49 protein-coding genes and 8 pseudogenes are annotated in these 55,812 nt (G+C 70.9%); 31 read left to right on the top strand and 26 right to left on the bottom strand.

Annotation, left to right across the window (positions count from 1 at the left end; genetic code table 11):
• Positions 1 to 470: 470 nt before the first annotated feature.
• A complete protein-coding gene (locus ACTMVF_RS41145) occupies positions 471 to 758 on the bottom strand; it encodes an alpha/beta fold hydrolase (RefSeq protein WP_441276223.1) in 288 nt (95 codons plus the stop codon).
• A gap of 559 nt (positions 759 to 1,317) precedes the next feature.
• The gene (locus tag ACTMVF_RS41140) at positions 1,318 to 2,169 is read right to left on the bottom strand and encodes an alpha/beta fold hydrolase (protein ID WP_441276214.1); all 852 of its coding nucleotides are present in this window, start codon (positions 2,167 to 2,169) and stop codon (positions 1,318 to 1,320) included.
• A gap of 502 nt (positions 2,170 to 2,671) precedes the next feature.
• Between ACTMVF_RS41140 and ACTMVF_RS41135 the strand changes: the two genes are divergently transcribed.
• The 4 genes and pseudogenes from ACTMVF_RS41135 to ACTMVF_RS41120 form a co-directional block, all read left to right on the top strand.
• Positions 2,672 to 3,274, top strand: a complete 603-nt coding sequence (locus ACTMVF_RS41135) for a TetR family transcriptional regulator (RefSeq protein ID WP_441276213.1) — start codon at positions 2,672 to 2,674, stop codon at positions 3,272 to 3,274.
• A 156-nt stretch (positions 3,275 to 3,430) separates the two neighbouring features.
• Positions 3,431 to 3,712 (top strand): annotated as a pseudogene (locus ACTMVF_RS41130) (alcohol dehydrogenase catalytic domain-containing protein); the annotation flags it as partial.
• 43 nt (positions 3,713 to 3,755) lie between these two features.
• Complete coding sequence (locus ACTMVF_RS41125; RefSeq protein WP_441276212.1) at positions 3,756 to 4,625, top strand: alpha/beta fold hydrolase; 870 nt, start codon at positions 3,756 to 3,758, stop codon at positions 4,623 to 4,625.
• A 12-nt stretch (positions 4,626 to 4,637) separates the two neighbouring features.
• Positions 4,638 to 4,826: pseudogene (locus tag ACTMVF_RS41120) on the top strand (transposase); the annotation flags it as partial.
• Positions 4,827 to 4,950: 124 nt separating this feature from the next.
• Here ACTMVF_RS41120 and ACTMVF_RS41115 read toward each other — a convergent pair.
• The 3 genes from ACTMVF_RS41115 to ACTMVF_RS41105 all read right to left on the bottom strand — a co-directional run bounded on the left by ACTMVF_RS41115 (position 4,951) and on the right by ACTMVF_RS41105 (position 6,991).
• Positions 4,951 to 5,271, bottom strand: coding sequence for a hypothetical protein (locus tag ACTMVF_RS41115; RefSeq protein WP_441276211.1), 321 nt, complete (start codon positions 5,269 to 5,271; stop codon positions 4,951 to 4,953).
• 35 nt (positions 5,272 to 5,306) lie between these two features.
• Complete coding sequence (locus tag ACTMVF_RS41110) at positions 5,307 to 6,485, bottom strand: acyl-CoA dehydrogenase family protein (RefSeq protein ID WP_441276210.1); 1,179 nt, start codon at positions 6,483 to 6,485, stop codon at positions 5,307 to 5,309.
• 125 nt (positions 6,486 to 6,610) lie between these two features.
• Positions 6,611 to 6,991 carry a ferredoxin gene (locus ACTMVF_RS41105; RefSeq protein WP_441276209.1) on the bottom strand — a complete coding sequence of 127 codons (381 nt, stop codon included), beginning with the start codon at positions 6,989 to 6,991 and terminating at the stop codon, positions 6,611 to 6,613.
• Between the two features lie 148 nt (positions 6,992 to 7,139).
• Between ACTMVF_RS41105 and ACTMVF_RS41100 the strand changes: the two genes are divergently transcribed.
• Together ACTMVF_RS41100 and qcrB are read left to right on the top strand one after the other, a co-directional pair.
• Positions 7,140 to 7,502: a DUF6479 family protein gene (locus ACTMVF_RS41100; protein WP_441276208.1), complete on the top strand. Its 363-nt coding sequence runs from the start codon at positions 7,140 to 7,142 to the stop codon at positions 7,500 to 7,502.
• 97 nt (positions 7,503 to 7,599) lie between these two features.
• On the top strand, positions 7,600 to 9,108 hold the full coding sequence (gene qcrB / locus ACTMVF_RS41095; RefSeq protein ID WP_441276207.1) for a cytochrome bc1 complex cytochrome b subunit: 1,509 nt from the start codon (positions 7,600 to 7,602) through the stop codon (positions 9,106 to 9,108).
• Here qcrB and ctaF read toward each other — a convergent pair.
• The gene (ctaF, locus tag ACTMVF_RS41090; RefSeq protein WP_302003115.1) at positions 9,057 to 9,494 is read right to left on the bottom strand and encodes an aa3-type cytochrome oxidase subunit IV; all 438 of its coding nucleotides are present in this window, start codon (positions 9,492 to 9,494) and stop codon (positions 9,057 to 9,059) included. The genes qcrB and ctaF overlap by 52 nt on opposite strands.
• A complete protein-coding gene (ctaD, locus tag ACTMVF_RS41085; RefSeq protein WP_441276206.1) occupies positions 9,491 to 11,161 on the bottom strand; it encodes an aa3-type cytochrome oxidase subunit I in 1,671 nt (556 codons plus the stop codon). The genes ctaF and ctaD overlap by 4 nt, the downstream gene beginning before the upstream one ends.
• Positions 11,162 to 11,348: 187 nt before the next feature.
• Between ctaD and ppk2 the strand changes: the two genes are divergently transcribed.
• On the top strand, positions 11,349 to 12,152 hold the full coding sequence (gene ppk2 / locus ACTMVF_RS41080; RefSeq protein WP_441276222.1) for a polyphosphate kinase 2: 804 nt from the start codon (positions 11,349 to 11,351) through the stop codon (positions 12,150 to 12,152).
• Between the two features lie 32 nt (positions 12,153 to 12,184).
• Here ppk2 and ACTMVF_RS41075 read toward each other — a convergent pair whose 3' ends face one another.
• From ACTMVF_RS41075 to ACTMVF_RS41060, 4 genes and pseudogenes are all read right to left on the bottom strand, one after another.
• Positions 12,185 to 13,066 carry a universal stress protein gene (locus tag ACTMVF_RS41075; protein ID WP_441276205.1) on the bottom strand — a complete coding sequence of 294 codons (882 nt, stop codon included), beginning with the start codon at positions 13,064 to 13,066 and terminating at the stop codon, positions 12,185 to 12,187.
• A gap of 95 nt (positions 13,067 to 13,161) precedes the next feature.
• On the bottom strand, positions 13,162 to 15,558 hold the full coding sequence (locus tag ACTMVF_RS41070) for a glycoside hydrolase family 65 protein (RefSeq protein WP_441276204.1): 2,397 nt from the start codon (positions 15,556 to 15,558) through the stop codon (positions 13,162 to 13,164).
• Positions 15,555 to 16,328 carry an HAD family hydrolase gene (locus ACTMVF_RS41065; protein WP_441276221.1) on the bottom strand — a complete coding sequence of 258 codons (774 nt, stop codon included), beginning with the start codon at positions 16,326 to 16,328 and terminating at the stop codon, positions 15,555 to 15,557. The genes ACTMVF_RS41070 and ACTMVF_RS41065 overlap by 4 nt, the downstream gene beginning before the upstream one ends.
• Positions 16,329 to 16,642: 314 nt before the next feature.
• A pseudogene (locus ACTMVF_RS41060) lies at positions 16,643 to 17,112 on the bottom strand (LysR substrate-binding domain-containing protein); the annotation flags it as partial.
• Between the two features lie 93 nt (positions 17,113 to 17,205).
• On the opposite strand from ACTMVF_RS41060, the pseudogene ACTMVF_RS41055 reads away from it, so the two are divergent.
• Positions 17,206 to 17,641, top strand: a pseudogene (locus ACTMVF_RS41055) (EamA family transporter); the annotation flags it as partial.
• Between the two features lie 263 nt (positions 17,642 to 17,904).
• On the top strand, positions 17,905 to 19,554 hold the full coding sequence (locus ACTMVF_RS41050) for a TlrC/CarA/OleB/SrmB family ABC-F type ribosomal protection protein (protein ID WP_441276203.1): 1,650 nt from the start codon (positions 17,905 to 17,907) through the stop codon (positions 19,552 to 19,554).
• A gap of 92 nt (positions 19,555 to 19,646) precedes the next feature.
• On the opposite strand, the gene ACTMVF_RS41045 is transcribed toward ACTMVF_RS41050, so the two are convergent.
• Positions 19,647 to 20,441 (bottom strand): SAM-dependent methyltransferase, encoded by a 795-nt coding sequence (locus ACTMVF_RS41045; RefSeq protein ID WP_441276202.1) that lies wholly within the window; start codon positions 20,439 to 20,441, stop codon positions 19,647 to 19,649.
• A 163-nt stretch (positions 20,442 to 20,604) separates the two neighbouring features.
• Here ACTMVF_RS41045 and ACTMVF_RS41040 point away from each other — a divergent pair.
• A pseudogene (locus ACTMVF_RS41040) lies at positions 20,605 to 21,227 on the top strand (aldehyde dehydrogenase family protein); the annotation flags it as partial.
• 283 nt (positions 21,228 to 21,510) lie between these two features.
• On the opposite strand, the gene ACTMVF_RS41035 reads toward ACTMVF_RS41040, so the two are convergent.
• Positions 21,511 to 21,864: a VOC family protein gene (locus ACTMVF_RS41035; RefSeq protein ID WP_441276201.1), complete on the bottom strand. Its 354-nt coding sequence runs from the start codon at positions 21,862 to 21,864 to the stop codon at positions 21,511 to 21,513.
• A gap of 590 nt (positions 21,865 to 22,454) precedes the next feature.
• On the opposite strand from ACTMVF_RS41035, the gene ACTMVF_RS41030 reads away from it, so the two are divergent.
• The 6 genes and pseudogenes from ACTMVF_RS41030 to ACTMVF_RS41005 form a co-directional block, all read left to right on the top strand.
• Positions 22,455 to 23,537, top strand: a complete 1,083-nt coding sequence (locus tag ACTMVF_RS41030) for a hypothetical protein (RefSeq protein ID WP_441276200.1) — start codon at positions 22,455 to 22,457, stop codon at positions 23,535 to 23,537.
• 1,007 nt (positions 23,538 to 24,544) lie between these two features.
• Positions 24,545 to 25,537, top strand: a complete 993-nt coding sequence (gene dhaK, locus ACTMVF_RS41025; protein ID WP_441276199.1) for a dihydroxyacetone kinase subunit DhaK — start codon at positions 24,545 to 24,547, stop codon at positions 25,535 to 25,537.
• Between the two features lie 46 nt (positions 25,538 to 25,583).
• A complete protein-coding gene (dhaL, locus tag ACTMVF_RS41020; protein ID WP_441276198.1) occupies positions 25,584 to 26,183 on the top strand; it encodes a dihydroxyacetone kinase subunit DhaL in 600 nt (199 codons plus the stop codon).
• Entirely contained in the window at positions 26,176 to 26,625 is a 450-nt protein-coding gene (locus tag ACTMVF_RS41015; protein WP_441276197.1) for a PTS-dependent dihydroxyacetone kinase phosphotransferase subunit DhaM, read from the top strand. Before dhaL ends, ACTMVF_RS41015 begins: the two co-directional genes overlap by 8 nt.
• Entirely contained in the window at positions 26,622 to 26,855 is a 234-nt protein-coding gene (locus tag ACTMVF_RS41010) for a hypothetical protein (RefSeq protein WP_441276196.1), read from the top strand. The genes ACTMVF_RS41015 and ACTMVF_RS41010 overlap by 4 nt, the downstream gene beginning before the upstream one ends.
• Before the next feature lie 26 nt (positions 26,856 to 26,881).
• Positions 26,882 to 27,316, top strand: a pseudogene (locus tag ACTMVF_RS41005) (SDR family oxidoreductase); the annotation flags it as partial.
• Between the two features lie 60 nt (positions 27,317 to 27,376).
• On the opposite strand, the gene ACTMVF_RS41000 reads toward ACTMVF_RS41005, so the two are convergent.
• The gene (locus ACTMVF_RS41000) at positions 27,377 to 28,090 is read right to left on the bottom strand and encodes a glycoside hydrolase family 75 protein (RefSeq protein ID WP_441276195.1); all 714 of its coding nucleotides are present in this window, start codon (positions 28,088 to 28,090) and stop codon (positions 27,377 to 27,379) included.
• A 404-nt stretch (positions 28,091 to 28,494) separates the two neighbouring features.
• Here ACTMVF_RS41000 and ACTMVF_RS40995 point away from each other — a divergent pair, with 404 nt between their 5' ends.
• Both ACTMVF_RS40995 and ACTMVF_RS40990 read left to right on the top strand, forming a co-directional pair.
• The gene (locus ACTMVF_RS40995; protein WP_441276194.1) at positions 28,495 to 29,481 is read left to right on the top strand and encodes a fibronectin type III domain-containing protein; all 987 of its coding nucleotides are present in this window, start codon (positions 28,495 to 28,497) and stop codon (positions 29,479 to 29,481) included.
• Between the two features lie 167 nt (positions 29,482 to 29,648).
• The gene (locus ACTMVF_RS40990) at positions 29,649 to 30,185 is read left to right on the top strand and encodes a hypothetical protein (protein ID WP_441276193.1); all 537 of its coding nucleotides are present in this window, start codon (positions 29,649 to 29,651) and stop codon (positions 30,183 to 30,185) included.
• A gap of 64 nt (positions 30,186 to 30,249) precedes the next feature.
• On the opposite strand, the gene ACTMVF_RS40985 is transcribed toward ACTMVF_RS40990, so the two are convergent.
• The gene (locus tag ACTMVF_RS40985) at positions 30,250 to 30,801 is read right to left on the bottom strand and encodes a PadR family transcriptional regulator (RefSeq protein ID WP_441276192.1); all 552 of its coding nucleotides are present in this window, start codon (positions 30,799 to 30,801) and stop codon (positions 30,250 to 30,252) included.
• A gap of 31 nt (positions 30,802 to 30,832) precedes the next feature.
• Positions 30,833 to 32,848 carry an FAD-dependent oxidoreductase gene (locus ACTMVF_RS40980; RefSeq protein WP_441276191.1) on the bottom strand — a complete coding sequence of 672 codons (2,016 nt, stop codon included), beginning with the start codon at positions 32,846 to 32,848 and terminating at the stop codon, positions 30,833 to 30,835.
• A gap of 118 nt (positions 32,849 to 32,966) precedes the next feature.
• On the opposite strand from ACTMVF_RS40980, the gene ACTMVF_RS40975 reads away from it, so the two are divergent.
• Entirely contained in the window at positions 32,967 to 34,166 is a 1,200-nt protein-coding gene (locus tag ACTMVF_RS40975) for a M20 family metallopeptidase (RefSeq protein WP_441276190.1), read from the top strand.
• A gap of 24 nt (positions 34,167 to 34,190) precedes the next feature.
• On the opposite strand, the gene ACTMVF_RS40970 is transcribed toward ACTMVF_RS40975, so the two are convergent.
• Both ACTMVF_RS40970 and ACTMVF_RS40965 read right to left on the bottom strand, forming a co-directional pair.
• The gene (locus ACTMVF_RS40970) at positions 34,191 to 34,565 is read right to left on the bottom strand and encodes a hypothetical protein (protein ID WP_441276189.1); all 375 of its coding nucleotides are present in this window, start codon (positions 34,563 to 34,565) and stop codon (positions 34,191 to 34,193) included.
• Positions 34,566 to 34,699: 134 nt separating this feature from the next.
• Positions 34,700 to 35,572, bottom strand: a complete 873-nt coding sequence (locus tag ACTMVF_RS40965) for a hypothetical protein (RefSeq protein WP_441276188.1) — start codon at positions 35,570 to 35,572, stop codon at positions 34,700 to 34,702.
• A 271-nt stretch (positions 35,573 to 35,843) separates the two neighbouring features.
• On the opposite strand from ACTMVF_RS40965, the gene ACTMVF_RS40960 reads away from it, so the two are divergent.
• The gene (locus ACTMVF_RS40960) at positions 35,844 to 37,922 is read left to right on the top strand and encodes a SpoIIE family protein phosphatase (RefSeq protein ID WP_441276187.1); all 2,079 of its coding nucleotides are present in this window, start codon (positions 35,844 to 35,846) and stop codon (positions 37,920 to 37,922) included.
• Positions 37,923 to 38,322: 400 nt separating this feature from the next.
• Here the strand turns inward: ACTMVF_RS40960 and ACTMVF_RS40955 are convergent, their stop codons facing one another.
• Complete coding sequence (locus ACTMVF_RS40955) at positions 38,323 to 39,129, bottom strand: putative protein N(5)-glutamine methyltransferase (protein ID WP_441276186.1); 807 nt, start codon at positions 39,127 to 39,129, stop codon at positions 38,323 to 38,325.
• A 296-nt stretch (positions 39,130 to 39,425) separates the two neighbouring features.
• On the opposite strand from ACTMVF_RS40955, the gene ACTMVF_RS40950 reads away from it, so the two are divergent.
• From ACTMVF_RS40950 to ACTMVF_RS40940, 3 genes are all read left to right on the top strand, one after another.
• Complete coding sequence (locus ACTMVF_RS40950; RefSeq protein ID WP_441276185.1) at positions 39,426 to 40,031, top strand: sulfite oxidase-like oxidoreductase; 606 nt, start codon at positions 39,426 to 39,428, stop codon at positions 40,029 to 40,031.
• A gap of 7 nt (positions 40,032 to 40,038) precedes the next feature.
• Positions 40,039 to 40,794 (top strand): ferredoxin reductase, encoded by a 756-nt coding sequence (locus ACTMVF_RS40945; RefSeq protein ID WP_441276220.1) that lies wholly within the window; start codon positions 40,039 to 40,041, stop codon positions 40,792 to 40,794.
• A gap of 76 nt (positions 40,795 to 40,870) precedes the next feature.
• Entirely contained in the window at positions 40,871 to 41,455 is a 585-nt protein-coding gene (locus ACTMVF_RS40940; protein WP_441276184.1) for an Rv1733c family protein, read from the top strand.
• 15 nt (positions 41,456 to 41,470) lie between these two features.
• On the opposite strand, the gene ACTMVF_RS40935 is transcribed toward ACTMVF_RS40940, so the two are convergent.
• Positions 41,471 to 42,850 (bottom strand): 8-oxoguanine deaminase, encoded by a 1,380-nt coding sequence (locus ACTMVF_RS40935; protein ID WP_441276183.1) that lies wholly within the window; start codon positions 42,848 to 42,850, stop codon positions 41,471 to 41,473.
• Between the two features lie 103 nt (positions 42,851 to 42,953).
• Here ACTMVF_RS40935 and ACTMVF_RS40930 point away from each other — a divergent pair, with 103 nt between their 5' ends.
• From ACTMVF_RS40930 to ACTMVF_RS40915, 4 genes are all read left to right on the top strand, one after another.
• The gene (locus ACTMVF_RS40930; protein ID WP_441276182.1) at positions 42,954 to 43,922 is read left to right on the top strand and encodes an acetylxylan esterase; all 969 of its coding nucleotides are present in this window, start codon (positions 42,954 to 42,956) and stop codon (positions 43,920 to 43,922) included.
• A 10-nt stretch (positions 43,923 to 43,932) separates the two neighbouring features.
• The gene (locus ACTMVF_RS40925; RefSeq protein WP_441276181.1) at positions 43,933 to 44,337 is read left to right on the top strand and encodes a nuclear transport factor 2 family protein; all 405 of its coding nucleotides are present in this window, start codon (positions 43,933 to 43,935) and stop codon (positions 44,335 to 44,337) included.
• 119 nt (positions 44,338 to 44,456) lie between these two features.
• Positions 44,457 to 45,623 carry a serine hydrolase domain-containing protein gene (locus tag ACTMVF_RS40920; RefSeq protein ID WP_441276180.1) on the top strand — a complete coding sequence of 389 codons (1,167 nt, stop codon included), beginning with the start codon at positions 44,457 to 44,459 and terminating at the stop codon, positions 45,621 to 45,623.
• A gap of 130 nt (positions 45,624 to 45,753) precedes the next feature.
• Complete coding sequence (locus ACTMVF_RS40915) at positions 45,754 to 46,497, top strand: GntR family transcriptional regulator (RefSeq protein ID WP_441276179.1); 744 nt, start codon at positions 45,754 to 45,756, stop codon at positions 46,495 to 46,497.
• Here ACTMVF_RS40915 and ACTMVF_RS40910 read toward each other — a convergent pair.
• Both ACTMVF_RS40910 and ACTMVF_RS40905 read right to left on the bottom strand, forming a co-directional pair.
• Positions 46,475 to 47,218: a methyltransferase domain-containing protein gene (locus ACTMVF_RS40910; RefSeq protein WP_441276178.1), complete on the bottom strand. Its 744-nt coding sequence runs from the start codon at positions 47,216 to 47,218 to the stop codon at positions 46,475 to 46,477. The genes ACTMVF_RS40915 and ACTMVF_RS40910 overlap by 23 nt on opposite strands.
• 5 nt (positions 47,219 to 47,223) lie before the next feature.
• A complete protein-coding gene (locus ACTMVF_RS40905) occupies positions 47,224 to 47,781 on the bottom strand; it encodes a PadR family transcriptional regulator (RefSeq protein ID WP_441276177.1) in 558 nt (185 codons plus the stop codon).
• A gap of 70 nt (positions 47,782 to 47,851) precedes the next feature.
• Here ACTMVF_RS40905 and ACTMVF_RS40900 point away from each other — a divergent pair, with 70 nt between their 5' ends.
• The 4 genes and pseudogenes from ACTMVF_RS40900 to ACTMVF_RS40885 all read left to right on the top strand — a co-directional run.
• Positions 47,852 to 48,250: a nuclear transport factor 2 family protein gene (locus ACTMVF_RS40900; protein WP_441276176.1), complete on the top strand. Its 399-nt coding sequence runs from the start codon at positions 47,852 to 47,854 to the stop codon at positions 48,248 to 48,250.
• Positions 48,251 to 48,504: 254 nt separating this feature from the next.
• Positions 48,505 to 49,332, top strand: coding sequence for a class I SAM-dependent methyltransferase (locus ACTMVF_RS40895; RefSeq protein WP_441276175.1), 828 nt, complete (start codon positions 48,505 to 48,507; stop codon positions 49,330 to 49,332).
• 244 nt (positions 49,333 to 49,576) lie between these two features.
• Positions 49,577 to 50,713, top strand: a complete 1,137-nt coding sequence (gene rho, locus ACTMVF_RS40890) for a transcription termination factor Rho (RefSeq protein WP_441276174.1) — start codon at positions 49,577 to 49,579, stop codon at positions 50,711 to 50,713.
• Between the two features lie 93 nt (positions 50,714 to 50,806).
• Positions 50,807 to 51,643: pseudogene (locus ACTMVF_RS40885) on the top strand (D-alanyl-D-alanine carboxypeptidase family protein); the annotation flags it as partial.
• Between the two features lie 80 nt (positions 51,644 to 51,723).
• Here ACTMVF_RS40885 and ACTMVF_RS40880 read toward each other — a convergent pair.
• The 4 genes and pseudogenes from ACTMVF_RS40880 to ACTMVF_RS40865 all read right to left on the bottom strand — a co-directional run.
• A complete protein-coding gene (locus ACTMVF_RS40880) occupies positions 51,724 to 53,088 on the bottom strand; it encodes a glycosyltransferase family 87 protein (protein ID WP_441276173.1) in 1,365 nt (454 codons plus the stop codon).
• Entirely contained in the window at positions 53,085 to 54,479 is a 1,395-nt protein-coding gene (gene mptB, locus ACTMVF_RS40875) for a polyprenol phosphomannose-dependent alpha 1,6 mannosyltransferase MptB (protein ID WP_441276172.1), read from the bottom strand. The genes ACTMVF_RS40880 and mptB overlap by 4 nt, the downstream gene beginning before the upstream one ends.
• 224 nt (positions 54,480 to 54,703) lie before the next feature.
• Positions 54,704 to 55,645, bottom strand: coding sequence for a glutaminase (locus ACTMVF_RS40870; RefSeq protein ID WP_441276171.1), 942 nt, complete (start codon positions 55,643 to 55,645; stop codon positions 54,704 to 54,706).
• A gap of 47 nt (positions 55,646 to 55,692) precedes the next feature.
• Positions 55,693 to 55,812 (bottom strand): annotated as a pseudogene (locus tag ACTMVF_RS40865) (aspartate ammonia-lyase); the annotation flags it as partial.

The raw sequence follows: 55,812 nt of genomic DNA, 5'->3' as shown, positions 1-55,812 counted from the left end.
CACGGCCCTGAGGCACCATCCTCGGCCCAGACTACGACCGCACCGCACGCCTTTTACCGCTCGAGGAACTCGAGAGCCGTCTCCACGAACTGCCCGTGGAACTGGAAGATGCCGCCATGGCCGGCGTCGGGATAGAGGACCAACTTCGCCGTTCGGCACTCGCCGCGCCAGGTCGACCGAGTTCTGGGTCGGAACCATCCTGTCGCTCTCGCCGTTTGCGACGAGCACCGGCTGGCGGATGACCGAGAGGTCGTGGGGCCGCTCCAGCCCCCAACGGTGAATGGCCTTGAGCTGAGCGCCGTACGACGCGAGAGAGATCGCCTTGTCCCTGCCCTGGGTGCGCTCCTTCAGGCGGGCCAGGAACTCCTTCCCGGCCCGACGCCCATTGGCGGTACGGGTGAAGAAGAGGAACTGCTTCGGGTCCTGAAGGGTGAGCAGCCCCCGAACGGTGTCGAGATGGGACAACCGGGTCACGTCCTTGATGCCCTCACCCCCCCCGCCGGACCGGTACCCGTGAGGATCAGCTTGCGGACGAGGTCCGGATCGGTCTGCGCGATCACCTGGGCGATCATGCCGCCCATCGAGAAGCCGTGGAGATCGACGTACTCGAGCCCGAGTGCCCGGATGAACGTGACGGTGTCCTTCGCCATCGCTTCGATGGTGCGCGGCGTCGAACCGCTGGAAGCACCGACACCCCTGTTGTCGAAGGTGACGACATGACGCTGGCGGCGATGCCGTCGACGACCCGGGGGTCCCAGTTGTCGAGAACCGCGGCGAGGTGGGTGAGGAAGACCACCGGGACGCCGGACCGGGGACCGAGCTCGCGGTAGGCGAAGGTCACTCCGTCGGCGGTGATGGTGCGGGTCGGTGCGTTCTTGTACGACGTCACGACGTCGCCTCGTACTTCCTGGGAGTCATTCACGCTTCCTGGGAGTCATTCACGTCGTGCCCTTCGGCATGGGGGGTGTTTCCCTGGCGTCTCCCGGCTGCGACTGCAGTCTGCGGGGGTCGACGGTCAAAGGCCGCGGACATCGGGACCCTATGGCGGAGCACCGACACAGCCGGCCGCCGGTTCGGGAGACCACGTCGACGGCTCGGCGCTCATTGCGCACGCGGGCCGAACAGGCCGGCCAGGTTGCGCGTCGGACATCTCCGCGAGGTCCCGGCGGGGACACGAAGTCGGCCACCAGGTCCCGTGGCGGTGACGTTCGCCCATCGCGCGAGCGCCGCCTCACACAAGCCGTGCGGCGGCGCCGGCACGATGCCTCGGCCCCGCCGCCGCCCCGCGTTGCGGGGGCGGCGGCGGGGCCGGTGTGGTCAGGCGGCGAGGAAGTCGGCCACCTGCCGGGTGAAGGCCTTGGCGTACTGGAACAGGAACGCGTGGCCGGCACCGGTGTAGAGCACGAGAGTGGCGTTGTCGAGGTGCTGGACCGCGACATAGGAGTTGTGGGCGGGGATCATCACGTCGTGCAGGCCGTTGGCGTAGAGGACGGGTTGCTTGATCGCCTCTAGTTCCGCCACCACCTCGTCGAAGGGCGCCGCCAGAAGGGCGGCCGCCGCGGTGAGCATGCCCTGGGCCGCCGCCTCGGAGACCGCGGGGCCGCCGGCGGCGAGCCGGGTCGCGACGTGGTCGAAGTGCTCGCGCCCGGAGGCGCGGGCCGTCTCCGTCTCGGGGTAGAACAGGTAGAGCATGTCCTCCAGGTCGGCATCGGGCTTGGCCATGATGCCCAGGACCTTCTCGCTGAAGGGCGGAGCGTCGGGCACCCAGCCGGCCGGGCCGCTGCCCGCCACGACGATCTTGCGCACCAGCTCGGGGCGTCGCACGGCCACCCGCTGGGCCACGATGCCACCCAGGGACCAGCCGAGCAGATCGGCCTGCGCGAGGCCGAGTGCGTCGATGAACTCGATGGCACCCTGGGCGAATCCCTCGAGGGAGTCACGCGGCTCGCCGTCGGTGTAGCCGACGCCGACGTTGTCGAACACGATCACGTCGTGGTCGGCGGCCAGGTAGTCCAGGAACTCCGGGTCCCACCAGTCGATGGTGCCGCGGAAGCGGTTCAGCAGGACCAGCGGGACACCGCCCTGCGGACCCATCCGCCGGTAGGTGAACCGCGCGGAGGGGCCCTCGACGACGAGGTCCTCGGCCTTGTCTGCCAGATAGGTGCTCATGATGTCCTTTTCCTCGTGACGGGTGCGCGTGACATCTCGCGGGTCCGCTCGCGCAGCACACCGCAGACGTGCCGGACGGCGGGACGGAGCTTTCGTTTTCTTCGCCGGCGCCCGATGCACCGCGCCGGCGCTGTCGACCAGGTCACACCGCGGCGGATGCCGACCCACGCCTGCCGATTCACTCCGATTGCCCCGGAATCCACCTCGCCGAGTACTGGAGCGGCACCGGCGGAGGGAGATTGAATTACATTCATAATACTATGCACGAGGGGCGAGGGTGGTGCAAGCAAGCCCTCACAGCCGAAGCCCTCGGAGCCGACCGCACTCCGCGACGCGCAACGAACACCCCCCGAGCGAGGGGGATGCGGCGCCACCTGGCGCGGCACCTCACCGTCGAACGGGCGGCCATTGGGCCGCGAGTTCATTGAAGTACGATCGAAATACAATGGCGAAGGCGCCCAGAAAGCGCAAGCAACCCCTCCGACGAGCAAAGGAGCGCGCGGTGCGCTACGGGAAAGAGCACAAGCAGGCGACCCGGCAGCGAATCATCGAGGCGGCCGGACGCCGGTTCAAGCGGGACGGCATCGACGGCTCGGGCATCTCGACGCTCATGACGGACGCGGGACTGACCAACGGCGCCTTCTACACCCACTTCACATCCAAGGACGACCTCGTCGCCACCGCGATCGCCGACCAATTGCAGGCGCAGAACGCGAGCATCGTCGCGCAGGCGGCACCCGGCCGCGCAGGACTTGAGCAGATCGTGCGCTGGTACCTGTCCGCCCAGCATCGCGACAGCTCCGACGACGGCTGCCCCTCCGCCGCCCTGCTCGACGAAATCGGGCGCTGCGCAGACCCGACCAAGCGGGCTTACACCGACGGCGTACTGATGGTCATCGACGGCATCGCCGCCCGCCTGGCACCCGACGATCCCCTCTCGGTCCGCACCAGGGCACTCAGCGCCTACGCCATGATGGCCGGAACACTCCAGCTTGCCCGAGCCCTCGTCGACCGGCAGCTCGCCGATGAGCTGCTCGAACAGGGCATCCACAACGCCTTCGCCCTGCTGGGCGTGGAGCATGGGCACTCCAGCCCCGCGATGTGACACACCCGCACCCCCTTGCGGTCCACCGGCCCGCCACATAGCATTACGATCGTAATATCAAGGGTTGCGGCGTCCGTCCCCCGGGGATTCCTGGGCTGCCCAGGAATCCCGCGATGCACATCACCGTCCACTTGCGGACGAGATACGGAGACGACGATGAGGGCCGTCACGGTGGAGCGCTACGGCGACAAGGCCGGCGTGCGGGCCAGTGAGGTGCCGGACCCGGAGGTGGGCGCGCACGACGTGCTGGTCCGGATCCATGCCGCGAGCGTCAACCCGCTCGACCGCATGATCCGGGACGGGGAGCTGAAGGCGATCCTGCCGTACCGGCTCCCGGTCGTCCTGGGCAACGACCTCGCCGGAACCGTGGTCGAAGTAGGCGCGGCCGTCACGCGCTTCGCGGTGGGCGACGAGGTCTTCGCGCGGCCCGACAAGGACGCAACGAGAAGTGCCCTGAAACTCGCCACATAAGGACCTGGACATGAACACACCGCGGAATTCACCGTCCTCCTCGACGTCGTCGTACCAGAACGCGCCGACCCGCTCCGTGTCCGTCCGCGGCGAGGACTTCGCCTACCGGGCACTCGGCCCTGAGGACGGCGTACCGCTGATCCTCCTGATTCATCTGGCCGGGGTCCTGGACAACTGGGACCCGCGCGTCGTCGACGGACTCGCCGCACGACGCCGGGTCATCGCCTTCGACAACCGCGGGGTGGGCGGATCGAGCGGCTCCACGCCGGACACGATCGAGGCGATGGCCCGCGACGCGGTGCTGTTCATCCGAGCCCTCGGTTTCGACCAGGTCGATCTGCTCGGCCTGTCGATGGGCGGCTTCATCGCACAGGTCATCGCGGAACAAGAACCTCACCTCATCCGCAAGGTCATCCTGGCGGGCACAGGCCCCGCCGGTGGCCCCGGCATCGACAAGGTCCCGGCGCTCACCATCCGGGCCACGCTCAAGGGCGCCCTGACCCGCCAGGATCCCAAGCTCTCCCTCTTCTTCACCGAAACCGCGGGCGGTCGGCGGGCCGGACGTGCCTTCCTGGAACGGCTGAAGGAGCGTACGCACCACCGCGACAAGGACATCTCGTTGCCGGCGTTCCGAGCCCAGCTGAAGGCCATCAGACAATGGGGCCGCCAGGCGCCGTCGGACCTGTCGGAGATTCGCCAACCGGTGCTCGTGGCAAACGGCGAGAACGACCGCATGGTGCCCAGCCACAACACACTCGACCTGGCCGCCCGCCTGCCCCGGGGCGAACTCGTGCCCCTCTACCCGGATGCCGGACACGGGGGGATCTTCCAGTACCACGATGAATTCGTGGCAAGGGCACTCGAGTTCCTTGGGTCCTGAACCAGAGCGACTGTCGGCAAACACCGCTGGGTCGTCGAGAGAACGATGTCCTGGCTGAACGGGTGCCGCCGGCTACACCGCCGCTACGAGCGCAAGGCCGAGCACTTCCTGGCCTTCGTCGGCTTGGCCAGTGCCCTGATCTGCTACCGGCGCGCCACCCGATGGGGACACTCTTGCACTCCCCACGGGATGGCCAGGTAGTTGAATTCGCGTCGGAGGTGCGGGGATGAGCGTGGCATGGGCGGCGACGGCACTGGAATCAGGGCGGTACTCCGCGGTGGAGAGAAGTTCAGACGTCAGTGAGCTGACGGATCACTTCAATGAACTACGCTCCCGTGGCCGGGGGTACCTTGAGGTCCGACTGCCAGGCCGTGAGTAGCCCCGGCTGGCTCTGGGTTTCCAAGGAGATCAGGCGGTCATCCACCTGTTCGATGACGCTGGTGGGTCCGCCCTGCTCACAGGAGACGACACCACCGCGGCGGATGCCGTCGTCAACGTCCCGATCATGGACGACCTGGCTGCGTTCAGTGGCGACTTCGTCCTGACTGCCGATCGCGCCTGGGCCCTCGTTCGCAACTTCATCCAGACGGGGGCGCATGACGAACTGGGCGAGTGGTGTGAGTTGTAACCACGGCACGATCGCCAATCGAGACATCATCCAAGGTCTGTGGTCACGGCTGGCTAACGCCGCACCCTCGGCATCCCCAGACCGATCCACGAGATGATCTCCCGCTGGATCTCGTTGTTGCCGCCGCCGAAGGTGAAGATGACGGCCGAGCGGTAGCCGCGCTCCAGCTCGCCGTGGAGCACCGCCCCCGCCGAGCCCTCCTTCAGCGTGCCGGGTGCGGCGACGATCTCCATCAGCCAGGCGTATGCGTCACGGCGCGCCTCGGAGCCGTAGACCTTGACGGCGGAGGCGTCCTGCGGGGTGAGTGTGCCCTCCTGTACGGCGCTGACCATCTGCCAGTTGAGGAGCTTGAGGGCGTCGAGCTTGGTGTGGGTCTGGGCGAGGCGGCGGCGCACCCAGGGCAGGTCGATCACTCGGCGGCCGTCGGCGAGCTTGGTCTCCATGGCCCAGCGCTGCACGTCGTGCAGGGCGCGGATGGCCATGGTGCCGTGGGCGGCGAGGGTGACGCGCTCGTGGTTGAGCTGGTTGGTGATCAGGCGCCAGCCCTGGTTCTCGGCGCCGACCCGGCGGGAGACGGGGACGCGGATGTTCTCGTAGTAGCTGGCCGTGGTGTCGTGCGAGGCGAGGGTGTTGATGAGGGTGCAGGAGTAGCCGGGCTCGGTGGTCGGGACGAGGAGCATGGTGATGCCCTTGTGCGGCGGGGCGTCCGGGTCGGTGCGGACGGCCAGCCAGACCCAGTCGGCCGTGTCGCCGTTGGTCGTCCAGATCTTCTGGCCGTTGACGACGTACTCGTCACCGTCCCGTACCGCGCGCGTCCTGAGCGAGGCCAGGTCCGTGCCCGCGTCGGGCTCGCTGTAGCCGATCGCGAAGTCGATCTCGCCGGAGAGGATCTTCGGCAGGAAGTACGCCTTCTGCTCGTCCGTGCCGTACTGCATGATCGTCGGGCCGACGGTGTTCAGGGCCATCAGGGGCAGCGGGACGCCGGCCTGGGCGGCCTCGTCGAAGAAGATGAACTGTTCCATCGCGGTCAGGCCGCGCCCGCCGTACTCCTTGGGCCAGCCCACGCCGAGCCAGCCGTCCGTGCCGAGCCGCCGGATGGTCTTGCGGTAGTAGCGCTTCTGGGCCGCCGGGTCGGCGAAGCGGGTCTGTGCGGGGTCCGGCACCAGCTCGGCGAAGTAGTCGCGCAGTTCGCTGCGCAGCCGCTGCTGCTCGGGCGTGTATTCGAGGTGCACGGCGCCTCCAGGCTCCCCAAGGCCGGTCCTGACGGCGCACACCGTAGAACGTGTTCCAGAAATTGGGAATGGCGAGGAGCGGGCGGATCCGGCACCGGAGCTGCCGCCGACCCGGCGCAGATCGCTCAGTCGAGCGTGGCCAGGAAGTCCATGCAGGCCTGTGCGCACTCCCGGCACGCCTTCGCGGTGTCCTCGGCACCCGGGTACCGGTCGAAGAGATGTGCGCACTCCAGGCACACCGTCCGGGTCCACTCCAGCTGGACGCGGAGGGCGGCCTCGGCGCCTTCGTCCGCATGCTCCTCGGAGAGCACCCGGCAGGTCGCGTCGCACACCTCGGCGCACAGGATGCCCTTGCGGCGAACAAGCTCCTGGTCCTCGGGCCCGTCCGGATCCACCAGGCTCGCGCGCAGCGCACAGGCTCGAGCGCACTCGGTGCAGGCCTGGGCGGCGGCGAAACGGTCCTCCAGGAACTGGACGAGCTGCTGCTGGGACGTTGTCTGTGTCACACCGCTCGGGTAGCCGGAGTCGGTGCGCCCAAACCCGGCGTTCGCAAGGGTTCCGGCCGGGTCAGCGGGGGTCGCGGTCGAGCGAGCGCGTCGCTCAGCACGGCAGGTGATCGGGTTCACGCGGGGCGGCGGGGGTACTCGCGGCCCCATGGACATCGCATGGACGAACATCGCCGCGGAAGGTGCGCTCGGCATCGGACTGGTCGTCGCCGGTCTGGTCGTCGTGGCGCTGCTCATCGGCGCCTTCGTGCTGGGCGCCCGGATCAGGCGCCGGGAACCGCCGCCGCCACGCCCCGAGGAGCAGCCGCATCTGCCCGAGGGGGGCCCGGTCCACGAGGTCCGGGAGCACCGGGAGCCGGACGAGGTACCCAGAAGCGACCGCCGGCTGACCCCGCACGAGATGCCCGCCCACGGCAACGTCCCCTCGCGCACCAGCCCCTCGCAGACACGGCGCCGCTGGACCGAAGGCGGCAGCGGGTCGTTCGGCAGCGGGGGGCCGGGCAACACCTGACACCTGACACCTGACGCCTGACCGGCCGGGGCAGACCAACGAGTGATCGTACGTGACTGTCCGTTTCCGGGGTCGGCGCCGGGGGCACTCGTGATCCGTGCTGTGGAGGAGGAGCAGGGCCCGTGCCGACGCGCGAGCCCGTCATGCCGCTCAGCGCACCGCCGACTACGTCGACGCGCGACTGCCGCTCTCCGAGGGCGGTGGTCTGCTGCGCAAGGCCTTTCCCGACCACTGGTCCTTCCTGCTGGGTGAGATCGCCCTCTACAGCTTCGTCGTCCTGCTGCTGACCGGCGTGTGGCTGACGCTGTTCTTCCACCCGTCGATGACGGAGGTCGTCTACCACGGCTCGTACCGGCCGCTCAACGGGATGCGGATGTCCTCGGCGTACGAGTCGACGCTGGACATCAGCTTCGACGTGCGCGGCGGTCTGCTGATCCGTCAGGTGCACCACTGGGCGGCCCTGGTGTTCCTCGCCGCGATCGGGCTGCATCTGCTGCGGATCTTCTTCACGGGCGCGTTCCGCCGGCCCCGCGAGGTCAACTGGCTGATCGGCGTGACCCTGTTCATGCTGGCGCTGGCGGAGGGCTTCGCCGGCTACTCGCTGCCGGACGACCTGCTGTCGGGGACGGGCCTGCGGATCGCCCAGGGCATCATGCTGTCGATCCCGGTGGTGGGGACGTATGTGAGCATGTTCGCGTTCGGCGGCGAGTTTCCCGGCGAGGAACTGATCCCGCGGCTGTACGCGCTGCACATCCTGCTGCTCCCCGGACTGCTGCTCGCGCTCATCACGGTGCACCTGATCCTGGTCTTCTACCTCAAGCACACGCACTGGGCGGGCCGCGGCCGCACCAACCGCAACGCGGTCGGCAAACCCATGTTCCCGCAGTTCACGGCGGCTTCGAGCGGCCTGTTCCTGATGGTCTTCGGGGTGCTGACGCTGCTCTCGGGGGTCGGGCAGATCAACCCGATCTGGGCGTACGGCCCCTATCGCGCGGACGTCGTGTCCACGGGTTCCCAGCCGGACTGGTACGTCGGCTTCCTGGAGGGCTCGCTGCGGCTGGTGCCGCCGTGGGAGACGGTGGTGGCCGGGCACACGGTGATGTGGAACGTGCTGTTGCCCGCGGTCGTGCTCCCGGGCGTCCTGTTCGCGGTGCTGTACGCGTACCCGTTCGTCGAGCGGTGGGTGACCGGTGACCGCGAGGAGCACCATCTGTGCGACCGGCCCCGCGACAAGCCCGTGCGCACGGGGCTCGGTGTCGCGGCGCTCAGCTGCTACGCCGTCCTGCTGGCGGCGGGCGGCAACGACATCATCGCGCACGCCTTCAGGGTCTCCGTGAACGCGCTGACCTGGGTCTTCCGGATCGCTTTCGTGCTGCTGCCGCCGCTCGCGTTCATGGTGACCAAGCGCGTCTGCGTGGCGCTGCAGGATGCGGACCGGGAGCGGCTGACGGAGGGCGAGGAGACCGGCGAGGTGCGGCAGACGATCGCGGGCGGCTACGAGGGGAGCCACGAGCCGCTCGACGAGGAGCGGCGGTATGTGCTGAGGAGCTATGGCTACCGCGTCGAGGACGAACGGGAATCGTCGGCGGACGAGCTGGAACGCTGAGCATCCCGGCCCACGTACTGGAACACCATGCCGAATACCCCGTGCCCGAGCACGCCGACGCCCAGCAGGAACAGCCACAGGCCGTAGACGACACCGAGCGCCGCCAGGACGGATCCCAGTGCCGTAGTGATGGGCCAGGGGCTGTGCGGCGCGAAGAAGTGGAGCGGGCCCGCGGTGTCGGCGACTTCGGCGTCCGGGCGGTCCTGTGCCCTCAGGCCCCGCCTGCGGTACTGCATGTGCAGGAAGAACGCGACGAGGGCGGCCATCAGGAAGGCGATGGTCAGGACGGCGGTACCGGCGGGTTCCTTGGAACGCCAGCCGTAGCCGACGGCGGTGACGAGGAAGAACCCCGCCACGCCGATGAACAGACGGGCCTCGGTCTTCACTGCACTTGCCTTTGGTCGAGGCGGGTGACGTCGGGATGGTGCAGGTCGAACGCCGGGGACTCGGAGCGGATCCGGGGCAGCGCCGTGAAGTTGTGGCGTGGGGGCGGACAGGAAGTGGCCCATTCGAGGGAGCGGCCGTATCCCCAGGGGTCGTTGCGGGCCAGCCGCGTGCCGTAGTGGGTGGTGCGCCAGATGTTGTAGAAGAACGGCAGCATGGACAGGCCGAGCAGGAACGAACCGATGGAGCTGATGGTGTTCAGGAGCGTGAAGCCGTCCGCGGTCAGATAGTCGGCGTAGCGGCGGGGCATGCCCTCTTCGCCGAGCCAGTGCTGGACCAGGAACGTGGTCTGGAAGCCGACGAAGAGGGTCCAGAAGTGGATCTTGCCGAGGCGCTCGTCGAGCATCCTCCCGGTGAACTTCGGCCACCAGAAGTAGAAGCCCCCGAACATCGCGAAGACGACCGTGCCGAACAGCACATAGTGCAGATGGGCGACGATGAAGTACGAGTCGGTGAGGTGGAAGTCCAGCGGCGGGGAGGCGATGACGACGCCGCTCATACCGCCGAGCAGGAACGTCACAAGGAACCCCATCGCCCACAGCATCGGCGTCTCGAAGGACAGCGATCCCTTCCACATGGTGCCGATCCAGGCGAAGAACTTGATGCCGGTCGGCACGGCGATGAGGAAGGACATCAGGGAGAAGAACGGCAGCAGTACGGCTCCGGTCGCGAACATGTGGTGGGCCCACACCACGGCCGACAGCATGGTGATGACGATGGTGGCGCCGATGAGGCCGAGGTAGCTGAAGAGCGGCTTGCGGCTGAACACCGGGATGATCTCGGAGATGATCCCGAAGAACGGCAGCGCGACGATGTAGACCTCGGGGTGCCCGAAGAACCAGAACAGGTGCTGCCACAGCAGCGAGCCGCCGTTCGCCGCGTCGTAGATGTGCGCCCCGAACTTGCGGTCCGCCTCCAGGGCGAACAGGGCGGCCGTGAGGACGGGGAACGCGGGCAGGATCAGGATCGAGGTGAACAGCACGTTCCAGGTGAACAGCGGCATCCGGAACATGGTCATGCCGGGGGCGCGCAGGCACAGGATCGTGGTGATGAAGTTGACCGCGCCGAGTGTGGTGGACACACCGGTCACCACCAGGCCCATGGTCCACAGGTCACCGCCCGAGCCGGGGCTGCGCACCGCGCTGTTGAGGGGCGCGTAGGCGAACCAGCCGAAGCTCGCCGCTCCCCCGGGCACGACGAAGCCGGCCACGACCATCAGGCCGCCGCCCAGGTACATCCAGTACGACAGGGCGTTCAGCCGTGGGAACGCCACGTCCGGGGAGCCGATCTGCAGCGGCATGATCGCGTTGGCGAACCCGGCGAACAGCGGTGTCGCGAAGAGCAGCATCATGACCGTGCCGTGCACGGTGAACAGCTGGTTGTACTGGTCGTTGCTGAACAACTGGAGCCCGGGGCGGGCGAGTTCGGCCCGCATCAGCAGCGCGAGGACGCCGCCGAGCAGGAAGAAGCCGAAGGCGGTCGTCATATAGAGGTTGCCGATCACCTTGTGGTCGGTCGTCGTCGCCCACCGCAGCAACGCCCGGCCGAGTCTCCCGCGCCGCCGGGGCGGCGTCGTGCGCGCCGGCTCGGTCCTGCTGTCCACCGCCATGCGCCGCTGGGTACCCGGGCAGCGGTGGTGTCAGTCCTTCGTGCCAGGGCATTCACCCGTGCGCCTCACCTGGCATCGCCGGTCCCTCCAGGTGCCGGACGTGGGCGTGGTCCGCGTCCGGGGTGCGCGGCTCGTCCTCGGTCAGTACGGTGCTGTTCTGGTGCTCGAGCAGGCGGCGGGAGGCGGCATGGCCGGCGACAAGGCGAAGAAGCTGCCGCGCAAGGCGTACGAGAAGGAACTGCTGCGTCTGCAGACGGAGTTGGTGAAGCTGCAGGAGTGGGTGCGGGCGCAGGGCGCCCGGCTGGTCGTCGTCTTCGAGGGGCGGGACGCGGCGGGCAAGGGCGGCACCATCAAGCGGGTCACCGAGCACCTGAACCCGCGTGTGGCGCGCATCGCGGCCCTGCCCAAGCCGACCGAGCGCGAGCGCACCCAGTGGTACTTCCAGCGGTACATCGGGCATCTGCCGGCCGCCGGGGAGATCGTGCTGTTCGACCGCAGCTGGTACAACCGGGCCGGCGTCGAGCACGTCATGGGCTTCTGCACCAAGGAGGAGTACCAGCTCTTCCTGCGGCAGTGCCCCCTCTTCGAGCGGATGCTGGTGGAGGACGGGATCCTGCTGCGCAAGTACTGGTTCTCGGTGAGCGACGAGGAGCAGCAGGACCGCTTCCGGCGCCGTCTGGAGGATCCGCTGCGGCGCTGGAAGCTGTCCTCGATGGACATGGAGTCGATCACCCGCTGGGAGGAGTACTCCCGGGCCAAGGACGAGATGATGGTGCACACCGACATCACCGAGGCGCCCTGGTACGTCGTCGAGAGCGACGACAAGCGCCGGGCCCGGCTGAACATGATCGCCCATCTGCTGGACTCCGTGCCGTACCAGGACGTGCGCCCGGCCGTCCCGGACCTGCCCGAACGGCCGGAGTCGACCGGCTATCAGCGGCCGCCGCGCGATCTGCAGAACTACGTCCCGGACCACGCGGCGAGCCTCTGAGCCGGACGCGCCGACCGCTCGCCCCCCCAACCTCACCCCTCACCGGCCCGCACGACGGCGACCGGACAGTGGGCGTGCTGGAGCACGGCCTGACTGACCGATCCCAGGAGCAGCCCGGCGAAGCCGCCCCGGCCGCGTGCCCCGACCACGACGAACCCGGCCTCGGCGCTGGCCTCGATGAGGGTGTGGCGGATCCGGCCTCGCACCAGCCTGCGGTCCACGGCGACGTCGGGGTACCTGTCGCGCAGCCCGCCCAGCGCCTCGGCGAGCACGCGCTCCTCCTCATCACGCAGCCGGCCCTCGTCGTACGTCACGAAGGGCGGGTCGGCGGGAGCGTCGTAGGCGCGCTCGGTCCGGGTGCTCCAAGCGTGCAGCGCCACCAGGTCCGTGCCGTGCAGGGAGGCCAGGGCGAAGGCGAACTCGACGGCTCCCCGGGCCGCGGGCGAGCCGTCGACGGCGAGGAGGACGGGCCCCTCGGCGTTCGGCCTGCCCCGTACCACCAGCACCGGGCAGGCGGCGTGGGCGGCCAGATGACCCGCGGTGGAGCCGAGCAGCAGGGCACCGAAGCGGCTGTGGCCCCGGCTCCCGACCACGGCCAGACACGCGGTGCGGGACTCGATCTCCAGCACCGTCACCGGTTCGCCGACGACGACTTCCCGCACGATGTCGACGCCGGGCGCCGTCTCGTGAGCGCGCCGCTCGGCCTTGGTGAGCGTGCCGTCGATCAGCTCGCGCAGCCCGGCGCCACTCGGCTCCCACGGCCGCCCGCCGGCCGGTATGTGAGCGCCCGGCCAGCCGAAGGCGTGCACCAGCCGCAGCCCCACGCCCCGCAGCCCGGCCTCGCGCGCCGCGACCTCCACGGCCGCCATGCTCGACGGCGAGCCGTCCACCCCTACGACAACCGGGCCGTACATCACGCTCCCCTTTCCGTGCAGGAATCGCGGGTTCCGCGCAGGATCCGCTCTCCTCCCAGCCTCTCCCCGTCGGCCGCGTCCCGCACAGGGCCGCGTCACTCCGGAAGGACCAGTCGTCCCGTCTCCCCCGGCTGCAGGGTGACCTCGCGCCCCGGCAGCCGTACCTCGATCGGTGAGACGTCGTGCGACGGCACCGCGATCTCCAGCAGTCCGCGCTCCAGGTGCAGGCGTACGCCCCAGTTGCCCTGGTAGCGCAGGGCGAAGCCGTACGAGGACAGTTCGGGCAGCGGCACGGGGTCGAGCCACAGTGCGCCGCCCCGGGTCTCCAGGCCGGTCAGCCCGCGCTGGACGAGGTCGAGGGTGCCGGCCATCGCGCCGAGGTGGATGCCCTCGCCGGTGGTGCCGCCCTGGACGTCGGCGATGTCGCCCAGGAGGGCCTCCTGGCAGAACTTCCACGCCTCGGTGCGTCGGCACCGGGCCAGCACCCAGCCGTGGACCAGGCCGCTGAGGGTGGAGCCGTGGCTGGTGCGGTGGATGTAGTAGTCGAGGGTGCGCCGCCAGGTGTCCTCGTCCAGAGGCACCCCCAACCGGCGGAACAGGCCCTGCAGTTCGGCCGGTGCGAAGAGGTAGCCGAGCATCAGGACGTCGGCCTGTTTGGAGGCCTTGTAGCGGTTGACGGTGTCGCCCTCCGCCTCCAGGATCCGGTCCAGCCGCCGGATGTCGCCGTACTTGCCGCGATAGCGGTGCCAGTCGAGCTCGGCGAGGTCGCCGTAGCCCGCGAACTGGCTGATGACGTCGTCGTGGAACGGGACGTGAAGGGTGTGCGAGACGTCCTCCCACAGTGCGAGTTCCCCCCTGTCCAGGCCGGTGCGCTCGAAGAGTTCGCGACGGCGGGGCTCGGGCAGGGTGTCCAGCAGCTCCATGGTGCGAGTGAGCACCCAGGCGGCCATGACGTTGGTGTACGCGTTGTCGTCGAGGCCGGGCCGCTCGGCACCCGGGTAGGACTCGTGGTACTCGTCGGGGCCGACGACGCCCTTGATGCGGTGTCGTCCCAGGCTGTCGTCGTAGACCGCCATGTCCGCCCAGAAGCGGGCGATCTGCAACAGCATCTCGGCACCCTTGGTGTGCAGGAACTCCGTGTCGCCGCTCGCCTCGCAGTACTGCCACACGTTGTACGCGATCGCCGAGCTGACATGGTGCTGGAGATGGGAGTGGTCGGGCAGCCAGCGTCCGGAGCGCGGGTTGAGATGCAGCTGCTGGGTTTCCTCACGTCCGTCACTGCCGCTCTGCCAGGGGTACATCGCACCCCGGTGACCGGCTTGCACGGCACTGGTGCAGGCCTGTTCGAGGCGGCGGTGGCGGTAGCGGAGCAGGGCGCGGGAGACCTCCGGGAAGTGCAGGTTGAGGAAGGGCAGGACGAACAGCTCGTCCCAGAAGACGTGGCCGCGGTAGGCCTCGCCGTGCAGTCCCCTGGCGGGCACGCCGACGTCGAGGTCGGCGGTGTGCGGGGAGAGGGTCTGCAGGACGTGGAAGAGGTGCAGGCGCAGGATGCGGCCCGACTCGCCGGGAACGTCGAGTTCGGCGCGGCGCCAGAGCTGTCCCCAGGCGGTGCGGTGCGACTGGGCCAGGGAGTCGAAGCCAGGGGCGCGTCCCACCCGGTCGACGGCTGCGTGCAGCGGGTCGCTGATGGCGGGGTCGTGGGAAGTGTGCAGGGCGACCGTCTTGTCGACGGTGACCGTGTGGCCGGGCGCCATGTGGAGCGTCAATCGCTGGATGGCGTACGGCCGTTCGTGACGGTTCGTGACGGGCGCGTCGGCGGTCAGCCGGGCCGCGATGCCGATCCGGATGTCGGAGGTGCGGGTACGGCAGCGCAGCCAGACCGTGTCCGGGGTGGCGGTGCCGGTGTGGATGTGGGTCAGGTGACGGCCGTCGAGGTCCCGGTAGCGCGGCACACCGGAGTTGGTGACCGAGCCGTCCAGGGCAGCCTCCACCTCCAGCGGGCCGGAGAATCCCTCGGTCGTGAACTCGGTGCGCAGCGCGGCCAGATGAGGGTCGGCCATGTGGACGATGCGCTGCTGACGCACCGTCAGCACCCGGTCGTCGCCGAGGTCGTACCGCGTCCGGCGCTCCAGCATCCCCACGGACAGGTGCAGCAGCTGCCGGTGGTCGAGCACACTCGCGGTGTCGGGGACGATCCAGTGCCCGCCGGGGAGTCGGAAGCGCAGGGGCAGCCAGTTGGGGACGTTGACCATGTCCTCGTTGCCCACACGGCGTCCCGCAACATTGGAAGTGAGCCGGTTGTAGATGCCGGCCACATAGGTTCCCGGATAGTGGACCTCGTCGGCGGCGCACTCGGGAAGCGCGCCCCGCGTGGCGAAGTAGCCGTTGCCGAGCGTGCACAGCGACTCCCTGAGGCGTTCGTCGGCCGGCTTGTAGCCTTCGTACTCCCAGCTCCAGCCCGTTGCCTCGGCCCCCGAGTTCCGGTCGGTCACTTCGGCGCTCCTCCCGCGCAGAGTTCTCCGAGGTCGTGGACGACGAGGTCGGCGCCGTGCCTCAGCAGCCGCGCCCCGGTGTCCGCACCGGCGGCCCGGTCCACGCCGATGACCAGGGCGAATCCACCGCGTCGGCCCGCCTCCACGCCCGCCAGCGCGTCCTCGATGACGGCCGCCCGCTCGGCGGGGACGCCGAGCCGGCGCACCGCCTCCAGGAACAGGTCGGGCTCCGGCTTGCCCGCCAGGCCCAGCCGGGCCGCCTCGCCGCCGTCCACGAGGACGTCGAACAGATCGAGGACCCCTGCCCGGCTCAGCAACTCACCGGCGTGCCGGGACGCGGAGGCCGCGGCCCGGGGCACTTCCGCCGCACGCAGCGCCTTCACCAGCCGTACGGTCCCCGGGTAGGCCTCCACGCCCTGCTCGCGCAGCCGCTGTGTGAAGAGGCGCTCCTTGTCCGCGGCGACGGCCCGCACCGTCTCGGCCGACGCCTCGATGCCGCGTGCGGCGAGGAAGGCCTCGGCTCCGTCGAGGCGGGACCTGCCGTCGACGTGCCGCAGGTAGTCGTCCTGCTCGTCGAAGGGACGACGCAGGCCGGGGTCCTCGGGCGGGTGGGCCCGAAGGAAGCCGTCGAAGGCCGCCTTCCAGGCGGCGGCGTGCACCTTGGCCGAGTCGGTGATCACTCCGTCGGTGTCGAAGACGACGGCGCGCACGTCACGCAGGACATCCAGGGGATGCCCATGTGCGTCGGCACCATGGAACGCGAACCGCACGGCCTGCTCACCTCCACTCGACTCCACCCGACTCCACTCCACTGGACGGCCCTCCCGCGCCCGGCGGGATCCGCTCATGGGTACCCGCCAGACCCCACCTGTCACCCTCGGACCCCGGCTCCTCGGGTACCCGTGAGCGGCTCTGGCGCATTCGCCGCGCGCGTGGTGTGCTGGAGGTGACGGGAAGGACCCGGAACGACGCGGGGAAGCGGATGACGGCCGCGCACCGCGTAATCAGGATCCGCGAGAAGTGGATAGGGCCCTTCCCGCCCTGCTGCCCCCGTACGCCAAGGGCCGTGGAGGGTGTCGGTCGCCCGGTACAGCGCCGTGACCAGCTCGATCCCGCCTGCGCGGCGGGGGCTGGTCGTCACGCCACCAGGCCAGCCGTACGGCGATCGGTTCGGCGTCCCGTACCGGCCGGTAGACGATGCCGGGGGCGGGGGTACTGATGGGCGGTGGCCTCGGCGGTCACGCCGACGCGGTGGCCGGTGGAGATCGCCGTGAGCCAGTCGTCGACGTCGTGTGTCTCCTCGCTCGCCGGACGCGCGTCGGGCGGCCACAGGTCGGTGGCCGTGGCGCCGGTGCGGCGGTCGACGAGGAGGGTACGGCCGCTGAGGTCGGCCGACCGGACCGCGCGGCGCCGGGCCAGCGGGTCGTCGGCGGCCAGGGCGCACAGCCGCCGTTCCAGCCCGACGATGGCGGAGTCGAACCGCCGGTCGTCCACCGGTCGGCGTACGACGGACAGGTCGCAGGCGCCCTCCGCGAGACCGACGGTGGCCGAGCTGGGCGGCGCTCGGCCGGCCCACCCCGGCCTTCCAGGCCTCGGGATGGCCCTGGGCCTGCCGACTGCAGGCTGCTGGCTGCTGGCTGCTGGCTGCTGGCTGCTGGCTGCTGGCTGCTGGCTGCTGGCTGCCGGGCGTCGTACATCCTGCTCAACCGCACGGTGGGCCGACGTGTCCCCGGAGTGCAGGGCGTCGGCGCCGCGGCTGCCCTGTCCGCCGTGATGTTCCTGCCGATCGGCATCATCGTCGCCGTACGGAATCCGCCGACTGCCGGTGCCGTCGCCTGCGCGGTCGCGGCCGGTGTCCTCCCCTCGGCCGTGCCCTACCTCGCGGACCTGTTCACCCTGCGACACGTGCCGCCGCGGGCCTTCGGGCTGTTCATGAGCGTGAACCCGGTCCTCGCGGCCGTGGTCGGCCGGGTCGGTCTGGGCCGGGGTCTGGGTGGGCCGGGGTCTGGGTGGGCCGGAGTGGGCCGGCATCGGTGCCATCGTCGCCGCCAACTCGTTGAGCGTCCTGACGTCGCGGAACTGACACACAGTCATGTGAGCCATGGCGGCCGGCGAGAAAAAGGCTTGCAGGCACGCAGATCCCCGGCCTACGGTGCTGCGCATGGGTTCTCTGTGACAGTCCCCGCGCGACCGCGTTGAGCTCGGCTCCGCCGTCGCGCGTTCTCATCCGTGCTTCCGCTCCTCCCGTGCTGCCGCCCGTCCGGCGTGCAGCGGAGTGATCCGGCGTGCGCGGATGCGTCCATCCGCCCGTTCCGATCGGTTCGGCCGAGAACAGGGGACTCTTCCATGCTCACCGCACAACTATCTCTTCAGAACGTCACCCGCCGCTACGACGACCACGTCGTGCTGGACGACGTCACCTTCAGCGTCAGGCCCGGCGAGAAGGCCGGCGTCATCGGCGACAACGGAGCGGGAAAATCCACCCTGCTGCGGCTGATCGCCGGTCAGGACCGGCCCGACAACGGCGAGCTGACCGTGATCGCGCCCGGCGGCGTCGGCCACCTCGCCCAGTCGCTCGCCCTTCCACCCGAGTCGAGCGTCCAGGACGCGGTGGATGTGGCCCTCGCCGATCTACGCGATCTGGAGGCGCGGATACGCCGCGCCGAAGCCGGGCTCAAGAACCTGGCGGAAGCGGAGCTCACCGCGGCCCTCGACGCCTACGCCCATCTGGTCGCCCAGTACGAGGCACGCGCCGGTTACGAGGCCGACGCCCGGGTGGACATCGCCCTGCACGGGCTCGGGCTGCCCGGCCTGGCGCGGGACAGAACCCTGGGCACTCTGTCGGGCGGTGAGCGGTCACGGCTGGCACTGGCCGCGACCCTGGCCTCCCAGCCGGAGCTGTTGCTGCTGGACGAGCCGACCAACGATCTGGACGACCAGGCGGTGGGCTGGCTGGAGGCCCACCTGCGGGCGCATCGCGGCACCGTGCTCGCGGTCACCCACGACCGGGTGTTCCTGGAACGGGTCACCACCACGATCCTGGAGGTCGGCGAGGGCAAGGTGACCCGGTACGGCGACGGCTACGACGGCTACCTCGCCGCCAAGGCCGCCGAGCGGCGGCGCCGTCTGCGGGAGTACGAGGACTGGTGCGCGGAGCTGGCCCGCAACCAGAAGCTGGCCGCCACGAACGCGGCACGGCTGGCGGCGATCCCGCGCAAGCTGTCGCTCGCCGGGTTCGGCCACGGCGGCTTCCGTGCCCGCAGCCGTGGCCACGGGGCGATGAGCCGCGTCCGCAACGCGAAGGAGCGTGTCGAACGGCTGACGGACCATCCCGTCGCGCCGCCGCCCGAACCTCTGGTGTTCGCCGCCCGTATGACGACGGCCGACGGCCGGACGTCGCAGACCGCGGCGGAGCTCACCGGCGTCCGTGTCGGAGACCGGCTGCAGGTGCCGTCACTGCGGATCGGCGGCGAGGAGCGGCTGTTGATCACCGGGCCCAACGGGGCGGGCAAGACGACGCTGATGCGGGTGCTGGCGGGTGAGCTGCGGCCCGACGAGGGGACGGTGCGCACACGGGGCAGGGTCGGGCACCTGAGGCAGGAGGAGACTCCGTGGCCGCCGCGCCTCACGGTCCCGCAGGCGTTCGCATACGGCCGTGGAGGCGACCTGGAGAAGCACACCGACCACCTCCTCTCACTCGGCCTGTTCAGCCCCTCCGACCTGCGCCTGAAAGTGGACGAACTGTCCTACGGGCAGCGGCGCCGGATCGAGCTGGCCCGCCTGGTGAGCGAACCCGTCGACCTGCTGCTGCTCGACGAGCCCACCAACCATCTCTCCCCGGCCCTGGTCGAGGAGCTGGAAGGAGCTCTGGCCGGCTACCGGGGTGCGGTGGTCGTCGTCACCCACGACCGCCGCATGCGCACGCGCTTCACCGGCACGCATCTGGAACTGAACGCAGGCCAGGTGGCACAGGTTCACGAGGCCGCGGCGAGCTGAGACCCGCAGGCCCCGCCGCCCGGCGGGACAGCCCACTCAGGCAGCCCCGCCGGGTGGCGCGGTAGCTACGGCTGCTGCAGCCGCTGCGGACGCTACGGCTTTCGCGCCACACCGCCGAAGTCGTCGACCTCGGCGGGCGCTTGCTCACCGGACTCGCTGGGACGCCACCGGGAGACGGAAACCACGCCGGGCTCCAGCAGCTCCAAGCCCTCGAAGAAACGGGCGATTTCCTCCGGGCTGCGGTTGACGCGGGGGTTGTCGCTCGCCTCGTTCCACTGCTCGATCATCTCCCGCATCTGCCGCGGGTTGATCACCTCGGTGTCGTCGCACAGCACGAGGTGGCTGCCGGAGGGCAGGGCGTCCAAGAGGCGGCCGACGATGTCGTAGACGGTGTCGTCGGTGATGTGGGCGGTGATGCCCAGCAGGATCAGCGCGATCGGCCGGCTGAAGTCCAGGGTTTTGGCGGCCTGTTCCAGAATGGCGTCGGGGTCGCGCAGGTCGGCGTCGATGTAGTCCGTGGCCCCTTCGGGCGTGCTGGTGAGCAGGGCCTCGGCATGGGCCAGGACGACCGGGTCGTGATCGACGTAGACGATCCGGGTTTCGGGGACCAGTCTCTGGGCGACCTCGTGGGTGTTGTTCGCGGTGGGCAGGCCGGTACCCACGTCGAGGAACTGACGTATACCGGCCTCACGGGCGAGGTACTCCACCGTCCTGACGAGGAACGCCCGCTGTGCCAGGGCGATGTCGAGGATCGCCGGGTTGGCGCCGGCTATCTGGTCGCCGACCTGCCGGTCGATCTCGTAGCAGTCCTTGCCGCCGAGCCAGTAGTTCCAGATCCGGGCGGAGTGCGGCACGCCGCTGTTGATGACCGGACGTTGAATTGACATGGGGGCTCCCCGAGTTGAGCGGACGTCACTGCATAACCTAGACGTGGAGGCGACACGGTCGTCGGGTGCCCGGAACCTACTGGACGAGCTCCCAGTCCTGTGAACCGTCGTCGACCGCGTCCTGCAGGGGCAGCGGCGCGCCGACGGTTGCACCGGTCAGGCGCGCGCCGAGGACTTCGCCCGTACGGAGAGCCGCATCGGCGGCAAGCCGATCAAACTGACCCGAGGCTTCGACGCCCCCGGCACCATCGACAACGTCCGCTTCTTCGCCGGCGCCGCCGGCAACCTGGAGGGCCGCGCATCGGGCGAGTACTCCGGCGAGCACACCTCGACCATCCGCCGCGAACCCATCGGCGTCGTCGGCTGCATCGCGCCCTGGAACTACCCCCTCCAGATGGCCGCGTGGAAGATCTTCCCCGCGGTCGCGGCCGGCAACACGATCGTCCTCAAGCCGTCCGAACTCACCCCGCTCACCTCCGTGATGTTCGCCGAGGCGGCCCAGGAGGCAGGCATCCCCCGACGGCGTCATCAACATCGTCCCCGGGACCGGCCCGGCCGCCGGGCAGGCACTGATCACGCACCCCGACGTCGCCATGGTCTCCTTCACCGGCTCCACCGCGGTCGGCCGCCAAGTCGCCGCCCAGGCCGCCGGATCGGTCAAGCGCGTCCACCTGGAGCTCGGCGGCAAGGCCCCCTTCGTCGTCTTCGACGACGCCGACCTGGAGGCCGCCGCCTGGAGCCGTCGCCGGATCCCTCATCAACGCCGGTCAGGAGACCTCCTCGTCCTGCTGGCCGTCTCCCTGGCCGCCTACTGGTGGGCCCAACGCAGCGGCTTCCGCACCGAGCAACTCGACCGGGCACTGGCGGAGGACTGCCCGTCGGTCGCCGCCCACCAGACCACCGGTTCCTCCGCCGCGCCCAAAGCCCAAGCGGCAGAAGGCTGACAGCGAGCGCCGGAAAGTACCCTCACCGTCGTCGACTGCCACACCGAGGGCCAGAGCGGCCGGGTGGTCGGCGGCGGTTCCTTGCCAAGGTCTACGCCGTCCGCCCCAGGGACGAGGCGCGAGCCCTACTGACGCCGCTGGCCCAGGACACAGAACTCGTTGCCTTCGGGGTCTGCCAACACAACCCACGATTGATCACCCTGGCCGATATCGACACGCTGTGCGCCATGAGCCACCAGACGAGCCACCTCGGCTTCCTGGTCATCAGGCCTGAAGTCGAGATGCAGCCGGCTCTTGGCCTTCTTGGCCTCATCAAGCCGGACGAAGTCCAGCCCCGGCAGGCGATCCGGCTCCGGGCGGATCTCGAACTCCTCATCAGAGGAGTGGACCACAACCCAACCAAGGGCCTCGGCCCACCACTGCCCCAAGGCCACCGGATCTGCCGAGTGAACAATTACCTGTTCCCATTCCAAGGTCATCCGGCGAGCTTAAACCTGCCAGGGCTTCGAACAACAGGCTCACCGAACCGGTGCCCGAGCCGGAGCGGGTGCGCGCCGACGGCTAAGCGGCGCCCCGAGCCCCTTGAGGTCCGCCGACTCACCGGAATCGCCACGTACGAGGCCGGTGCGGTCGACGGCCACGCGGACGCCGCTGTGTTGCACGCCGACGAACGGCAGTTCACCCTCGCCGACTGACATCATCCCCATCAAGCCATCCAAGCAAGGGAGTTGAACCGTTGTGCTGCGCTGGCGCAACCACACCACCCGTCACCCCGACAGCGTGGCCGCTCAACGCCATGAACCCACCCGGGCCCGCAGCGAGAGCGGCACCCGCTGGGCCGGACGACCGCTCGCTGCCGCAGTTTGATCACTCAGCCGGGTGATCCCGGGCGTCTGATCAGCGGTAAAGAGGCCAGTGCACGGAGTGGCCGTGACGAAGTACCGCGGAGAGCTCGTAGTTTGCGTGCGTGGTCAGTACCTCGCTTCCCTCGCAGGCGTCTCCCCGCACTGCGGCATCCAGCAATTCTCAGGCGTCAAGTGTGCGTTCGTGGTGGGCCGGTGGGCTGTGTGTGGCGGCCCTCTCGCTGGCTGCCTACACAGGGTTTCGGCTGCCGTCGCTCTGGTCCGTAACGCTTCAGGCGACGTCGCTGGCCGACGGGTTCCACCGCCGCTTCCTCGTCGCCACCGTGCTCTATCCGATCGCCGAGTGGGCAGGGAACGCCTACTGGTTCTATGCGGCGTTCTCGTTCGGCATCCTGGCGCTGCTGCTCGCCGTCATCGTCACCACTGTGGTGCTGGCCACGACGCCGGTCCGGCGATGGCTGCCGGTGGCGTTCTTCCTTCACCCGGCGGGCGGCTACCTGTTCCATGAGGTCGGCTACCTCGACCAGGTCCTGCTCCTTCTGCTGTTTGTCGCTCTGTGGCTCGGCTACCGCGGCTGGTGGAGGACGGCGACGCTGGCGATGATGCTGGCGCCGATGGCCCATGAGATCAGTGCGCTGACCGTGATCCCGGTGTGGCTGCTGGCCGTGTGGCGCTCGTCGCTGCCGACGCGCACCGCGTTGGCAGCAAGCATCCTGCCGGTGGCGGTGAACGCACTGCTGTTCGTCGTGCCGCCCGCGGTTCCGGGAGCGCGAGAACATCTGCTCACGCGGATCGGCGGGGGCGGATGGAACTGGCGCGAAGACGCGCTCGCGCTTTTCTTCCGTACACAGGCCCAGAGCTGGAGTGCTTACGACCCGTGGAACATCGCGTGGTATCTGGCTCCGCTCGTCCTTGCCGTCATCGTGGTGACGGCCGTCGTCGTCGGGCCCGGCCACGACGCGCGCGGTTGGGTGACACGCGTCCTGGCCGTGGGCGCGAGTGGCGCGCCGTTCTTGCTGTCTTTCGGCGGGTGGGATCAGCACCGGTGGGCGTTCCTGCTCTGCGTGAATCTCACCATCGTGGCGTGGATGTGGTGCGACGGTCACGAGAACACGAAGCGTGCGGTGGTCGCACTCGGGCTGGGACTCTTGCTGATCACACATGTGCCACTTCACTACTTCGACGGGTTCACGTCCGTGCCACTGGCCGGTACCGCGTTCACGTCCTACGAGGAGGGAGCGCACCCAGGCCCCGATGGTGGTCCGTTTGATGTGCCGCTTCGCTGGTAGCAAGGCATGGGGAGCTCGGCACATGGGCGGCGATATCAATCGCCCTCGCACGGCGGCAGGCCGTGAGCGGTCTGCCGCAACGATCATGGTGACGAGCGGCAGGGGTGGTCGGTAGTCGCCACCCGCCGCAAGCGCACGGTGCTCGTATTGACCCGCCGTGCCTCGGCGTGCAGCACCGAGCTCGGCGTGCGGACTTCGAGCCCGCCGGTGGCGCGGCGGCGGACTGGGAGCCGGTCTACGTCCTCGAAGGCCGGCAGATGATCTGGCGCGGCGGCAACCGAGCCGGTCAAACCCATGCCGTGATCGACACGGGCGTCGTCGAACTGGGTGCGGCGCCGTCTGCACGGCCCCCGAGGCACGCGGGCAAGGCCACGCCCTCCGGCTGTGCGCGCCTTCGTCGCACGCGTCCTGTCCCGGAACGAACGCCCCTTCCTGCACGCGGCTGGGCAGACAACCGCCCCCCGGCCTGAGCAGGCCGCAAGGCTCCAGCGGAAACCTCGGATTTGCGGTCTCCGCCTACTGCGGTGCCCCCGCGCAGATGGACGACTCCGCCGCCACTGTCAGCCGGTGGTACCCGAACCGCCGATGTCGGCTGCCTTCCCACGAGCGCTGGTAAACCCTGCCCGCGATCATCGGGTTCAGCATGCGGGTGGCGGGTGGCGGGCGGCGGGTGGCTCAAGCATCCTCCCCGTGGCTCGCCGCATGGCGCACCCGGTAGACCAGTCACGATCCCTCGGGCACGCCCAGGAGCGGCCGCCCACGTGACCTTCGCTGCCGCAAGGTCGATACTGCCGACAGCAGCGTTCCCGCCAACCGCCGCCGACCGCCCATGGAGACCTGACGGACCGTCATCAAAGTCAGCATCAGGTCAGCATCGGCACCGCCAGACCCCGCTTCCGACCGCCACGGACCGCCACGGACCGCCACGATCGAGTACCGATCTCATCCTGCTGACCTGTTGAAACGCAGGCCAGGCACCCATCTACCAGTCTCACCAGGAGGTACCCATGAAGATGCTGATCAACGTCGCGGAGACCGTCGTCGCGGATGCGCTGCGCGGCATGGCGGCTGCCCATCCGGAGTTGGTCGTCGATGCGGAGAAGCGGGTGATCGTACGGCGGGACGCACCCGTGGAGGGAAAGGTCGCCCTCGTCTCCGGTGGCGGGTCGGGGCACGAGCCGCTGCACGGTGGGTTCGTGGGTCCGGGGATGTTGTCAGCGGCCTGTCCGGGTGAGGTGTTCACCTCACCGGTGCCCGACCAGATGGTGCGGGCCGCGGCGGCCGTGGACAGCGGGGCGGGTGTGCTGTTCATCGTGAAGAACTACACGGGTGACGTCCTCAACTTCGACATGGCCGCGGAACTCGCCGAGGACGAGGGCATCCAGGTCGCCAAGGTGCTGGTCAACGACGACGTGGCGGTCACCGACAGCCTCTACACGGCCGGGCGGCGCGGCACCGGCGCCACGCTGTTCGTGGAGAAGATCGCGGGCGCTGCCGCGGAAGAGGGCCAACCGCTGGAGCGGGTGGAGGCGATCGGCCGACAGGTCAACGAGAACTCCCGCAGTTTCGGCGTCGCCCTGAGCGCCTGCACCACCCCTGCCAAGGGCAGCCCCACCTTCGATCTGCCGCCCGGCGAGCTGGAGTTGGGCATCGGTATCCACGGCGAGCCCGGCCGGGAGCGGCGGGCGATGATGACGTCGGGTGAGATCGCCGACTTCGCCGTGGGCGCCATCCTGGAGGACATGACCCCGCGCAACCCCGTCCTCGTCCTGGTCAACGGCATGGGCGGGACACCGCTGTTGGAGCTGTACGGCTTCAACGCCGAGGTCCAGCGGGTGCTCGCCCAGCGCGGTGTCGCCGTCGCCCACACCCTCGTCGGGAACTACGTGACCTCACTCGACATGGCCGGCGCCTCCGTCACCCTGTGCCAGGTCGACGAGGAGCTGCTGCGGCTGTGGAACGCGCCGGTGAAGACGCCGGGGCTGCGGTGGGGAATGTGATCCGGAGCCGGACGCCCGCAACACACCTGTCACGCAAGGAGATCCAGTGCTCGACGCCGATTTCTTCCGCCGTTGGATGACGGCGACCGCCGCCTCCGTCGACCGTGAGGCGGAACGGCTCACCGCTCTCGACTCGCCCATCGGGGACGCCGACCACGGCAGCAATCTGCAGCGCGGGTTCACCGCCGTCGCGGCGGCGGTGGAGAAGGAGGCCCCACAGACGCCGGGCGCGATCCTGATGCTCGCCGGGCGGCAGCTCATCTCCACCGTCGGCGGGGCGTCGGGGCCGCTCTACGGGACGCTGCTGCGCCGGACCGGCAAGGCCCTCGGGGATGCCGACGAGGTGAGCGAGGATCAGTTCGCCCAGGCGCTGCGGGCCGGGGTGGACGCGGTCATGACGCTTGGCGGGGCGGCGCCGGGTGACAAGACCATGATCGATGCGCTGGTGCCGGCCGTGGACGCGCTCGGCGGCGGCTTCGCCGCGGCACGGGCCGCCGCCGAGGAGGGCGCCCTGGCGACGACGCCGTTGCAGGCCCGCAAGGGGCGGGCGAGTTATCTCGGGGAGCGCAGCATCGGACACCAGGATCCCGGGGCCACGTCCTCGGCGCTGCTGATCGCGGGCCTGGCGGAGGCGAACGATGAGTGACGAGACGGTGAGTGACGAGACGGTGAGTCACGACAAGAGCGAGCGGCTCGTCGGCATCGTGCTGGTCTCGCACAGCGCACAGGTGGCCGCCTCGGTGGCCGAGCTGGCGCAGGGGCTCGCGGGCGCCGGGACGGAGGTGCCGGTCGCCGCTGCCGGCGGCACCGAGGCCGGCGGCCTCGGCACCAGCGCCGAACTGATCGCCGCGGCGGCCGCCTCCGTGGACCGCGGCGCCGGGGTCGCGGTCCTCACCGACCTGGGCAGTGCGGTCCTCACCGTCAAGGCGCTGCTCGCGGAGGGCGACGAACTCCCGGACCACACACGCCTGGTGGACGCCCCGTTCGTCGAGGGCACGGTGGCCGCGGTCGTCACGGCGGCCACGGGCGCCGACCTCGCGGCGGTGGAGGCGGCGGCCGCGGAGGCGTACACCTACCGGAAGGTGTGAGGACGGCCTACGGCATCCGCCACGCCACGGACGTGAAGGGAGGCGGCGGCCTGCGGCAGCCATGGCACCGCAGGCCCCTCGGCCGCGTCCCGGTCTGGGTCCTCTCCGCCAAGAGTTCCCCCTACGCGACCCCCTCTGCCACCACCCCCAGCGCCAACCGCAAGGTCGCCGCCAGTTCGGTCCGGGCCGTCGCCCGGGCGGGGCGGGTGTCGGCGGTGTGCCAGGCGTAGTGCTCGACCGCCGCGCGCAGTGCCGCGTCATGGACCGTATGTCGGCGCCGGCGGACGTCACCGACGCCGAGTGGGAGCGGGTCATACGGGTCAACCTCACCGCCCCATTCCCGCTCACCCGGGCGGTCCTGCCGCACATGCTCCAGGCGGGCAGAGGCGCCATCGTCAACACGGCGTCCAAGCACGGCGTGGTGGGGCTGACCAAGTCCCTTGCGGTGATGTACCGCAAGCAGGGAATCCGCGCCAACGCCATCGCCCCGGGCGGCACTCGGACCGGCATCGTCGTGGACGCCGCGCCGGACGCGCACGGACCGGCGACTCTCGGCCCGCACTTCGTCAACCTCGGCAGGGTGGCCCAGCCCGAGGAGCAGGCCGCCGCCATCGTGTTCCTCGCCTCGGACGCGGCGAGCAATATCAACGGCGTGATCCTGCCGGTCGACGACGGCTGGTCGGCAGTCTGACGTCTCGTCACTCGCCGCGCACGAATCACCCGCCGTTCAGGAGCAGTTGTCGTACCCGCATCAGTTGCCGGGCACGAACGCCTTCCCGTGTACGAACTCCCTGGCCAGCCGCTTGCCGGCCGTCACGGCGGCCGCATGGTCCTCGATGGGCGTCACCCATGTGTCCGTGAAGACGATGTAGGTGACCCCGGAGGCCGTGCCGCCGCCGTGCGGGTCGGGCGGGATGCCGAGGGCCTCGGCGGCGGCGTACGACGCCTCGCCGATCATGTCGTTCGGGCCGACGTCGCCGACGACCGCGTACCGCACCCGGCCCTGATACACGACCGCGGCGACCGAGCCGCCGCGGATGCCGCGGTCAAGTGGGTTCCAGATACGGCTCGGAGCGGGCACGACGATGTACGGGAGGCGTTCGGCGCTCAAGTGGCGTCCGTCGGACTGCTGATAGGCCGTCGCGGCGGAGAAGTACGGATCGGTACGGCCGTTGCAGTGCCGCGTGCGCTGCCCGTCGCAGTCGATGTCCATATCGGCCTTCCAGAACACCGCGTCCCGCCCCTCGCAGACCCGGATCGTCGCGGGCGCACCACTGTCGCTGCGATAGCGGCCACGGGAGACGGCGGCGCACTCACGGACCTTTGACAGCAGGTCAGCGGCACTGACATCGGCCTCACGGTGTGCCGTTGCCCCTTCCTGAGTGGGGGGCGGGGTCGGCGGCGGCATCGTCGGGGCGAGCAGGGCGGCGCCCGCCGCGGCCAGCGTCAGCGAGTGGAGACGCACGATAGGGACCTCTCGTCGAGGAACACTGACGGACACTCAGCCCATCGATGCTGTGTCGATCATGCTGCCACCAGCCTGGCCGTACGGCGCGCATCCCGACGACACGACGACACGACGATCGCCCCCGAACTTCCGGCAGGAGCCGGGGGCCTGAGTCCGCGAAACGGACCTCGGGCCCTCCGGACACCCACGTCCGGCGCGGGATCAGCGACGACAGCGGCCCGAGCCGGCGGCATGAACTCCCCATCCCTCGTGGCGAGTTCAGCCATGAGCAGCTCCAGCATACGTAACGCTCCTGGCGGTTCACCAACGACCGCCCTCTTGAGGTGATCGCGTCAGCGGCGACATAGTGGAGCCCTATTGGTCCGGACCATTACCGCCAGTTGGCCCCGGGAGGCAGAGTCGTGCGACGCGTTCCCGTCCTCGTGCCCGTGCTTTGCGCAGTGCTCGTCCTGCTCTCGTCCTGCGCGTGGAACGGTGCGGAAGTCGAAGGCGGCCGGCTGCCGGCGGCGCCCACCGGTGTCACGGCCGCCGCGGGCAGCGCGACCAGCGTGCACGTCATGTGGAACGCGGTCTCCGGACCTTCGGCGGGCAGTGAGATCCGTGTCTACGAGGTGTATCGGGGACCCATGAAGGTCAAAGAAGTGCCGGGCTCTGCACACATGGTGGATGTCACCAGGCTCAAGCCGTCCACGGCATACGCCTTCACCGTGCGGGCCCGTGACACCGACGGGCGGCTCGGGCCGCCGAGCAAGGAGGTCCGTGCGACGACTCCCGCGGCCGTGTCCGCCGACCACTCCGCCCCGACGCATCCGGGGCGGGCCGAGGGCCGGGCGGTCGGCAGCCGTGCGGTTCAACTGTCATGGTCGAGGGCGACGGACGACCGGGACGTGGTGTCGTACGACATCTATCAGGGCGACACAAAGATCCACAGCGTGGGCGGAAACCAGACGGCGACCGTGGTCACCGGGCTCCGGCCCGGCACCCGCTACTCCTTCACCGTCCGGGCCCGGGACGCGGTCGACAACCTCTCGCCCGCCACGGCAGCGGTCCGCGTCACCACACCCGGTACCGACGACGGGCGCGGCACCGCGCCGACCGCCTTCCGGGCGACGACCCATCATGCGGACGGGGCGTACCACCTCGACCTGAGCTGGGTGCCCCCGCGCACGGACGGCGTGGTCACGGAGTACCAGGTCGAGCTCGACGGCCGTACGGCCACGTCGCTGGTGTACGGCGGAAGCGCGCCGCGAGAGCGGGCCACGTACAGCTTCTACCTGGGCCGGGAGGCCGGAGTCGGTCACCGGGTGCGGATCCGGGGCAGGCTACCCGACGGCACCTGGGGCGGCTTCTCCGCGGAGCGGACGGTGACGACCGGCGAACGGGACTGACGTCCGCTGAGGCGTCCCCCGGATGCAGCAGTCCGTCACCTGTCCGGCGGAGGTCCGCATGCGGGCCGGAGACGGGGGGCGTTGGCTGACCCTGAGGCAGCACGGGCGTTCCCGACCCTCGGCGGCGCAACGGACGTACCGCCAACCGTGCCGCCGGAGGGCATCACATGCGCAACTCATCGCTCTTCCTCCGCTCGGGCCTGACCGTGGCAGCCGCCTCCGCACTTCCGTTCACCCTGGCCGCCGGTCCTGCCGTCGCGGTCTCGGGGATCTCCGTGAGCACCACCGGGTCCACAGTCTCCGTCACGACCAGCGCGTGCACCGACGTCAACGGCAGTTGGGGCACCGCCTCACTGCTCAACAGCAGACAGGCGAACTTCGCCCAGGGACGGCAGGTCTCCCTCTCGGGGACGGTCTCACTCCAGTCGGCGGCCTGGGCGGGCGTGAGCCCGGGCACGTACACCGTGATCGTCGTGTGCTCCAACGGCTCGACGGCGGGCACCCAGTCGGTCATCGTCTCGGCCCCCAGGGTCTCCGCCACGGCCTCGCCCTCGCCCTCGCGTGGTGTCATGGGCGGCGTGGGCGGTGGCAGCAAGGACTACGGCACGCTGACGCTGGTGGCGGGCGGCGCCCTGGTGGGCACTGGTGTCCTGGCCACGGCGGCCTGGGCCATGCGTCGCCGTTCGAAGCCCTACCGGCTCTGAATGCCGTATCGGTTCCGCCAGCCGTACCCCTACGAACGCCGTACCGGTCCTGAAGGCCCTCGACTCACGCCGTCTCGTGGCCTGGCAGCTCCGCGAACTCCTCCAGGGCGCGTGTGAGCCACTGCGTCCAGAAGGTCTCCAGATCGATGCCGGCGCGCAGCACCAGGTGCCGCAACCGGTCCTGCGAACTGTCCTTGCCGGGCGGGAAGTCGCGCTTCTCGATCTCCTCGTACTCGGCCAACTGCCGCTGGTGCAGATCGAGATGGCGCCGCAGGTCGGCCTCGATGCCCTCGGTCCCCACGACGGCCGCGGCCCGCATCCGCAGCAGCAGGGTGTCGCGGTGGGGCTTCGGGTCCTGGGACGCGGCGGTCCAGCGGGCCAGTTCGGCGCGGCCCGCGGGCAGGACCTCGTAGCTCTTCTTCTGCCCGCGGGCCGGCTGTTCGCTCGGCAGGGTGCGGATGAAGCCCTCGGCCTCCAGTTTTCCCAGCTCGCGATAGATCTGCTGATGCGTCGCCGACCAGAAGTACCCGATCGACTTGTCGAACCGGCGGGTCAGGTCCAGCCCTGATGACGGCCTTTCGAGCAGGGCGGTGAGGATCGCGTGCGGGAGTGACATGGGCTCATCCTAGGGACGCGCTCGGCCGCCCCTACAGGCTCGCCGCCAGCTCCGTGCCCTGCTTGATGGCGCGCTTGGCGTCCAGTTCGGCGGCCACGTCGGCCCCGCCGATGAGGTGCGCGCTGTGGCCCGCGGCGAGCAGTGCCTCATACAGGTCGCGACGTGGCTCCTGCCCGGTGCACAGCACGATGGTGTCGACCTCCAGCACCGTGCTCTCCTCGCCGATGGTGACATGCAGTCCGGCGTCGTCGATACGGTCGTAGCGCACGCCCGGGACCATGGTGACGCCGCGGTGCTTGAGCTCGGTGCGGTGGATCCAGCCGGTGGTCTTGCCGAGGCCCGCGCCGACCTTGGTGGGCTTGCGCTGGAGGAGGTGGACGGTGCGGGGCGGGGCGGGGCGTTCGGGGGCGGCGAGGCCGCCGGGGCCCGTGTAGTCCATGTCGACGCCCCACTGGCGGAAGTACGTCTCCGGGTTCTCGCTGGCCTTGTCGCCGCCGTCGGTGAGGAACTCGGCGACGTCGAAGCCGATGCCGCCCGCGCCGAGGACGGCGACGCGGTCGCCGACGGGGGCGCCGTCGCGCAGGACGTCGAGGTAGCCGACGACGCTCGGGTGGTCGACGCCGGGGATGTCCGGGGTGCGCGGGGAGACGCCGGTGGCGACCACGACCTCGTCGTAGGCGGCGAGGTCCTCGGCCGACACCCAGGTGTTCAGCCGGACGTCCACGCCCTGCCAGTCGAGCTGGTGGCGGAAGTAGCGCAGGGTCTCGTCGAACTCCTGCTTGCCGGGGACCTTGCGGGCGACGTTCAGCTGGCCGCCGATCTCGCTCGCGGCGTCGAACAGGGTGACGTCGTGGCCGCGTTCGGCCGCGCTCACGGCACAGGCCAGCCCGGCGGGCCCCGCGCCGACGACCGCGACGCGCTTGCGCAGCCGGGTCGGGGACAGGGTCAGCTCGGTCTCGTGGCAGGCACGGGGGTTGACCAGGCAGGATGTGATCTTGCCGCTGAAGGTGTGGTCGAGGCAGGCCTGGTTGCAGCCGATGCAGGTGTTGATGGCCTCCGGCTTCCCGGCGGCGGCCTTGGCGACGAAGTCGGGGTCGGCGAGCATCGGTCGGGCCATCGACACCATGTCCGCACAGCCGTCGGCGAGCAACTCCTCGGCCAGCTCGGGGGTGTTGATGCGGTTGGTGGTGACGAGCGGGACGGACACCTCGCCCATCAGCCGCTTCGTGACCCAGGTGTACGCGCCGCGCGGCACCGAGGTGGCGATGGTCGGGATGCGCGCCTCGTGCCAGCCGATGCCGGTGTTGATGATCGTCGCTCCGGCGGCCTCGACGGCCTTGGCGAGCGTGATCACCTCGTCGAGCGTGGAGCCGCCGGGGACGAGGTCCAGCATGGACAGCCGGTAGACGATGATGAAGTCCTCGCCGACGGCCTCACGCACCCGCCGGACGATCTCCACCGGGAAGCGCATCCGGTTCTCGTACGAGCCGCCCCAGCGGTCGGTGCGCCGGTTGGTCTGCGTGGCGATGAACTCGTTGATCAGGTAGCCCTCGGAGCCCATGATCTCCACGCCGTCGTATCCCGCCTTCCGGGCGAGGCGGGCGGCGCGGGCGTAGTCGTCGATGGTTCGCTCGACGTCGGCGTCGGTGAGTTCGCGGGGCGGGAAGGGGCTGATCGGAGCCTGGAGCGGGCTCGGGGCGACGAGGTCCTGGTGGTAGGCGTACCGGCCGAAGTGCAGGATCTGCATCGCGATCCGGCCGCCCTCGCGGTGCACGGCCTCGGTGATGACCCGGTGCTGCTCGGCCTCCGCCTCGGTGGTGAGCTTGGCGCCGCCCTCGTACGGCCGGCCCTCGTCATTGGGCGCGATGCCGCCGGTGACGATGAGCCCCACTCCCCCGCGCGCCCGCTCGGCGTAGAAGGCCGCCATGCGTTCGAAGCCGCGCTCGGCCTCCTCCAGGCCCACGTGCATGGAGCCCATGAGGACGCGGTTGGGCAGCGTGGTGAAGCCCAGGTCGAGCGGGCTCAGCAGGTGGGGGTAACGGCTCATCGGGGCCTCCATGCGCGGTTTCGTGCCTCTGTAGTTGTAGAGGACCGCGAGATGTTTATGCAACTAGTTGCACAACCGCGGAGGGGTGACACGGACCACGCCGGGGCACAGTGGGCCCATGACCGCACACGCCGACGTGATCGACCTCGCCCAGCGGCTGATCCGCTGCCCCAGCCGCGCCGGGATCGACGACCACGGCCCCGTCCTCGGCGTCCTGGAGGACTGGCTCGCCCGGCGTGAGCTGCCGTATCGCCGCCTCTACGGCGACACGGGGGACACCGTCGGTCTGCTGATCGAGATCGCGGGCGGCCGGCCCGGCCGCTGGTGGGCGCTGGACGCCTGTGTCGACACCGCGCCCTACGGCGACGAGGGCGCCTGGTCGTTCGCACCGGACTCCGGCGAGGTCGTCGACGGCCGACTGCGCGGTAGGGGCGCCGCGGATTCCAAGCTCGCCGCGGCGCTGTTCTGCGGCATCGCCGCCGAGCTGCACGGCGTGGCCGACGCCCTGCACGGCGGGCTCGCGGTGCTCCTCGACGCCGACGAGCACACGGGCGGCTTCGGCGGCGCCCGCGCCTACCTGGCCGACCCGGAGGCGGTGCGCCCGGCCGGGGTGATGATCGGCTACCCGGGGCTCGACGAGGTCGTGGTGGGTGGTCGGGGCCTGTGGCGGGCCGTGATCGCGGTGCACGCGGCCTCGGGCCACTCGGGGTCCCGACGCCCGGCACCGGGTGCCGTCTCCCGCGCGGCACACCTCGTACGGCTCCTGGAGGAAGCCGAACTCCCGGGCGGGAACGGGGATTTCGCCCTGCTTCCGAAGCTGACGGGGTCCGGCGGGGAGTTCCCCCTGCCGCCGAAGCTGACGGTGACCTCCTGCCACGGCGGTCAGGGCTTCTCGGTCGTGCCCGACCTGTGCGAGCTGGGCGTCGACATCCGCACCACTCCGGCCTTCGACGCCGACGCCGCCGAGCAGCTGGTGCGTGCGGCGGTGGGCGAGCTGGACGTGCGGGTGCCCGCACCGCGGCCGACCACCATCACCCCGGTGGCCACCTGGCCGCCGTATCGACTGGTGAAGGATCAGCAGCCCGCCGCGGCGCTGCTGGATGCCGCTGCCCGGGAGGGCTTGGCCGTTCGGCCGAAGACCGCCGGTCCGTCGAACATCGGCAATCTGCTGGCGGGTGAGGGCATCCCGGCGACCGCCGGCTTCGGCGTGCGGTACGAGGGGCTGCACGGGGTGGACGAGCAGGCCTGTCTGGCGGACCTGCCCGTCGTCCACGCCGTCTACCGGCGTGCCGTGCTCAGCCTGCTGGGCTCGCCCTGACCCAGCTCCGCATCGCTCGGCTCCTCATGCGCGGCGGCTCTCCAGCACGACGTGCAGCTCCCGCTCCTGGTCGCCGGAGGCCGAGGACAGGTCGTGCACCGTGAACAGGGAATCCAGCGTCGTACGGAGCCGTTCGATGGCCCAGTAGCCGCCCTGCGCGTCGGCCTCGACGGACGACGACAGCCGGGCGGGAGGCGGGCACTCGTGCGTGTCCGTCACCTCGAACGTGCCGAGCCACACCATGGGCCGCGTCTCGTGGAGCTGCTGCGGCACGTCCTCGGGGCCCCGGTCGGACTCGAAGCACGTGCACAGCGTGTCGAAGACGATCCGGGCGTCCTCCTTGCTGCATCCGCTGATCTCGACGGAGACGGGCTCCTCGTGCTGTCGTTCACGGTTCATCGTGATCGCTCCTCTCGTGGCCGCGCCGCGGTACCACGGGTTGCCCGCGGAAGCGGACCCCAACCCCAAGAAAAGCACCACAGTCCGCGGAGCACTACCGGCGCAGCCGCACCGTCCGCGGCCCACGGGCGCCCTCAGCCGCGCGTGAACCGGTACGTCACGCTGTCCGTCAGCACGCAGAAGCCCGGCGAGAGGACGATCACGCGCAGGGTGCCGGTACGGCGGTCGTAGTCGATGCCCTCCGTCTCGAACTCCCCGGAGCAGGAGCTGCGCAGCGGGAGCCGGCGCAGGGCCGTGACATGGCCGGTGACGTCGGAGGTGCCCGGCTCGGCGGAGAGGTCGATCTGCAGCAGCGGCTTGGTCATGCCGAAGAGGGTCCCCGCCGGGTCGTCGGAGGAGCACAGGAGGGTGGTGGCGTCGAGGAAGTCGCAGCCCTGAATGTCGCGTACGGCGTGGTCCAGCCGGATGCTGGAGGTCCAGGGGAGGTTCACCGACGGTGATGTGGCGGGGTTGACGCCGGGTGTCGGGTGGACCAGCAGACGGGTCATGGTGCCCCACTCGCCGGAGACCATCCACTGGCCGCCGGGCGAGACGGCGGCGAAGGAGTTGTTCAGCGCCTCCCCGGGGCCGAGCGTGTGCACGTACTCCGACCAGGTCCCGTCCGGCGCCTGCACCCGGAACATCTTCGCGCTGCCCGAGTCCGCCTGGTACGGCTCGATGTAGTAGCCGCTGTAGGAGGCGTCGGGGTCACCCACATGGTTCCAGCCACGGCTGCTGACCGAGGTGGGGATGGTGCCGATGCCCGTGTAGCGGTTGGGGCTGTTCGCCGGGACCTCCACGGAGGTCAGGCCCTGGCTCTCGGTCAGCGGGTCGGCGCGGTCCGAGCCCACCTCGGTCCAGGTGTCGGCGGCCTGCGCGGGCGTCGCCGTGGACAGTACGGCAGCGCAGGTGAGGGCGACGAGGCCGGTGAGGGCGGCGTGACAACGTTGCCGGGCACGCAGGGCCATGGGAGCGACTCCTTGGGGGGGCGGGGGCGTGTCGGCGGACAGTTTCGCGGGCTCGCGTGGTCATGTACAGACCAAGCAGGCGAACGTGTGCTGTCTGATCGGCCACACCCCCGTGCCCTCGTGATGTCTTCGGCGGACGTTCGCCGTCGTGTTGAGGGATGGTGGAGGTGGACGACCAGAGGGGGCCCGAAGACGGTTGAACGCGGTAGAACAAGGGGAGTCGGCACGGGGGAACGGCGTGCCGCGTGAATGGGCGAAGGCGGTGCGTGGGATGTCTGCAGCCGAACGTCCCGTGGCCGAGGGCGACGAGCCGGTGCGCGGGCCGGTGGGGCCGAGCGGGCTGCTCGACGTGCTGGGCGTGGCCTCGGTGGTGCTGGACACCGAGGGGCGCATCGTGCTGTGGAGCCCCCAGGCCGAGGAGCTGTTCGGCTATCCGGCGCAGGAGGCGCTGGGCGAGTTCGCCGCCCGGATCATGGTCCACGAGCAGCACCTGGATCTGGTCGTGAAGCTGTTCGCCGACGTCATGGAGACCGGCAAGGGCTGGGCCGGGGCCTTCCCGATCCGGCGCAAGGACGGCAGCACCCGTCTGGTGGAGTTCCGCAACATGCGGCTCCTGGACGACCAGGGGGACGTGTACGCGCTGGGCCTGTGCGCCGACCAGTCGACGGTCCGCCGGGTGGAGCGGGATGTCGCGTTGTCGACCCGGACCATCGCGCAGGCTCCGGTCGGCCTCGCCGTCCTCGACACCGAACTGCGGTACGTCTCGGTCAACGAGGCGCTGGCGCTGCTCAACGGCATCCCCGCCGGGGACCACATCGGCCACACGCCGCGCGAGCTGCTGCCGGACATCGACGCCGACGCCATCGAGGGGGCGCTGCGTGAGGTGCTGCGGACCGGTGAACCGCTCATCAACCAGCGCATCACGGGCCGGACCCCCGCCGACCCGGACCAGGAGCACTTCTGGTCCATCTCGCTCTACCGGCTGGAGGACACGGCGGGGACCGTGCTCGGCGTCGCCGGGATGGCCGTGGACATCACCGAGCAGCATCAGGCCGCCGTCGAGGCCGAGACGGCACGGCGGCGCCTGGCGCTCATCGCCGACGCCTCCGCGCGGATCGGCACCACGCTGGACCTGGACCGCACCGCGCGCGAGCTGGCCGATGTCGCCGTGCCGGAACTCGCCGACGTGGCCGCCGTGGATCTGCTGGAAGCCGTGGTCGAGGGCAGACGCAGCAACCTCGGTCCCGCGGAGTCCGCGGTGATCCGCGCACTCGCCGTCCGGGCGGGGCACGACACGGAGGCTCTCGACGCCGCGGACCAGCCCGGCCAGGTCGCCCGCTACGGCCCGGACCGCCTCGTCACCGAGTGCGTGCGCACCGCCAACCCGGTCATGCTGGCGCAGGTCGAGGAGAAGGACCTGCCGCGCATCGCCCGCTCCCCCGAGGCCGCCGTCCATCTGGGCCGCGCGGGCGTGCACTCCTATCTGGCGGTGCCGCTGATCGCGCGCGGCGAGGTGCTCGGCGCCCTGGACCTCAAACGCACCCGCAATCCGCTGCCGTTCAGCGAGGACGACCTGCTGCTCGCCCGTGAGCTGGCGGCCCGCGCCGCCGTGCAGATCGACAACGCCCGCTGGTACCAGAATGCCCGCGACACCGCCCTCACCCTGCAGCGCAGCCTGCTGCCCAGCCATCCGCCGGTGACCGGCGGCCTGGAGGTCGCGTCCCGCTACCAGCCCGCGGGCGCCAGCGCCGAGGTCGGCGGCGACTGGTTCGACGTGATCCCACTGGACGGCGGCAAGACCGCGCTCGTCGTGGGCGACGTGATGGGCAGCGGCATCGACGCCGCCACGACCATGGGCCGGCTGCGCACCGCCACGCACACGCTGGCCTCCCTCGACCTGGAACCGACCCTGCTCCTGGAGCACCTCGACAAGATCACCGAGGGACTCGACCACTCCATCGCCACCTGCGTCTACGCCGTTTACGACCCGCGGCTGCGGCAGTGCCGGATCGCCAACGCCGGGCACTTGCCGCCCGCCCGCGTACGTCACGGCCACCCCCCGGAACTCCTCGAACTGCCCACCGGGGTCCCGCTGGGCGTCGGCGGCGTCGCCTTCTCGACGACGACCGTCGCCCTCGAACCCGGCGACCAGCTGGTGTTCTACACCGACGGCCTCGTCGAGACCCGGCAACACCCGCTGGACGAACGCCTCGACGCCCTCCTCGAACTCCTCGACGACCCCGACCGCCCCCTGGAGGAGTGCTGCGACCTCCTCCTGCGCACCCTGCACCGACCCGACAACTCCGACGACGTGGCGCTGCTCATCGCGCGTGTGCTGCCGCCGAGTTGACGGCTGCGACGCCGACGCCGAGGAGAGGGGCGGGGTCGGGCGCCGGCGCGGTCACAGCAAGGCATGGCACGGGGAATGCCGTGTTCGGCGTCGGGATCACCGTCCCCGGACGGGCCCGGCGGTCGGCACGGCCGCGGCAGGTGGTTCGGCCTCAGCGGAGGCGGCGTGCACGGCGAGACGACCGTCAAGGACGCCGACAGTGACGAGTGGGTCGCACGGATCTGGCAGCGCTGCACCATCGGGCTCCGGCGCCGCCGACCTCAAGAAGGGCAAGGAGCAGGCGCCGGGCGAGTGGCGGGGCAAGTTCCCCGGGCCCCGCCACGGGGACCGGCATGGTTCCGGCCTCTCGGAAAGCCCTTCGAGGATCGTTGCGACGGCCTGATCCGGTCCGTCGGCCCGGCTAGTTGAGGCCGACCACGACCGTCGCGTACAGCTCCTCGGAGGCGACCAGACGCGCCGACAATCCACTACTGGTGAAGGTCTCCAGGGCTGTCGGCGCCTGGCGTTCACTCGTCTCGACCAGCACACAGCCGCCGGGTGCCAGCCATCGGGTCGCCTCGGCCGCGACGCGGCGCAGGACGTCCAGCCCGTCCGGGCCGCCGTCCAGCGCGACCCGCGGCTCGTGATCACGCGCCTCCGCGGGCAGGAGACCGACCTCGCCGGTGGGTACGTACGGCACGTTCGCCGCGAGGATGCCGACACGGCCGCGCAAGCTGTCGGGCAGCGCCTCGAAGAGGTCGCCCGCGTGCACCTGACCGTCGAAGGCGGCCACATTGCGGCGCGCGCAGCGCACCGCCGCCGGGTCGATGTCGGCGGCGTGCAGCTCGATCTTGCCGAGCGCGACGGCCAGTGCCGCGCCCACCGCGCCCGAACCGCAGCACAGGTCCACGACGACGGACGCGTCGGGGGCATGGGCGAGGGCCTGGTCGACCAGGAACTCGGTACGGCGGCGGGGTACGAAGACACCCGGCTCGACGACGATGCGCAGGCCGCGGAACTCGGCCCAGCCGACGACGAGTTCCAGGGGCAGGCCGGTGACGCGACGGTCCACCATGGCCGCCAGCTCGCCCGAGGTGCGGGCGTTGGCCAGGATCAACCGGGCCTCGTCCTCGGCGAAGACACAGCCGGCGGCACGCAGCGCGGTCACCACGGCGTCGCGCGAGAGCGGCGCGGGGGGCGAGGACGAGGAAGAGGAGAGAGAAGGCATGGAAGCCGAGAACCTTTCGGAAGCCGAAGGGTGCTCTCGCGGTCGCCTACGGGCGGTGATCCGCGCCGATCCGAGGTGGGAGCACCCGACCTGACACAGCGGTAATGGGTCTCACCTCCTGGGCTCCGCAGGGCCGGGACTGCCCCGACCGAACGGCAACCCTACCCCAACGATCACCGACGCCCCCGCGCATCGACGAAGGTCGACCAGGGCACGTACGGTTGAATGGCAAACGTACTGATCACGCTCGACCCACGGGCCGTCGCCCACGGCGGCGACCTGGAGGCACCACCCGTATGAACGTCACCAGAGGCTTCACCGGGCGCCCACGCGTCCCGAACGCCGCACTGCCGCCCGGCCAGTACGACGCCGGCGACGACTGGCCCGTCCTGTCCGCGGAGGTCACCCCCGAGCTGACGCCCGCCGACTGGTCCTTCCGCGTCGACGGCCTGGTCGAGGAACCGCGCAGCTGGAGCTGGGAGCAGGCACATGAACTGCCGGCGTCGGTGTACGAGGGCGACATCCACTGTGTGACGAGCTGGTCGAAGTTCGGGGTCCGGTTCGGTGGCGTCTCGCTGGACGCCTTCCTCAATGTGGTCCGGCCCCATGTGTCCGCCACCCATGCCGTCGCCTATTCGCACACGGGGTACACCACCAACCTGCCGCTCGCCGACCTGACCGGTGGGCGGGCGTGGATCGCCTGGGAGTTCGACGGGGAGCCGCTCGCCCCGGAACACGGTGGCCCGGCACGGCTGCTGGTGCCGCACCTGTACTTCTGGAAGAGCGCCAAGTGGATCGCGGGCCTGCGGATCCTCGACCACGACGAGCCGGGCTTCTGGGAGCAGAACGGCTACCACGCCCGCGGCAACCCCTGGGAGGAGCAGAGGTACTCCGGTGACTGAGGTGACTGTGACCGGGACGTTCACTCCCCCGACCCGTTTCGCCGTGCCCGGGCGGATCGCCGTCAGCAACCGGACCGCCGCTCTGTGGCAGACCGCCACGATCACCCAGATCCGCCGCGAGACCCCGCACGCCGCCACCTTCCGTCTCGCGGTGCCCGCCTGGGCGGGCCATCTGCCGGGCCAGCACCTGATGCTGCGGCTGACCGCCGAGGACGGCTATGCGGCCCAGCGCCACTACTCGATCGCGTCCGCGCCGGGTGACACCGGGCACATCGAGCTGACTCTGGACCATGTCGAGGGCGGTGAGGTGTCCGGCTGGTTCCACACGGTCGCAAAGCCCGGTGACACGGTGGAGGTGCGCGGCCCGCTCAGCGGCTTCTTCGCCTGGCCCGGGGACCGGCCCGCGCTGCTGGTCGGCGCCGGCTCCGGCGTCGTACCGCTGATGTCGATGGTGCGGCACCACAAGGCGCGGGGCCTGGACGTGCCGCTGCGGCTGCTGGTGTCCGCGCGCAGTCCCGAGGAGCTGATCTACGCGCGGGAGTACGGTGCGGAGACGACGCCCGTGTACACACGGAGCGCGCCGGAGGGTGTGCGCGTGGGACGTATGACCGCCGCACATGTGGCGCCACTCCTGGCCGAGCAGCCTCCCGGTGGGTGGGAGGCCTATGTGTGCGGCTCCAACGGATTTGCCGAGCATGCCTCCCGGCTGCTCGTCGCGGCAGGTCAGCCCGTGCACCGCATCCGGATCGAGCGGTTCGGCTGATCGGCGGTCCGGCATCGGCCGCGGTCGGTCCGGGATCGTCAGGAACGATGTCCGGTGTACGGGGTACCTGGACGCCATGCGATACCGGGTGCGTGGCCGACGCCTGCGGCACAGTCCGCTGCGACGCCGGTCGGATGTCGTCGAGGCGTGGACATTGGTGGCCGTGGCCGTCCTGCTGCTCGTCGTCGCTCCCCTGGTCGGGATGCTCACGGCCTGGTGGGCCCATGACGACGCCCGGGCCACCGCCCGGGAGCAGCGTGCCGAACGCCGTCACATCCGGGCCGAGGTCGTCGGCAGGACCTCCGACGCGCTCCCCGTGGCACAGGACGGGCGACGTCCGTCCGCGAGGACGACGGTCCGCTGGACGGAGCCGGACGGCGGTCCGCGTACGGCCACGGCGCGCGTCCCGGCGAGCACACGCAACGGCGACACGGTCGACGTGTGGCTGGACTCCCGGGGCCGGAGTGTGGCTCCTCCCGCGGACAGCACGGCGGTCTGGCAGCACACCATCATCATCGGCGTCTGCGCGACGGGCGGCGCGGTCGCCGTGATCCTCTCCGTCCACGCGCTCGTACGCCATGCCGCGATGCGTCGTCGCCTGGCCGAATGGGATCAGGAGTGGGCCCGGACGGAGCCGGAGTGGACGGGCCGCCGGGCATGACCGGCGCCGACGGCGCTACCCGTTCTGCTGCATACGGTGTGCGATCCGGTCGTGCGCCCGCAGGGCGTCCGCCAGCCCGGTCAAGCGGGGCTCCCCACGGTCGACCAGGATCCGGCCGGCGACCACCGTGGTCCATGCCCGGGCCGGCCCGCAGCGCAGCCAGGCCTCCACGGGGTCGCTGACCGCGCCGGCGAGCGAGACGGCGTGCAGATCCCAGACGACCAGGTCGGCGCAGGCCCCGGGCCGCAGGTGGCCCAGTTCGTCGTCCCGGCCCAGACAGCGCGCCGAGCCGCGGGTGGCGATGTCGAGGGCGTCGCGGGCGGTCATCGCGCCGGGGCCGCCGCGATAGCGGCCCAGCAGCAGGGCAGCCCTGGTCTCCATCCAGAGGGAGGCATGGTCCGTGGAGGCGGATCCGTCGCAGCCGATGCCGACAGGCAGGCCCAGTTCGCGCATCTCCTTCACGCGCGCGGTGCCGCCGCCGATGAGCATGTTGGAGCTGGGGCAGTGCGCGACACCGACCCCCGCGGCCGCGAGGCGGCGCAGTTCGGCGTCGTTCGGGTAGATGCAGTGCGCGACCCAGCTGCGGTCGGTCATCCACCCCGTCTCCTCGAAGTACTCGACGGGGCGGCAGCCGTAGGTCTCGAGGCAGTACGTGTCCTCGTCGCGGTCCTCGGCGAGGTGCGTGTGCAGCCGTACGCCGTGGCGCTCGGCGAGTTCGGCGGTCGCGGTCATCAGCGACTTGGTCACCGAGAACGGTGAGCAGGGCGCGAGCGCGACCCGCACCAGCGCGCCCGGTTCGGGGTCGTGGTACGTCCTGATGAGGCGCTCGCTGTCGGCCAGGACCTCGTCCTCGGTCTGGGTGACGCTCCTCGGCGGCAGTCCCCCGTCCTCGACGGAGCGGGTCATCGAGCCCCGGGTGGCGTGGAAGCGGAAGCCGATGTCGCGGGCGGCGCGGATCTCGGCGTCCACGAGGCGCGGGCGGGGATGGACGTAGAGGTGGTCGGACGACGTGGTGCAGCCGCCCATCAGCAGTTCGGCCATGCCGACGTACGCCGACACGTACGCGGCCTCCTCGTCGAGATCCGCCCACAGCGGATAGAGGGTGGTCAGCCAGTCGAACAGGGAGCCGTTCACGGCGGGCGCGTAGGAGCGGGTGAGGTTCTGGTAGATGTGATGGTGCGTGTTGACCAGGCCAGGCGTGACGAGCCGTCCGGCCGCCGAGACGGTGGTGCGGGCCTCGGGCTCGCTCCCGGCCGTACCGACGTCGGTGACCCGACCACCGGTGACAGCCAGCCAGCCGCCCGGGATCTCCCGCTCCCCGTCCACGACCAGCAGTTCGGCATCCCTGACCAGCAGGTCCGCGGCCCGGACCGGAGGATCGACGGCAGACGTCATGACGCCATCGTAGGCGCCGAGCACGCGAAAGATCTGGCCAGTCCTCCGATCACTCACGTACGGTGTGATCATCCGCACTCACTCTCAGCAAAGGCGGTCCTCCATGGCCCTGTTCGACCTTCCGCTCGACGAACTGCGCGAGTACCGCAGCAAGTCCGTCGAACCCGAGGACTTCGACGCGTTCTGGACCAAGACGCTCGATGAGGCCCGTGAGCACCCGCTGGACGCGCGCTTCGAGCCGGTCGACACGGGTCTTTCCACGGTGCAGGTGTACGACGTGACGTTCGCCGGGTTCGGCGGTCACCCGGTGAAGGGCTGGCTGCGGCTGCCCGCCGGGGCCGGCGAACCGCTGCCGCTGGTCGTGGAGTTCATCGGCTACGGCGGCGGGCGCGGCCTGCCGCACGAGAACCTGCTGTGGGCGTCCACGGGCCGGGCGCACTTCATGATGGACACGCGCGGTCAGGGCAGCGCGTGGGGCGCCGGTGGCGGGACGCCGGACCCGGTGGGAGCCGCGCCGGCCTACCCGGGGTTCATGACCCGTGGCATAGACGCGCCCGAGAACTACTACTACCGCCGGGTGTTCACGGACGCGGTCCGTGCCGTGGAGGCCGCCCGCTCACATCCGCTGACCGACGCCTCGCGCACGGTCGCGATCGGTTCGAGCCAGGGCGGCGGCATCACGATCGCCGTGGGCGGCCTGGTGCCGGACCTGACGGCGATCGCGCCGGACGTGCCTTTCCTGTGCGACTACCCGCGGGCGGCGACCATCACGGACCGCCACCCCTACCGCGAGATCGGCCTCTACCTCAAGACGCACCGGGGCCGCACCGAGGACGTCCTGCGCACCCTGTCCTACTTCGACGGCGTCCACTTCGCGGCCCGCGGCCGGTCGCCCGCCCTCTTCTCGGCGGCCCTGGAGGACCAGACCTGCCCGCCCTCCACCGTATACGCGGCCTTCAACGCCTGGGCCCACGACGAGAAGGCCATCGAGGTGTACGACTTCAACGACCACGAGGGCGGCGGCCCGTTCCACGAGGCTGCCAAGCTGGACTGGGTGCGCTCGTACGCCTGAGAGGCCACGCATGGAGACACGTGAGGCCGCGGAGCGGTTCGTCCGGGTCTGGCAGCGGGCCTGGGCCGGGCATGACGTGGACGCGCTGCTGGAGCTGTACGCCGAGGACTGCGTCCACCGCTCGATGCCGTTCCGCGCGCCGCACCGGGGACGCGTCGAACTGGCCGCCTATCTGCGCTGGTCGTTCGCCGGCGAGCGGGTGACCGACGTGCGCTTCTCCGCGCCGGTCGTCGGCGCGGACGGCGTGGCCGTGGCCGAGTTCCGGGTCCTCGCCGAGGAGGACGGCGCGCCGGCCACGCTCGCCGGCTGCGTCTTCGTGCGTTTCGACGCCGCGGGGCGGGCCGTCGAGACCCGTGACTACTGGCACACGGTCGAGGGGCACCAGGAGCCGGAGGGAACGCTGTTCTTCGAGTGAGTTCGGCTGAGTTCGGCGTGTTCCGCGCCTTCCGCCCTGTCCGACCAGTCGGTACGTTCGGCAACGCCCGGGTCGCCCTGTCGCGGCCCGGGTTTCCGGCGGGCGACGAGGGGTGGGGCATGGCGGAGCACGAGGCACAGGTGCACGGGCACTGCGATCCGCGGTTCGCGGCGGTGCGGACGGCGTTCGAGGCGAATTTCCGGGAGCGCGGGGAGCTGGGCGCCGCGGTCGCCGTCACCGTGGCCGGCGAGACCGTCGTGGACCTGTGGGGCGGCTGGGCCGACGCGGCGTACAGCCGCCCCTGGGAGCGGGAGACGCTGGTCAACGTATGGTCCACGACCAAGGGACCGACGGCGTTGTGCGCGCACATCCTCGCCGACAGGGGACTGATCGACTTCGACGCACCGGTGGCCGCGTACTGGCCGGAGTTCGCCGCCGCGGGCAAGGAGCAGATCCTCGTACGGCATCTGCTGTCGCACCGGGCCGGGCTGTCCGGGCTGCGGGAGCCGCACTCGCTTCAGCAGCTGTGCGACTGGGAGTTGACGACACAGCGGCTCGCGGCGATGGAGCCGTGGTGGGCGCCGGGGACGCAGTCCGGCTATCACGCGTTCACGTACGGCTTCCTGGTCGGGGAGGTCGTGCGGCGTGTATCGGGGCTGCTGCCCGGGGCGTTCCTGGAGCGGGAGGTGACCGGGCCGCTCGGGATCGACTTCGCGATCGGGTTGCCCGAGAAGGACTCCCCCAGGGCGGCCGAGCTGGTGCAGCCGCCGGTCGCGACGAGCAGTGAACAGGCCGCGACCTTCAGCCAGTTGACCCCTGCCGCGCTGGCCGCGGTGGCCAACCCAGCCGTGGGGGCGCCTCAGACCAACTCGCCCGAGTGGCGGGCCGCCGAGATCCCCGCGGCGAACGGGCACGGCACCGCACGGGCGGTCGCCGCGCTGTACGGCATCTTCGCGGGCCGTGGGTCGTACGACGGCCACCGCGTCCTGTCCCCCGAGGCGGCCGAGCGGGTGCGCGAGGGGCAGGGCCGCTGCCGTGATCTGGTGCTCGGGGCCGGGCTCGGGAGGGAGACGGAGGTCGCACTCGGCCTCTGGCTGAGCGGGCCGAACGGCTCGTACGGGCCCAACCCGCGGGCTTTCGGACATGACGGCTTCGGCGGCTCCTGCGGTCTGGCCGATCCGGAGGCCGGGGTGTCGCTGGGCTATGTGATGAACCGGATGGGCCCTCATATCGCCGACGACCCGCGGAAGATGGCGCTGCTCGACGCCCTCTACAGCGCCCTGTGACGACCGGTCCGCCCGGGCCGTTTCGGCCGAAGTGACAGACCACCCTTCCCTGGTGGTTTAGACCAATGCTTAGATCTGGTGGCGCAACGAACCCGCACGGCTACGACACGTCACCAACAGGAGGCGCGGCATGGCCCGCACCACCCCGCACGACCGCCCGCTCACCGAAGCGCAGCCGCTGTACCGGAGGATCGCCACCCAGCTGGTCGGCGAGCTGCGCGACGGAACCATCCCGCCCGGCGAACGGCTGCCGGGGGAACGGCAGTTGGCGGAGTACTTCGAGGTCAGCAGGGAGACCGTACGGCAGGCGCTGGAGGTGCTGCGCCGCAGCGGTCTGGTCGCCACCGACCGGCGGGGCAGCCATGCCACCCTGCCCGGCCCGCCGGTCGAGACCCCGGCGTCCCTCACCTTCCCGGTCGGCGCACACACCACGAGCCCAGGCGCGGTGGACCGGGCCACGGTCGCCTGGGAGACTCCCCCGCCGGAGCACGCCGAGGCGCTGGGGCTCGCCCCGCACCGGCCGACCCTGGTGCACCGCTACGAGTCCGCGGGCGCCGACGGACGCGGCCGGCGTGCGGCCGTGACGTCCTTCTCCGCGGTGGCGCTCGCCGAGGTGGCCGAGCTCGCCCGCTATCGCGACCGCGCCGACGGCACCGGATCGGCCCAACTGCGCCGCGCCTACGACTGGATGCGCCAGGCGGGCCTGACCCTGCACCACCGGGACGCCATCACCCGGCTCCCGGGCGCCCCTTCGGTGCGGGTCACCCGGCGCGTGCACGACCAGTACGCCCGCCCGCTGGAGATCACGGACCTCGTCGTGGACGCCCAACAGGACGCCTTGGTCTACGAGTTCACGCTGCCGTCGGCAGGCTGAGCGGGCGTCGGGCCACGACCATCCGCACGCGCGGGCTGCCGTCCCGCCGTCGCCCGAACTCGGACAGTGCCCGCAGCTCCACCTGGAAACCGGCGCGGGCGAGCTCGCTGCGCACCTCCCCGAGCCGGAAGGCCCGGTAGTACATGACGAAGGGCGGGCGCCACACGGCGTTGCGCACCCGCATCACCGCGTCGAAGCCCACCAGCATCCAGTAGACGGGGGACGTCGGACGGGCCGGGGCCACGACCGGGAACGCGAAGGTCCCGCCGGGCCGCAGCACGGAGCGCACCTGGGCGAACAGGCCCGGCAGCTCACGGGGCAGGAAGTGACCGAATGCCCCGAAGCTCACCACGAGGTCGAAGGCGGGAGCGAACGGCAGGGCACGGGCGTCCGCGTGGACCCAGGCGACGCGCGTGCCCTCCGCCTTCACCTGCCGCCGGGCGACGTCGAGCATGCCGGCGCTGAAGTCGACGCCGGTGACGCTGCGCCGGCACACCTCGGCCAGCACCTCGACACCCGCGCCCGTCCCGCAGCACAGGTCGAGGCCGTCGTCGTACGGGCCGGTCCGCGCGAGGGCCGACGTGACGGCGGAGAGCACCGAGTCCGGCGTACGGAACGGTGTGTGGTCGAACTTCGGGGCGAGCAGGTCATATCCGCGCTGGACGGACGACAGCGCCTGGACGGCGAGTTCGCGCAGGGAGGGGCCTTCGGGGCTGAACATCCTCGTCACCTCGCCGCGACGCGCTGCTTCAGGACGGCCAGAACGCGCTCGCACCAGCGCAGGTTCTCCTCCTCGAAGGAGATTCCGCGCAGCAGCGTCAGATACGGCCCGATGTGGTCGGAGTCGCGCAAGTACTCCTCCTCGCTCCGCCCGTCGAGGAGACGGCCTCGGACGCGTTCGTAGCGGTCGAGTTTGCCGCGCGCCCACGTCATGCGTTCCTCGATCAGGGCGCGGGTGGCCTCGGGGTCCTCCATGGCCTGGAGCTTGATCAGCAGTTCGTCGCGGATGGCGGTGGGCCGTCGGGGCGGCTCGGCGGCGAAGGCGCGCAGATCCTCCCGGCCGGCCGCGGTGAGCGTGAACATCCGCTTGTTCGGCCGCCGTTCCTGCTGCACCAACCGGGCCTCGACCAGGCCGTCCCGCTCCAGGCGTTCCAGCTCCCGGTAGAGCTGCTGCGGGGTCGCCGGCCAGAAGTTGGCGAACGACACGTCGAAGACCTTGGACAACTCGTAGCCCGAGGCCTCGCCGTCGCGAAGGGCGGCGAGGACGGCGTACTTGAGGGACATATGGACACGTTAACAGCAGGTGATTATTGTCATCGGCATCTACTCAACTAATTGACTATGAGGTGATCCGATGCGCGCGTTCCGTGCGGCGGTCGAGGCAGGCGACTTGGATGCCGTGGAGGCTCTGCTGGCGGAGGACGTCGTCTTCTCCAGCCCGGTCGTGTTCAAGCCGTACCCGGGCAAGGCGATCACCGCGGCGATCCTGCGCGGTGTGGTGCGGGTCTTCGAGGACTTCCGCTATGTGCGGGAGATCAACGACCCGGGCGGCCGTGATCACGCGCTGGTCTTCGCCGCGCGGGTGGGTGACCGGGAGATCACCGGCTGCGACTTCATCCAGGTGAACGAGGACGGTCTGATCGACGAGTTCATGGTCATGGTCCGTCCACTGTCGGGCGCGCAGGCGCTGGCCGAGGCGATGGGGGCGCAGTTCGAGCGGATCGCGAAGGAGGCGGAGGCGCGGTCGGCTTGAGGGCCGCGCGAAGGCGCCCGGTGTTGACACGCGGCGGCGGCCCAGTGGATCGGCGGTCCGGCCGCCGAGCAGCGGGCCGCCGAAGCTCTGCAGACAGGCGATCGCGGCGAGCGTGAACGGCCATCGCCGGCCTCCGGTGTCGTACAGGCGCTTTCACCCCACCGACGAAGGAGACCGGCCCGACTCGACACCCCGGTGCCTCATGTCCGGAATTCCTGCCGCCGGGCGGGGTCCGTTCGCGGTTGGATGTCCTCATGACCACCGACGAGCACGCGCGGATGATGTCGGCGAACCAGGCGAACTGGGACGCCCGCACCCCCGTCCACATCGCCAGCCGGTTCTACGGCCTCGACCAGGATCTCGATCCCGCCCGCTGGTTCGCCTCCTTCGAGTGGGACGACCTCGGTGAGCTGGCCGGCCGCGATGTGCTCCATCTGCAGTGCCACCTCGGCACCGAGACGATCGCCTTCGCGCAGCGCGGGGCGCGGGCCGTCGGCCTGGACTTCTCCGAGGCGTCCGTGGCCGCCGCGAAGGGCATCGCCGAGAAGGCGGGGCTCGACGTCACGTACGTACGGGCGAATGTGTACGACGCCGTGGAGGCGCTGGGGCGGCGGCAGTTCGACGTGGTGTACACGGGCAAGGGCGCCCTGTGCTATCTGCCCGACCTCGACCGCTGGGCGGATGTCGTGGCCCGACTCCTGCGTCCTGGTGGGCGGTTGTACATCGTTGAGTTCCACCCGCTGCTCAACTCCCTCGGCCCGAAGCCCGCTCCGGACGAAGGACCCGAGCTCCTGCTGCGCCACGACTACCTGGGCGGTGACGGTGCCGTGCACCGGGACGCGACGCGCACCTACACGGACGGCCCGGCCGTGGAGGGTGGCACCGACAGCTATGAGTGGATGCACGGAATAGGAGAGGTCGTCGGCGCGTTGACCGGAGCGGGACTGACCGTCCGGCGGCTGCGCGAGAGCGAGGAGTTGCCCTGGCAGCGCTGGCCGCAGATGGTGCGCACAGCCTCCGGCTGGTGGCGGCTACCCGAGCCGCGCATTCCCCTGCTCTACGGTTTGCTCGCCACGCGCTGAGCCTCCGTGGTACCGTCCCGTTAGTACCTGTGTACGTCCCGTCGTGGACGCTGGTACTGGTTCTTCTTCAGTTCGCCGGTCGTCGCACCGGCTTCACCTCACCACCTCGTGACCAGTGGCTCTGCCGTATCCGAGGTGCTGTTTCCCGCCGCCCGAAGGCTCTCTGTCCGCCTTCCCGATGTCCGCGGCTCACTCCTTCCCTCCGCATGTCCCATGCCTTCCGTCCGTGAAAGGACCGCCCCTCATGACCACCACACTCGAACACCCCCCAGTCCAGCGGCAGCTCCCGGCCCGGGCCGTCACCGGCGTCCTCGACATCGACGCGAACGGGAAGGGCCACCTGCGCGCGGAGGACCTGCTGCCCGCGCCCTCCGACCTTCAGGTCTCCCCCGCGGTGATCCGCCGGTACGGCCTGCGCAAGGGCGACCTCGTCGACGGCGTACACGGCGCCCCACGCGCGCTCACCGAAGTCGCCCATGTCAACGGGCGGGCGCCCGCCAGGAACCGCCGGAGCTTCGGCGAGCTGACGCCGCTCCACCCGCGTGAGCGGATCCGTCTCGAACACCCGGCATCCGGGCTGACCGGACGGGTCGTCGATCTGATCGCGCCCGTCGGCAAGGGCCAGCGAGGGCTGATCGTGGCCCCGCCCAAGACCGGCAAGACCGTGCTGCTCCAGCAGATCGCGGCGGCCGTCGCCGGCAACCACCCGGAGTGCCGACTGATGGTGGTGCTCCTCGACGAGCGCCCCGAGGAAGTCACCGACATGCGGCGTTCGGTGCGGGGCGAGGTGCACGCCTCGACCTTCGACCGGGCGCCCAAGCAGCACATCGCGCTGGCCGAGCTCGTCATCGAGCGGGCCAAGCGGCTCGTCGAGGCCGGCGAGGACGTCGTCGTCCTGTTGGACTCCCTGACCCGGCTGTGCCGGGCGCACAACAACGCGGCCGTGTCCGGTGGCCGCACCCTGAGCGGCGGCGTCGACGCGGCCGCGCTGCAGGGGCCGAAGCGGTTCTTCGGCGCCGCGCGCCTGGCCGAGGAAGGCGGTTCGCTGACCATCCTCGCCACGGCCCTGGTGGAGACCGGCTCCCGGGCCGACGACTTCTTCTTCGAGGAGCTCAAGAGCACCGGCAACATGGAGCTGCGCCTGAACCGGGAGCTCGCCTCCCGCCGCGTCTTCCCCGCCGTCGACATCAACCCGTCCGGCACCCGCCGCGAGGAACTCCTCCTGCCCCCGGCCGAGTTGACCACCGTGCGCGGCCTGCGCCGGGCGCTGCAGACCCGGGACGGCCAGGCGAACCTGGAGACCCTCCTGGAGCGCATGCGCGAGACGCCCGACAACGCCACGTTCCTGCGGCGGATCCAGCCCACGCTGCCTGGCGAGTGACGCGTCGCGCAGGCATCGCCCGTCCGGGTGCCGACGCGTCCCTCCCGGCCCGGGCAGCGCGGTGTACGACGACCGCCTTCCTACGTTGACGGTATGACGATCGGATTTCCCATCCGGGTGCTCGTGTCCACCTGCGCACTGTGCGCGGCCGGTCTGCTGGCGCTCGCGCCCGCCACCGCGGTCGCCCGTACCGGGCACGACCCCGATCCGCCGGGTGGGCCGAGTGCGGCGAAGCCGCGGCCCGCGCTGCTGTACCGGTCCGGCACCCACGTGCGGCCGGATTCCGCAGTGCCCCGCCTTCCGCGCGTCTCCGCGCTGTCGTGGCTGGTCGCCGACGCCGACACCGGCGAGGTGCTCGCCGCACACAACGCCCACCGGAAGCTGCCGCCCGCCAGCACCCTCAAGGCGCTGTTCGCCCTCACCGTGCTGCCGACCCTGCCGGCCGGCGTCCCGCACACGGTGAGCGAGGAGGAGCTGGCGGGGATCGGGCCCGGCAGCAGTCTCGTGGGGCTCGCCGAGGGGCGTACGTACCGCGTCGCCGATCTGTGGCGCGGGGTGTTCCTCAGCTCCGGCAACGACGCCGTGCGGGTGCTGGCCGCGCTCAACGGCGGCTGGCGCGCGACGGCCGCCCAGATGCAGGCCAAGGCGATCACGCTGGGCGCCCTCGACACGCGCGTGCTGTCGCCCGACGGCTACGACACCCCCGGCCAGGTGTCGTCGGCGTACGACCTGGCGGTGTTCGGCCGGGCCGGGCTGCGCAACGCGGAGTTCGCGCGGTACTGCGGCACGGCCGAGGCGCGGTTCCCCGGAAGGGGCGGCTGGTCGTACAAGATCCGCAACACCAATCGCCTGTTGACCGGGGCGGACGGGGTGGACCCCTATCCGGGGCTGATCGGCGTCAAGAACGGCTACACCAGCAAGGCGGGCAACACGCTCATCGCCGCCGCCCGCCGGGGGGATCGCACCCTCGTCGTCACGGTGATGAACCCCCGGGCGGGCGGCTTCGCCGTCTACGAGGAAGCCGGCGAGCTGCTCGACTGGGGGTTCGACGCGTCCGGGCGGGTCGAACCGGTCGGGTCGCTGGACGCCTTGCGGGCCAAGCCGAGGCCGGGGCCCGCGACGCTGCCTGTGGTGGCGGACGTGGCGCCGGAGGGCGGGCTCGCCGGGGCGGGCTGGGCGGAGGCGTGGGCGATCGCGGGCGCCGCCGGGATGGGGGCCGGTGCCACGTCGCTGGTGCTCCGCGGCAAGGGTTTCGAACCCGCGGCGCCGGAGTGACCGAGCGGCAGCCACAGCAGTAGGCCGAGGGTGATCCACGTGTAGATGTTGCTGCCGAGGAAGCCGTCGACGCCGGAAGCGTCGTCGAACCACAGCCACACCACGCTGGTGCACAGCAGCGCGTACAGGGCGCCCGCGATCCGCAGATGCCCGGCGCGGATGAGGACGGCGAAGGAGGGCAGCAGCCACACCAGGTGGTGGACCCAGGTGATCGGGCTGACCAGGCAGGCGGTCAGCCCGGTGAGCGCGAACGCCGCCGTCCAGTCCCCCGCCGCGACCGCCCGACGGGTCCGCGCCACCCAGACGCCCAGCACCAGCAGGACCACCACCGCCCAGACCGCGCGCTCCGACACGCCCAGGCGGGCCAGGATCCCTTGCAGCGACTGATTGGAGACGTAGTCGAGGCGGCCCACCCGGGTGGTGTCCCACATCGCGTGGGTCCAGTAGAAGCGGGAGGCGTCCGGGGCCACCCAGGCCGCGAGCGCCGTCGCCGCTGCGGCGACGGCGCTCGCCACTGCGGCGGTTCGCGGGCGTCGGGCCACCAGCAGCATGCCGATGAACGCGGCCGGCGTCAGCTTGATCGCGGCCGCGAGGCCGATGCCCACACCCGCCCAGCGGCCCCGCCCCGTGGCCAGCAACCAGCAGTCGAGCAGCACCAGCGCCAGCAGCAGGATGTTCACCTGGCCGAAGCTGAAGGTGTCCCGGAGGGGTTCGAACAGGGCCAGCGCGCAAGCGGCCAGCGCACAGCCGTACCAGCCGTGGCGCCGCCAGGCCCGGCCGGCCAGGACGCGCAGGACGAAGGCCAGTGCGACGAGGTTGAGCAGCAGTGCCACCGCGATCGCCGCGTGCAGATCGAGCAGCGCCATGGGCAGCATGGCCACGGCGGCGAACGGCGGGTACGTGAAGCCGTACGTCGTGCCGGGCACCCGGTAGTCGTAGATACGGCCGCCGTGGTGGATCCAGCTGTCCACGGTGCCGTAGTAGACGCGCAGGTCGAACCAGTCGCGCAGCAACGGCACGGTCGCCGTGAAGACGGTCACGGCGGCGGCGAGCAGGAGCACCAGGACGACCCGGCCGCGGTCGGTGCGCGGAAGCCTCATGCGGTGCGCTCCAGCGCCGGGGCCTGCGCCGCGAGATGCGCCTGCCACAGGACGACCACGGCGAGCGCGCCCCCGGAGACGGCCAGCACCAACTGGCCGACGTCCGCGGCGCCGCCGCTGGGCAGGACGGCGAGCGCGAGCACTCCCGTCAGGGCCGCCACCCGGTGCCGTACCGAAGTGCTGGGCGCGGCGGCGGCGATGAGGAACAGGCCCCACAGCGCGTACCAGGGGCGGATCGCCGGCCCGAAGGCAGCCACGGCCGCAAGGCTCAGCCCGAGCGCGTACACGGGGCGCGGGCGCCAGCGCCACCATATGAGGGCCACGAGGACCGCCGTGAACACCAGCCCGAGGACGTGCCACACCGGTACGGCCAGCGGCGCCAGATCGCTGCCGGCCTCTTCCAGCAGCGAGGCGGTGGCACGGCCGAGCAGGCTGGTGAGGGCCCAGTTCTGTGGGGAGACCGGGGTGTCCAGGGCGCCTATCCAGCCGTATCCCGTGCCCGCGACGGCCGTGGCGGCGACCGTGGTGGCGGCGGACGCGACCGCCGTGGTGCAGACCGCCTTCGCCGGATGGTGGCCGGCCCGCATCTGCAGCAGCACGACCGCGGCGAGGCCGAGTGCGGCCGGTGCCTTGACCAGAGCGGCAAGCGTGACGAGTACGGCGCCCACGACCGGCCACCGGCCGAGGGCCGCGACCAGGCCCGCGCCGAGCAGGCCGAGCATGATGGCGTCGTTGTGGGCGCCCGCGACCAGGTGCAGCAGCACGAGCGGGTTCAGGGCGCCCAGCCACAGGGCGGCGGACGGGTCGGCCCCGCTGTGCCGGGCGAGGCGCGGCAGCGCGGCCGCCATCAGCGCGACGCCGAGCAGCGCTATGAGCCTCATGCCGAGGAGCCCGGCGGGCAGTTCGCCTCGGGTCAGGCCGGACAGCGCGGAGGCGACGCCCATGAACACCGGGCCGTAGGGGGCCGCCGTGTGCCGCCACAGCGGGGCGACCTCGTCGGCGAGGGGGCCACCGAGGTGGGCGGGGCCGTACGCGTACACGTCGATGTGTGCGTCGACCATGGCGCCTTGGGCCAGGTAGCTGTACACATCGCGGCTGAACAGCGGCGGCGCGATCAGCAGCGGGGTGGCCCACACGGCCAGGACCAGCAGCAGGGCGCGCGGCGTCGGCGGGTCGGCGCTGCGCACGAGGCGGCCGAGCAGCAGCCAGGCCGCTATCAGCAGGACGACGCCGAAGTAGACGCCGACCAGGCCGAGGGCCGCGTGCGCGGAGCTCGGGGCCAGGAGTTCCCGGACCGGCAGCGCGCCGGCCGTCTCACCGCCCAGGGCGAGGAAGGCGGTGCCGGCCAGACCGAGTATCTGGCAGCGGCGGAGATCGATGGGGAAAGCCATGGCCAACACTCGGTCAGGCTGTCAACGCCGGGTGGCTTTCAGTTGACGCGGGGCCCTCCGGGGGGAAGCCGGAGTGTTACTGGCCGGTGATCTGATGCGAGGGGGTTGCAGGCTGATACCCGTCTGCCTGGTGCGGTGGTTTGCAGGGTGCGGGCCGGTGGGGTTTGTCGCACAGTCCCCGCGCCCCTTAAGGGCACCTCCCCATCCGGCGTTGAGTAGTTCCGTTAGAACACCGACAAGCCGGTCAACGTCGTGAAGCGGTCCAGTGCTGCCACTCCCGCTACCGAATTCCCACGCTCGTCCAACCCCGGACTCCACACGCACAGCGTGCATCGACCCGGCACCACCGCGATGATGCCGCCGCCCACCCCACTCTTGCCGGGGAGGCCCACGCGGTACGCGAAGTCGCCTGCCGCGTCGTATGTACCGCAGGTCAGCATCACCGCGTTGACCTGTTTGGCCTGGCTGCGGGTGAGGAGGCGGGTGCCGTCGGCGCGGACGCCGTGGCGGGCCAGGAAGGTGGTGGCGAGGGCGAGGTCGGCGCAGGACGCCTTGATGGAGCACTGGCGGAAGTACTGGTCGAGCAGGACTGGGACGGCGTTGTCGATGTTGCCGTAGGACGCCATGAAATGGGCGAGGGCGGCGTTGCGGTCGCCGTGTGTGGACTCGGAGGCGGCGACGTCCTTGTCGAAGTCCAGGGTCGGGTTGCCGCTCTCGGCGCGGAGGAAGGCGAGGAGTTCGCCCGCCGCGTCTCCGGTACGGGTCTGGAGGCGGTCGGTGACGACGAGTGCGCCCGCGTTGATGAACGGGTTGCGCGGGATGCCGTTCTCGTACTCCAGCTGGACGAGCGAGTTGAAGGGGTTGCCGGAGGGCTCGCGGCCCACGTACTCCCAGAGTTCGTCGCCCTCGCGGGCGAGGTCGAGCGCGAGGGTGAAGACCTTGGTGATGGACTGCGTGGAGAACGGCTCGCGCCAGTCCCCCACGCCGTACACCGAGCCGTCGAGTTCCGCGACGGCCATGCCGAAGCGGCGCGGGTCGCAGGCCGCGAGTGCCGGGATGTAGTCGGCGGGCCGGCCGCGGCCGGGGGTCCGCTCGATCTCCTCCGCGATGCGCTCCAGGATCGGCTGGAAGGTCAGTGATGACGTCGACGCTGCCATGATCACCATTGTGACTCCCTGCCGGTCCCGGTGCGCATCCGCGGCTTCCGGCCTGATCAGGCCAGGGCCTGGCCACTGCCCGCGACGACCTCCGGCCGCAGCAGGTCGGCGAGGGTCTCGGCGGGCAACAGGCCCTTCTCCAGGACGAGTTCGGCGACGCCGCGGCCGGTGACGAG

This window comes from Streptomyces sp. SD31 (assembly GCF_052068475.1).
Classification (GTDB): domain Bacteria; phylum Actinomycetota; class Actinomycetes; order Streptomycetales; family Streptomycetaceae; genus Streptomyces.
This window is presented reverse-complemented; position numbering and strand designations above follow the sequence as displayed.

Bases quoted from the DNA above. Each gene is read 5' to 3' on its own strand.
- ACTMVF_RS41100 (WP_441276208.1), top strand. From the start codon at position 7,140: ATGGACATCGCATGGACGAACATCGCCGCGGAAGGTGCGCTCGGCATC.
- ACTMVF_RS41015 (WP_441276197.1), top strand. From the start codon at position 26,176: ATGAGTGACGAGACGGTGAGTGACGAGACGGTGAGTCACGACAAGAGC.
- ACTMVF_RS40985 (WP_441276192.1), bottom strand. From the start codon at position 30,801: ATGTCACTCCCGCACGCGATCCTCACCGCCCTGCTCGAAAGGCCGTCA.
- ACTMVF_RS40990 (WP_441276193.1), top strand. From the start codon at position 29,649: ATGCGCAACTCATCGCTCTTCCTCCGCTCGGGCCTGACCGTGGCAGCC.
- ACTMVF_RS40880 (WP_441276173.1), bottom strand. From the start codon at position 53,088: ATGAGGCTTCCGCGCACCGACCGCGGCCGGGTCGTCCTGGTGCTCCTG.
- ACTMVF_RS40940 (WP_441276184.1), top strand. From the start codon at position 40,871: ATGCGATACCGGGTGCGTGGCCGACGCCTGCGGCACAGTCCGCTGCGA.
- ACTMVF_RS40980 (WP_441276191.1), bottom strand. From the start codon at position 32,848: ATGAGCCGTTACCCCCACCTGCTGAGCCCGCTCGACCTGGGCTTCACC.
- mptB (WP_441276172.1), bottom strand. From the start codon at position 54,479: ATGGCTTTCCCCATCGATCTCCGCCGCTGCCAGATACTCGGTCTGGCC.
- ACTMVF_RS40960 (WP_441276187.1), top strand. From the start codon at position 35,844: ATGTCTGCAGCCGAACGTCCCGTGGCCGAGGGCGACGAGCCGGTGCGC.
- ACTMVF_RS40895 (WP_441276175.1), top strand. From the start codon at position 48,505: ATGACCACCGACGAGCACGCGCGGATGATGTCGGCGAACCAGGCGAAC.
- ACTMVF_RS41140 (WP_441276214.1), bottom strand. From the start codon at position 2,169: ATGAGCACCTATCTGGCAGACAAGGCCGAGGACCTCGTCGTCGAGGGC.
- ACTMVF_RS40965 (WP_441276188.1), bottom strand. From the start codon at position 35,572: ATGGCCCTGCGTGCCCGGCAACGTTGTCACGCCGCCCTCACCGGCCTC.
- ACTMVF_RS40925 (WP_441276181.1), top strand. From the start codon at position 43,933: ATGGAGACACGTGAGGCCGCGGAGCGGTTCGTCCGGGTCTGGCAGCGG.
- ACTMVF_RS41035 (WP_441276201.1), bottom strand. From the start codon at position 21,864: ATGACCTTGGAATGGGAACAGGTAATTGTTCACTCGGCAGATCCGGTG.
- ACTMVF_RS40910 (WP_441276178.1), bottom strand. From the start codon at position 47,218: ATGTTCAGCCCCGAAGGCCCCTCCCTGCGCGAACTCGCCGTCCAGGCG.
- ACTMVF_RS40920 (WP_441276180.1), top strand. From the start codon at position 44,457: ATGGCGGAGCACGAGGCACAGGTGCACGGGCACTGCGATCCGCGGTTC.
- ACTMVF_RS40870 (WP_441276171.1), bottom strand. From the start codon at position 55,645: ATGGTGATCATGGCAGCGTCGACGTCATCACTGACCTTCCAGCCGATC.
- ctaD (WP_441276206.1), bottom strand. From the start codon at position 11,161: ATGGCGGTGGACAGCAGGACCGAGCCGGCGCGCACGACGCCGCCCCGG.
- ACTMVF_RS40900 (WP_441276176.1), top strand. From the start codon at position 47,852: ATGCGCGCGTTCCGTGCGGCGGTCGAGGCAGGCGACTTGGATGCCGTG.
- ACTMVF_RS40930 (WP_441276182.1), top strand. From the start codon at position 42,954: ATGGCCCTGTTCGACCTTCCGCTCGACGAACTGCGCGAGTACCGCAGC.
- ACTMVF_RS40955 (WP_441276186.1), bottom strand. From the start codon at position 39,129: ATGCCTTCTCTCTCCTCTTCCTCGTCCTCGCCCCCCGCGCCGCTCTCG.
- ACTMVF_RS41050 (WP_441276203.1), top strand. From the start codon at position 17,905: ATGCTCACCGCACAACTATCTCTTCAGAACGTCACCCGCCGCTACGAC.
- ACTMVF_RS41075 (WP_441276205.1), bottom strand. From the start codon at position 13,066: ATGTACGGCCCGGTTGTCGTAGGGGTGGACGGCTCGCCGTCGAGCATG.
- ACTMVF_RS40950 (WP_441276185.1), top strand. From the start codon at position 39,426: ATGAACGTCACCAGAGGCTTCACCGGGCGCCCACGCGTCCCGAACGCC.
- ACTMVF_RS41045 (WP_441276202.1), bottom strand. From the start codon at position 20,441: ATGTCAATTCAACGTCCGGTCATCAACAGCGGCGTGCCGCACTCCGCC.
- ACTMVF_RS41125 (WP_441276212.1), top strand. From the start codon at position 3,756: ATGAACACACCGCGGAATTCACCGTCCTCCTCGACGTCGTCGTACCAG.
- ACTMVF_RS40935 (WP_441276183.1), bottom strand. From the start codon at position 42,850: ATGACGTCTGCCGTCGATCCTCCGGTCCGGGCCGCGGACCTGCTGGTC.
- ACTMVF_RS40975 (WP_441276190.1), top strand. From the start codon at position 32,967: ATGACCGCACACGCCGACGTGATCGACCTCGCCCAGCGGCTGATCCGC.
- ACTMVF_RS40915 (WP_441276179.1), top strand. From the start codon at position 45,754: ATGGCCCGCACCACCCCGCACGACCGCCCGCTCACCGAAGCGCAGCCG.
- rho (WP_441276174.1), top strand. From the start codon at position 49,577: ATGACCACCACACTCGAACACCCCCCAGTCCAGCGGCAGCTCCCGGCC.
- ppk2 (WP_441276222.1), top strand. From the start codon at position 11,349: ATGGCCGGCGACAAGGCGAAGAAGCTGCCGCGCAAGGCGTACGAGAAG.
- ACTMVF_RS40970 (WP_441276189.1), bottom strand. From the start codon at position 34,565: ATGAACCGTGAACGACAGCACGAGGAGCCCGTCTCCGTCGAGATCAGC.
- ACTMVF_RS40905 (WP_441276177.1), bottom strand. From the start codon at position 47,781: ATGTCCCTCAAGTACGCCGTCCTCGCCGCCCTTCGCGACGGCGAGGCC.
- dhaK (WP_441276199.1), top strand. From the start codon at position 24,545: ATGAAGATGCTGATCAACGTCGCGGAGACCGTCGTCGCGGATGCGCTG.